We start from the raw sequence: 56,577 nt of genomic DNA on the forward strand, positions 1-56,577 counted from the left end.
TGCCGTCCGCCGACCGCCGACCGCCACCGGCCGTCCGCTGACCGTTGCCCGCCGCCCGCCCGTACGCTCACACGGGGCCGGTGGCCGTCCCCCCGAGGGAGTGGCCGAGCAGGCCCAGGGGCGGGGAGCCGAGGTCGAGCATGGCGGTGTGGAAGCGCTTGAGCCCGAAGCCGGAGCCCCATTCGGCCCTGGCGCGCTCGCGCAGGTCGAGGATCTCCAGCTTGCCCCAGGTGTAGCGGCCGTAGGTGGGGTCGAAGGTGGCCCGCGCCGCCTCCGACAGGGCGGCGGGACCGGCGAGGTGGGTGTCGGCGGCGAAGCGGCGGGCGCCCTCCTCGACGGTCATCGCGCCGGAGTGCACGCCGATCGCGCAGGCCAGCCGGGTCACCCTGATGAGCGCCTCCAGCCACACGCCGATCTCGAAGCGCGGGTCGCCGGGCGCGAAGTCCTCCTCCACGCACAACTCCTCGGCGTAGTGCGCCCAGCCCTCGGCGAAGGCCAGCGACATCAGCGTCCGCCGCACCTCGGAGCGGGCGTGGCGCAGGGCACGGCCGTGCGAGAAGTGCCCGGGGGCGACCTCGTGCACGTTGATCGCCGGGAGCGTGGTCTCGCTGAAGACCTCCAGCCACTCCTCGATGTCGCGCTCGGGCCAGGAGGCGTCGGGCGGGGTGACGTGGTACCAGGAGGGGCCGTCGGGCTCGCCCGGCGCCGAGAAGCTCATCATGGCCATCGCCCACCGGCGCGACTCGGGCGCGATGCCGACCAGGCACTCGCCGTCGTGGTAGGGCACCAGGTCCTTCTCCCGGGTGAACGCGATCGCCCGCTCGGTGCCGGCCCTGGCCGCCTCGATCACGCCGTCGGGCCCGGGGTGGTCCCTGACGAGCTCGCGCGCCACCTCCAGCGGCTGCCGTCCGGCGAAACCCAGGGCCGCGCAGGCCTCCGCCAGCCGGGCCATCAGGCGGTCGCGTTCGGCGTCGGCCCGCTCGGCGAGCCGCCCCAGGTCGACCGGGAGTCCCTCGCCCGCGCTCATCAGCCGGGCCAGGCCGCCGGCGCCGAGGGAGGCGTCCGGGTCCCCGGAGCGGGCGGCCTTCTCGACGTGCTCCACCAGCCGGGCGTGGGCCCTGAACGCGGCCTCGCGCGCGCTCTCCTTCGCGTCCCCGGGCACCCCGGACGCCAGGCCGCGCACCGCCCCGAGCAGCGCGGTCGCGACGGGGGCGCTGAGCATGTCGAGGGAGGCCACGGCGTTGTCCACCGCCTCGGGCCACAGCGCGAGGTGGGCGTGCTTGGCGGCCTCCCGGTCGGCCTCGGGGGCGTACTCGCGGTCGTAGGTGGCCAGGTCGAGGTTGCCCAGGTGCTCCATGGGGCTGCGCCGGTGCAGTTCCAGCTCGCCGAGCTGCACCCGCACGGCCTCCTCGAAGATCTGCAGGTGGGCGGCGTCGTAGGGGTCGGCGGGCAGCGGCCCCCGGCCCAGCGCGGCCAGCCCGGCGCGCACACCCTCCGGTGACAGATCCTGGATCATGCCGTCGTACTCGTGCCGTCCGGCCATTTCCCTGACGCCGGAGACGGTGAGGTCGCAAACCGCACGGAGGCGGCCGTCGAGTTCGGTCATGACGGTGACGCTACAACGCGGAGCGCCGGTCGGGATCGGCCGAGAGGTCGAGACGGGCGAGTTCGCCGCGGGAGGCGACGCCCAGCTTGGGGTAGGCGTTGTACAGGTGGTGGCCCACGGTCCTCGGGCTGAGGAAGAGCCGGGCGCCGATGTCGCGGTTACTGAGACCCGTCGCGGCGAGCCGTACCACCTGGAGTTCCTGCGGGGAGAGACGGCCGAGCGGGCCGGGGCCGCGATCGGGCGCGCCCGCGGCGACGCTCTCGCCCGAGGCGCGCAGCTCGGCGCGGGCACGCCCGGCCCAGGGCCGGGCGCCGAGCCGCTCGAAGATCTCCAGGGCGGAGCGGAGCGGCGGGCGGGCCTCGGCCCGGCGGCGGGAGCGGCGCAGCCACTCGCCGTGGAGCAGCTCGGTGCGGGCGCGGTCAAAGGGCCGCTCGCCGGTGCGGTGCAGCCGGACCGCCCGCGCGTAGTACTCGCCCGCCTCCTCCTCGTCTCCGGCGAGCAGCGCCCGGCACCGCAGCGCGATCGCCCCGGCCCAGGGCCGCCGCATCTGGTCGGCCCACCCCTGGTACCAGCGGTACGGCTCCGCGGCGCGTCCGGGCAGCCCCAGGCGGGCGGCGGCCTCGACGAGGTCGGGCAGGCTGGACAGGACGTCCAGCCGGTTCGGACCGGCCGTGAGGTCCTCCAGCCTGCTCAGGACCGCCTCGTGCCGGCCGAGCCCGAGGTCGAGCAGGCCGAGCGCGCACCCGGCCCACACCACGTTCGCCCCCGTCCCCCGCGCGAGGACCTCCCTCGTCAGGTCCTCGCACCACTCCCGGTCGCCCTCGACGGCCGCGATCCAGGCGAGCACCACCGAGTGGTAGCCCTCGTGGTCGCTCTGGCCGGTGTCGCGCGCGACGCGCCGCCCCTCGGTGGCGCTCGCCAGCGCGTCGCGGTGCCGTCCCTGGAGCGCCTGTGCCCTGGCGAGCAGCGCCAGCGCGCGCGGCAGCACGCCGATCGCGCCCTCGACGCGGCAGTCCCGTACGAGGGCGGCGGCCAGGTCGCAGGCCGCGGCGTGCTCGCCGACCATGAGGTGCCACCAGGTGATCCGCGCGCGCTCCCTGAACTCCGCCCCGTGCGGCCCGGCCCGCGTGAGGGCGATCAGCTCGCGCAGCGCCGGCAGCCCGTCCCCCACCTCGTCGGCGGCCAGGCCGGTGAGACCCCTGGCCGCCCGGACGAGGGCGCGTACGCGATCGCCCGGGTCGATCCCCGCCTCGCCGGTCCGCTCCACGACGTCGGCGAGCGCGGCGAGGTCACCGGCGAACCAGGTGATCTCCACCGCGTCGAGGAGCATGACCGCCGCGGTGTCCGGGTCGTGCCCGGCGGTGGAGAGCGCCGCGCCGACGAGGATCTCGTGGGCCGCCTTCGGCAGGCCCCGCTCGGCGGCGACGACGGCCCGGACCCGCGCGACCTCCGCCGTCGTCGCCGGGTCCGCGGCGTGCGGGTCGGCCTGGTCGGCCAGGTCGGCCAGGGTGGCCGCCCGCTCGAACTGCCCGGCGTCGGCCGCGGCCCGCGCCGCCACGGTCAGGCGCCGTCCCCTGTCGCGCCGGGCGGGGCTGAGCGAGGCCGCGCGCTCGTAGGCCGCGGCGATCGCCGCGTGACCGCCGCGCGTGCGTGCCTGCTCGGCGGTGCGCTCCAGCGCGGCGGCGACCCGCTCGTCGGGGGAGGTGACGGCGGCGGCCAGGTGCCAGGCACGCCGGTCGTCGTCGCCCCGCGCGCCGAGGACGTCGGCGAGCGCCCGGTGCGCGGCGAGCCTCCGGCTCAGCGTGGCCCCCCGGTAGGCGGCGGCACGGATCAGCGGGTGCCGGAAGACCAGGCCGTTCTCGGCCAGGAGCAGCAGCCGCCTGTGCTCGGCCGGTTCCAGGTCCTCGACGGCCGCGCCGAGCCGCGCGGCCGCCCCGAGGACGACGGCCGGGTCGCCGGTGTCGTCGGCGGCGGCGACCAGCAGGAGCGTCCGGGTGCGTTCGGGCAGCGTGCCGATCCGGTCGGTGAAGGTCTGCTGGATCCGGCCGTGGGTCGGCGGCGTCCCGAGAATGTAGGGGTAGGCGGGCAGCCGGCCCTCGCGCTGCGCGGCGGCCAGCTCCAGCAGGGCCAGCGGGTTGCCCCGGGCCTCCCGCAGGATCTGGTCCCGGACGTGCCGGGGCAGGTCGGCGGCGTGCCCGGCCAGCAGGCCTTCGGCGTCCGCGGCGTCCAGGCCGGGCAGGCGCACCTCGGCGAGGCCGGGCGCCGGGAAGGCGGGCGCGTGCAGGTCGCGGGCGGCGAGGACCAGGGCGACGCCCTCGGCGTCGAGCCGGCGGGCGGCGAACAGCAGGGCCTCGGCGGAGGCGTGGTCGAGCCAGTGGGCGTCGTCGACCAGGCACAGCAACGGGCGCTCCTCGGCCAGGTCCGCCAGCAGGGTCAGGACCGCGAGACCGGTCAGGAAGCGGTCGCCGCCCGCCGCGGGCGCCGTGCCCAGGGCTCCGCGCAGGGCCCGCGCCTGCCTGGCGGGAAGGGCGCCGATGTGGTCGGCGACCCCCCTCAGGAGCAGGTGCAGGCCCGCGAACGGCAGCTCGCTCTCCGCCTCGATCCCGACCCCTCGCAGCACCCGCATGTCCCCGGCCACCGCCCCCGCGGCGTGGTCGAGCAGGGCGGACTTCCCGATCCCGGCCTCCCCGCGGACGACCAGCGCGCCGCTGCGGCGGCGGCGGGCGTCCGCCAGGAGCCGGTCGATGACCGCTCGTTCGTCGGTCCGTCCGTGAAACATGACTGGTTGATCGTTTCCAGGAGGTCGGTGGTCGTGGGCGGCGGGTGAGCGCGGGACGGGTCGTCCGACGTGCCGGTCCCCGGAAGGCGCGGGGAGTGCGGCCGCTCACCGGGGGTCGATCAGCCCGCGACGACCTCGGTGTTCTGGCAGGCGGTCAGCAGCCAGCGGCCGTCGTCCTGCCTGGACATCACGTACAGCGGAGCCCCCTCGTTCTGGTCGCCCGGCGTCAGGTAGAGCTGACGGACCTTGACCGCCGCGACGTCCGGGCGGATGAAGAGCACGTGGATCACCTCGTAGGTGACCTTGCCGTCCCAGTCCGAGGCGGGGAGGACCTCGCGGGTGAACTCCGAGATCGCGTCGAGGCCGATGAGGACCTTGCCGCCGCCCGTCGTCCAGACCGCGTCGGGGTGGAAGAGGGCGAGGAACTCGTCGGGGTCCTTGTGCCGCTGGGAGTGCTCCACGGTGGCCACGACCTGCTCGATGGCCTCGATGTCCGCGGCGTGCGCCGCGGGGTGCGTGTTCATGTGCACCACGGTGCTACCTCAAGCATGGTAGAGGTCAAGGGGTGCCGGGAGGCGAGTCCCTGTGATCTCGACCCTTCCCTGTGGCGTCGGCTCTTCCCTGTGGCATCGACCGTGGGGGCCCCGGACGGGTTCTCATCCATCCGACGCGTGCCGCCTGAGGAAGGCTCGCGCCGTGGCCTGTCCCCGGCCCGCTCCCGGGCCGAGCCAGAAGCCCAGGTGATCGTCGTTCTCCATCCGGTACGGTCGCGCGCCGGGTATGCGCTCGGCCGCGGCTTTCCCGTGGTCGAACGGCACGTCGCCGTCCCGCGTGCCGTGGATCACCGGTGCCGGAGCCCTCCTCGATCGGGCCGAGCCGTGTCACGGCGGTCCGCAGATCGATCCGGACGCCGGGGAGGATCGCCCGGACCGGGTGGGGCGCCGGGCTCCTTCACGGGGGCTCGGGCCGGGTGAGGACGGCGATGACGATCATCAGCGCGAAGGCGGACAGGGCGGTCAGGGTACGGATCGTGTGGAAGAGCTCCCACCTCTGCAGGATCTCGGCGTGACCGGCCGGTGCGGAGGTGGCGGCCCATCGCCTGAAGTGGGCGTGCAGCGGGACGTTGCCGAAGACCGTCACCAGCAGCGAGGCCACCGTCAGAACGCCGGCCCCGAGCGCCAGGCGCCGTGGCAGGCCGCGGCCGACGACGGCCAGGCCGAACGAGGTGAGGATCGCCAGTGCCATCGCACTCTGCATGACCGGCTCGTTGACCTCCATCATCGCGGTGTGGAAGGTCAGGCGCACGTCCAGCGGGACGGCCCCGAACGTCGGGACCACGTTGACCGCGCCGTACCCGAAGGCTCCGGCGAGCAGCCCGGTGGCCGGCAGCGCCGCCCCGTGGACGTATCTGGCTGGGGTTCTCATGGCCGTCATCGTCGCTCGCCCGCCGGTGCCGGTCGTCCCCCCACGGATGGCTTCCACCCGTACATCGCGGGGAGGAGAAACCGTCGCTCTACGACGGCGGGAGTATGCCCGCACTACGGCGCCGAACGGACGGGAAAGGTCCCGTCCGGCTTCGGCGCGAAGGGTCCGGAAGGGTCGGAAGGTCGGGGGTTCACGGGGTCACGGCGTCACGGCGTCACGGCGTCACGGGGTCAGGACGACCTTGCCGACGGTGGCGCGTGTCTCCAGGGCCGTGTGCGCCGCCGCCGCGTCCGCGAGCGCGAACCGCTGGACCTCGGGGACGAGCCTGCCGGACGCCGCCTCGGCGAGCGATCGCTCCTCCAGGCCGCGCAGCCCCCCGGGCACCTTGAGGATCCGCGGGCCGAGGGCGACCGAGACGGTCAGGCAGCGGGCGTAGAGGTCGCCGGTGGACAGCTCGGTCGGCTTCCCCGCCGACCAGCCGAACATGACGAACCGTCCGCCGACACCGAGCAGTTCCAGTGCGGTACGGCCCGGGGTGCCGCCGACCCCGTCGAACGCCACCGTCACCTCGCGTCCGTTCAGCGCGCCGCGCACCCGGCCGTCCCAGTCCGGCGTGTCGTAGTCGACGGCGATCGTCGCCCCCAGCCGGCGGACCCGCTCGACCTTGGCCGGGCCGCCGGCCACGCCCACGACGGTCGCGCCGACGTCGCGCGCCGCCTGGACGAGCAGGTTGCCGATCCCACCGGCCGCCGCGGTCACCAGCACCACGTCGTCCGGCACGATCCGCCCGACGTCGAGGATCCCCACCGTGGTGCGGCCGGTGCCGATCATCGCCACCGCGACGTCGTCGGCCAGGTCGTCGGGGAGCGCGTGCACCGCCTCGACCTCGCGGACCGCCAGCTCCGCGTAGCCGCCGCCGGCCAGGCCCAGGTGGGCGACGACCCGGCGGCCCAGCCAGCTCTCCTCGACGCCGTCGCCCACCGCGTCGACGACACCGGCCACCTCCCGGCCGGGGGTCATCGGCAGGTCCGGGAGCGGGAAGGGCAGCTCACCGGCGGAGCCCGCGCGGATCGAGGTGTCCATGAGGTGGACCCCGGCGGCCCTCACCGCGATGCGGACCTGCCCCGGGCCGGGAGAGGGGTCCTCGACCTCCTCGTACAGCAGGTTCTCGGCGGGGCCGAAGGCGTACTGCCGGATGGCGCGCATGACGATCTCCTTCATGCCGTGGTCGGTTGACGACATCGACGGTAGGAGGACCGGCGAGGACACCGCATGAGTCATATGACTGGGTCCGGCCGGCAACCGACTGGATCCGGCCGGCGGCCGCGACGGCGACCCGCCATGGCCACCGGCCACCGGCCGCCCGTGCGGCTCCCTGCCGCGAAGTCCCGTCCCCCGCGACCGGCGCGTCCGGGCTCCGACCCGGTCGATCGACAGAAGCGGGCCGGACGCGCCCCTTCCTAGCGTCGCGGGCATGACGAGGAACGAAGCACGGACGACGGCCGGGGCCGGGGTGGTGGAGCGCACCCGGTGGGGGCCGGTGGTGGCGCTCGGGACGGCGATGCTGGTCGTCTCGGTCGAGATGAGCCTGGCCGCGGTCACCCTGCCGGTCATCGGCGCCGAGATGGGGGTCGGCCCGGCCGCGACCACGTGGGTGCTGCTGGCGTACATCCTGCCGACGGCGGCCCTGGCGATTCCCGCGGGACGGTGGGTGGACCGCGCCGACGTGCGGTCGGTGCTCCTGCTCGCGGTGACCGGGGTCGGGCTGACGAGCCTGCTGGCGGCGTTCGCACCGGTGTTCTGGCTGCTCCTGGTCGCCCGCGTGCTGCAGGGGATCGCGGGAGCGCTGGTCGTCGCCGTCTACATGCCCGTCGTCGGCGCGAGCGTACGGGCCGGGCAGCGCGGTCGCGCCCTGGGCTACGTCGCCACGATCATGCCCCTCGGCACGATGGCGGGTGCCTCGCTGGGAGGGCTGGTGGCCGAGGCGTACGGCTGGCGCCCGGTCTTCCTGCTGAAGATCCCCCTCCTGCTCGTCGTGCTGTGGCTGGGACACCGCACCGTTCCCGGTGGCCGCGCCGGGCTGCCCGTGCCGGACCGGTCGCTGCTGCGCGAGGTCCTGGTGCTGGGAGGGGCGGTCACCGCCCTGCTCCTGGCGTTCGACCAGGTCGAGGAGCGGGTGGCGGTCGCCCTGCCGCTCGTGGTCGCGGCGCTCGCGCTGGCCGTGACGTGGGGGCGGCTTCCCGCCTCCCGGCCGGTGATCGCGCTCGTCCGCCGCCGCGCGTACGGTCTCCCGCTGCTCTCCCTGCTGCTGATGGGCTCCGTCGTCGGGCTGACCCTCTTCCTGCTGCCCTACCTCGTCGCCGACGTGCTCGGGCGTGCTCCCGGGACGACGGGGATCGCGCTGCTGTTCTTCGTCGGCGGGATGGCGGCGTGCTCGCCGGTCGGCGGGGCGCTGGCCGACCGGTACCGGCCGAACGTGATCGCCACCGTGGGCGGCGTGGTGACCCTGGCCGGGACGCTGAGCATGCTCACTCTCGGCGCGTCCGCGGGGCTCGTGGACCTGGCCTGGCGGCTGGCGGTGATCGGCGCCGGTCAGGCCCTGTTCAACGCCCCGAACAACGCCGCGCTCCTCGCCGCCGCGCCGCCCGGCATGATCGGCACCGCCGGAGGGGTCGGTGCCACCGTCCGGACCCTCGCCTTCACGGTGGGCCCGGCCGCGACGGCGCTGGCGTGGGGTCTGGCCGGGGGTGGGGCCCCGGGTTTCCGCGCGGGTGTGATCGTCCTGGCGGTGGCACAGGTCGCCGGGCTCGCCGCTCTTCTGGCGGCCCGGGGCCGTCGGTCGGACGGGGACCGTTGATCGGACCGAGGCCGTCGGTCGGACGGAGGTCGTTGATCGGACCGGGGCGTTGATCAGGCCGGGATAAAGCTGCCGGGAATTGATATATGTAAACGCGAAAAATGCACATTAAAGGCCGCCTGAATGGCGAGAGCGGACCACGGATGCGTATTTTTACCTGGCACTCCCGTCCCCCGCCGTGTTCTCTGGTGCAAGCACCGAAAGGCGCCAGGAGCGCGGCGGTTCCGCCGATCGCACAGATGCGCGACCACCTCCGCCGATCCAGGCGGACCCTGGTGGACCTGGGCGGCAATGCCCGGGAGGATCTCGTACCGGCCGGTATGACGACCGGTACGAGGACCCGCGCCGCTCTTTCCCCTCGACGTCCCCATGACGTCCGTACGACATTCGTGTGACGCGGAACCCCGACAGCGGAAAGGCGGGACGATCAGTCGTGAAAAGCGCTCCGGGTGACGGCACCCTCCTGCGTGACATCGCGATCGCCGGGATCGGGCGGGCGCCGGCCCACACCTGGTCGGTCGTCGACGAGGGGTTCTGGTGCCGGATCGCCCCCGTGGGAGGCGTCCTGCCGGCGCAGGGCTGGAAACTTCACCTCTCCGCGACGATGCTCTCCGCTCCGGTCGTGCTCTCCCGGGCCGTCCGGGTGCTCTCCGCCGAGGGGTGCGCCTTCAAGTTCCCGGCACGGCTGGACGACTACTGGGAGCTGCTGATGCCGCACTGCGCCCGCGCGCAGGCGGGGAAGTTCGTCACCGCCTACCCCTCGGACGACGTCGAGGCGGCCCGGCTGGCGGCACTGCTCGACGAGGCCACCTGGGGGCTGCCCGGCCCGGCGATCCTGTCGGACCGCCCCTACCGGCCGGGCGGGATCGTCCACTACCGGTACGGGGCCTTCGCCGGGCACCGGGTGCTCGGCAACGACGGGTTCTACGAGATCCGGCTCCGTACACCGGAGGGGAGGACGTTCCAGGACGAACGGCTGCCCAGGTTCTCACCACCGCCCTTCGCCACCTCCCCCTTCCCCACCTCCACGACCACCACCTCCACGACCACCGCCGCCTCCACCGGGAGCGGCTCCACCCGGGACGCCTCCACCTCGGGCACCTCTCCCTCGGGCACCCAAGCCCGTGAGACACGTCCCGCCGGCACCCCGGCCACCGGCAACGGCACGCAGAACAGGAGCGGGAACGGCGGGCCGCGACCGGCCGCCGTGATGCTGAACGGCCGCTTCGTGGTCCGCGAGGCCGTGCGACACGCCAACAGGGGCGGCGTGTACCTGGCACGGGACACCGCGAACGGCGCCGAAGTGGTGATCAAGGAGGGGCGCCCGCACGCCTCGTCCGACCTCGCGGGCCGCGACGCCCGTTCCCGGCTGGCGACCGAGCGCTCCCGCCTGGAGGCGCTGGCCGGCACCGGCCTGGTACCCGCCGTGGTCGACTTCTTCGAGCAGGGCGGGCACACCTTCCTCGTCGAGGAGCACGTCCCCGGCACGACGCTGCGGCGCTGGTCGGAGGAGAACGCGGGTCCCGTCGGGCACGACGGTTTCGGGCACGCACCCGCCGAGGTCCTGCCGATCGTGCGGCGCCTCGTCGAGGCGCTGCGCGCCGTCCACGGGTGCGGGTACGTCTTCCGCGACCTCTCGCCGGACAACGTGATGATCCTTCCCGGCGGTGATCTGCGGCTCATCGACCCGGAGCACGTGGCGGCGCCCGGCGAGATCGTCATGATCGGCGGCACCCCCGGCTACCTGGCCCCGGAACTGGTACCGCACAGCGGCAGGTTCCGCCCCGCCCCGGACGAGGCGGCCGACCTGTTCGGGCTCGGCGGGCTGACCTACTTCCTCGCGGTGGGCGCGGGACTGGAACTTCCCGAGGACGGCGTCACCGGCCCGGCCCGTGGCCGCCGACTGCTCGACCACATCGCCGCGGTGTCCGCGTCCAACCCCGCCCTGGCCCTGCTGCGGCCCCTGGTGCAGGGGCTGGTCGCCGAACCGGGGCGACGCTGGCCGCTGGACCGCTGCACCGCGTACCTGGAGGGGCTCGCCACCGACGATCCGCTCCGCGTCGCGACGGGCGACCGGACGGAGTCCCGGGTCCGCACGGAGACGGACGCGCGGGCCGGTGCCGACGAGAGCGCGCGGGCGGGGGACCTGGTGGCGGACGGTCTGGCGTGGCTGGTGGAGACGGCGGGCACCTCGGGCGGCGGCTCGTCGCCGTGGCCCGTCGTCCACGGCGGCGTCGAGGCGGACCCGTGCTCGGTGAACGGGGGCGTACCGGGCATCCTTGGCGTCCTCACCCTCGCCTCTCGCGTACGACACGTCGGCGCGAAAACCCCGGAGGCCCCGGAGGCCCCGAACGCCCCGAACGCCTCGAACGCCTCGAACGCCTCGAACGCCTCGAAGGCGACGAGCGCGAAAGCCCCGGAGAGCGCGAGGGCGGCGGGGGCCGCGCAAGGCCCGACGACCGCCGGAAGCACGCGGGCCACCGAGGTGGCGGCCGACGTGACCCGGTGGCTCCGCGAGCGCCTCGCCGCCGAGGACCTCTGGCCTCCCGGCCTCCACTTCGGGCGCTCGGGGGCCCTCTGGGCCCTGTACGAGGCGGCCGAGGCGTCCGGTGACGGCGAGACCATGGACGTGGCGCTGCGATCGGCGGCCCGGCTGCCGACCGCGTACCCGAACTCCGACGTGACGCACGGGCTGGCGGGCGCGGGTATGACGGTGCTGCGCCTCGCGGTCCGCTCGGGTGACCCCGTGCTCCGTGAGCGGGCCGCGAGGACGTTCGAGAACCTGCACGCCGCGCGTTCCTACCGGCGCGGGCACCCGCACTGGCCGGTCCCAGCGTCGTTCGACTCCGGCCTGGCGGGCGCCGACCACCTCGGCTTCGCGCACGGGATCGCCGGGATCGGCACGGCGCTGCTCTACGGGGCGGTCGCCCTCGGCCGTCCGGAGTGGATGGCGACCGTGCACGAGATCGCCCGCGCCCTGGAGGAGTACGCCGACGTCGACGGCGACTGCGCCTGGTGGCCGACCCTGGCCGAGGAGCCGCGCACGCTCCGGCCGCGACGGCCGCACTGGTGCAGCGGGTCGTCGGGGATCGGTTCCTTCCTCGTCCGCCACTGGCGCGCCACCGGCGACGAGGGTGCGCTGCGGCTGGCCCGGCACGCGGCGGTCGCGGCGCACCGTACTCGGTGGCGGTCGGGGACGGTCGCGTGCCACGGCCTGCCGGGCGAGGGCGAGTTCCTGCTCGACATGGCCGACTTCACCGGCGAGGACCGCTACCTGCGGCAGGCCGGGGACCTGGCAGGGTGCCTGCGGGCACGGGCCGTCTCCCGCTCCGGCAGGACGCTCGTGCCGGACCCCTTCTCCGCCGTCGTGCCGACCTTCCTCGGCGGTACGGCGGGCGTCGTCGCCTTCCTCCTGCGGCTCCGGCACGGGAACGCCCGGCCGTGGATGCTCGACGACGTCATGGGGGACGCCTGGCGCTCCCCCCTCACAGGCTCGCCGCCCGCTCCCGGGCGGCGGAAGGAGAACCGGCCCGCCACGGGCGTGGCCACGAGATCGACAGGGAGGTGAACACCATGTCCTTCGACGTCGAGGACCTTCAGGGTCTGCAGGAGCGCGAGCCGGCCGCCAACGAGGCCGGTCGGCTGACGAACTGCCGCATCCACATGTTCTGCACCGACAACTGACGAACACGGCCCCCTGCCCTCTCCGCGGCCGGGCGGGGGGCCCGTCGTTTCCGCTCTCCCCGGGCGGGCCGTCCGGGTTCCGGACGGCGGTTCTCCGGGCATCGGTCGAGCCCGAAGACCGGACGCGCCCGCCTCGAAGGACGCCCTAGCGTTCCCCGTCGCCGGGTTCGGCGATGCGGTCGAGCAGGGCCTCCAGCGTCTTGTCGTCGGTGGAGGGGGCCATCACGGTCACCCGCAGGTGCCGGATCCCGCCGATCTCGGCCGAGGTGAGCTGGAACGAGCCTTCCCCCATCAGGCGCTCCCGGATGGCCGCCTGGTCGCCGGTGCCGTACCGGAAGCAGACGATGTTGCTCTCCGGCTCGTACGGGCACGTGAAGCCCGGCCGTCGCGCGGCCAGCTCCCACAGGCGGTGGGCGGTCGCGTACCTCGCCGCGACGTACTCGCCCAGGCCGCGCTCGCCCCGCCAGGCCAGGTTGAGGAAGATCTTCAGGCCCAGCTCGGCCTTGCTGCACTCGACGGTCCTGCCGACGAGGTCGAACCCCTGGTCGCCGTAGAACAGGTAGCTGGCCTCCTGCCGGAAGGCCGCGTCCAGGTCGCCCTCCCTGCGGGTCAGCACCGCCGCCGCCAGACTGGAGGTACGCAGCATCTTGTGCGCGTCCCAGATCAGCGAGTCGGCGAGCTCGATCCCGTCCAGCAGGTGGCGGTGCCCCTCCGACAGCAGCGCCGAGGCGCCGTGGGCGCCGTCCACGTGGAACCAGACTCCGTTCGCGGCGCAGAACTCGCCGACGCCGCGCAGGTCGTCGTACAGGCCGGTCCCGGTCGCGCAGGCGTTCGCCACCAGGGCCATCGGCCGCCGCCCGGCACGGCGTACCCGCGCCAACACCTCGGGCAGGCGCGCGACGTCGATCCTGCCGAGCGCGTCCACCTCCAGCGGCACCACCGCGCGCTCCCCCAGTCCGAGGATCGCGGCGGCGCGGGTGAGCGAGTAGTGCGTCGAGGCCGGGACGAGCAGGGCCAGGTCGCCGGGGACGCCGTCGGTCCACGCCTCCGGCGCCACCGCCGCCCGCGCCGCCAGCAGCGCGGTGAGGTTGGCCAGCGATCCCCCGTGCGTCAGCACCCCGCCGCCCGCCTCGCCGAACCCCACCGTGGCGAGCATCCAGCGCAGCACCTCGAACTCCACGGTCGCCGCCGAGGCGCCCATCTCGTAGATCGCCATCGGGTTGTTGCTCACCCCGTGGACGAGGTCGGCGAGCGCCGCCGGGAAGTCCGGCACGGCGACCTGATGTCCCAGGTAGCCGGGATGGTGCAGCCGGGTGCCCTCGGCGAGGTAGACCCGCAGGAACGCCGCGTGGTCGTCGGCGGTCATCCCGCCCTCCCGGATCCACCGGGCCAGATCGAGCCGTTCGGCCAGCTCGCGCGGGGGCCTGCGCCGGATGACGGGCGGCACGCCCCGCTGGCTCTCGTCGACGTAGGCGGCCAGCTCGCCGACGGTCGCGTTCGCCGCGTTCACGAATTCCTCGATGTTCCACGTCACACGGGGATACTGGTGGAATTCACGGTGGCCCGCCATCTGGTCCGAATCCCGGAGGAGTGAACACGATGATCGTCGAACTCGATTCGGTGGACCGGCGGATTCTGGTCGAGTTGCAGAAGGATGCGCGGCTGCCCAACAAGGACCTGGCCGAACGGGTGGGCGTCGCCCCGTCCACGGCCCTGGAGCGGGTGCGCTCCCTGCGCCGACGCGGGGTGATCGGCGCCTTCCGCGCCGAGGTGGACCCGGCGACGCTGGGCCGCCCCCTGCAGGCGCTGCTCGCCCTGCGGGTCCGCCCGCACACCAGCCAGCTCGTGGACCCGCTGCGGGCCTTCGTCCTGGGCCTGCCCGAGACCATCGCCCTGTTCCACGTGGCCGGGCCGCAGGACTTCCTGGTCCACGTGGCGGTCGCCGACGCCGACCGCCTGCACCGGCTGCTGCTGGAGAAGTTCCTGATCCGCCCCGAGATCGTGCACGTCGAGACGACCCTGATCTACCGCACCGAGACCCAGCCCGTCCAACGCCCCACCGGCTGACCCGCGTCTCAGGACGACACGTAGGAAGCCGTACGAGCCGTTCCAGGTTGAAGCCACCAGCGGGCCCAGACGGTCTTGCCGGGGTGATCGGGCAGCGGGACGACGCCGGACTCGTGGGAGAGGGCCTCCACGATGGTCAGGCCACGGCCGTGCGGGGCGTCGGTGTCGAGACGAAGGTGCCGTGGCTGTCCCGGCCCGTGATCGGTCACCTCCAGGCGCAGCTCACCCGCTCCGGCTTTCAGGCAGAGGGCCGCCGGGGCGTCGCCGTGGACGACGGCGTTGGCCAGAAGCTCCCCGGCCACGAGGACCACGTCGTCGGCGAGGTGCCGGAGCGTCCAGGCGACGAGGGTGTCGTCCACCAGCGCGCGGACCTTGGCGATCGCCGTGGGATCGTGGGGCACGCCCCAGCAGGCGGTGCGGACGTACGAGGCATGCCCGCACCAGCGGCACCCGAGCGGCGTGGACGGCGGGGCGTCCCGACGGGTCCTGATCGGCCTGGGGGTTCCCGTGGAGTCGTGCATCGGATCGGACCTCCGTGTCCGTTCGAGGGGCTCGTCCCGACGGGCGATGTCCATACCTGTCGCGGCGCGTGCCCCCGTCCCCGTAGGGGTGGCGGGCGAGTTACATGTCCATGTCTCGCGAATGCGGGAACCGGTCACCGGGAGTGGGGAGGGCGGCGGTCAGGCGCCCGCCCCATCACTTTCCGGACATTTTTGACACCAATTCACGGGGGCCCTCCATCGCATGAAGAAAAAAGCCCTTCTTGCGATTCCGCTGTTTCGCGAAGCACTTCACAGGATGCCCTCAAGAGGGCTACGTTGAGTAGTGAAAGGTCAGCACATTGTTAGAACAGCTTGTGTTCTACAGTGCTTTTCTGTGCTTCCGGAGTGCTTCCCCGTCGGACGGAGATGAAATGTCCGCATACCCCGAGCCCAGTCGCGTCGCGAAATCTCTGGTCGTCTTCGGCGCCGAGGTGCGCAAGCACCGAAAGCGGGCGGGACTGTCACAGGACCGACTGGCGGACATCATCCAGTTCAGCCAGAGCCTGATCGGCTTCATCGAAAGAGGTGAGCGCACCCCCAGCCGGAACTTCGCCCAGCGCTGCGACGACGCCCTGGAGGCGGGCGGGGAGATCATCAACCTGTGGACGCACATCACCCGCGCGGCCAGCCCCCAGTGGTTCCGGGGCTGGCTGGACATCGAGCAGCAGGCGCACACCCTGCACACCTGGCAACCGCTCGTCGTGCCGGGTCTTTTGCAGACCGAGGATTACGCCCGAGCGGTACTACACGGAAAACCGGGCGTAGAAGATCATCAGGTGGAGAAGTATGTTGCCGCTCGGATGGAACGGCAGGCCGTCTTCACTCGCGCAGCTCCGCCGATGCTCTGGGTCGTATTGGACGAGGGCGTTCTACATCGCCCGATCGGCGGCAAAGAAGTCATGCGCCAACAAATTGAACGTCTCCTGACGAATGCCGCATCTCCAAGAATCACCATTCAAGTGGTTCCGCTGGCACTCGGAGTGACTACGGGGGTGCTCGGCGGATTCGTCATTGCCCAGCTTTCCGGGAGCGCGGATACCGTGTACCTCGAATCGGCACTGAACGGACAGGTCACGAACCGGTCCGAGGATGTCGAGGCCGTCCAGGCCACATACGACATGATTCGAGTCCATGCACATCCTCAGCACGTGTCCATCGAGTTGATCAGAGAGGCGGAGAAACTGTGGACCTGAGCAAGGAGCTGGAGAACGCGGTCTGGCGTAAGGCGACCAAGAGCGGTCCCAACGGCGGCGACTGTCTTGAGGTGGCTCCGCTGTCCGGGGGAAGGGTCGGCCTGCGCGACACCGAGGCCCCGGACAAGGCCCCCTTCGTCGTGAGCGCCGGCGTCTGGGACGCGTTCGTCGACGGAGCCAAGAAGGGCGAGTTCGACTTCTAAGGGGCCAGAAGTCACAAGGGCCCTCAGCCACCTGCTCCTTCTGGCGGTCGTCGCAACACTCCGGCTTGAAGGGGTGCGATGGACCTCGAGATCTGGAAGGACCGGAGAACGCAGGAGCCCCGATCCGTGAGCGGGAAGAACACTTCCGGCTCACGGATCAGGACTTCGGTACGCGCGAGGCAGCCTGGATCACGGGAATTGACCTGCGAACCGGCAAGAAGCGGAGGACCGGGCACCACTCTCCTGGCAGGGCAGGCCGATGTCCGGGTCGTAGAGGTCATCGGTGGACAGTCCGTCCTGACCAAGGTGGGTTCGCATGCTGACGGCAATGCTCAGGATGCGCTCGGCTCCGGTACGGCGCTCCGGCGCTTCCGGGCGGCGTTCGAGCACTTGAGCGGCGTGCTGGGTTTCCTCGGCCAACCGGATGACCCGGCGGGCGAGGCCATGAAGGGGCTCGTGCTCGAGATCCACGCTCATCGTCGCCCAACCTCCTTCGGGCACATCACCCGGGCTGTAGTTTCAGCGTAGCTCGTGACCAAGCTTTACCCGCGCCGATGAACGGCATCCGTCCACGTCCGGTCGCGCGTCTCTCTTCCCACGGCTCCGGCATGGTGAAGAGATGTCCTGTGTGCTGTCGGATCATCCAGGTCGAGAATCGCCCGCTTCCCTTCACCGGTCGTGCTCCAGAGCCGCAGCCGCGATGTCCGGATCTGTGGGCTGGTTGTCCTTGTGGACATTTCTGGAGGCCGCGAGGCTGATGGTGTGGAAGACGTGGTCGTGGCCGTCTATGACGGCGTGGTGCTGCTGGACGTGGCCGGTCCGGTGCAGGTTCTGCACGGGTCCCGCCGCTATCGGATCCGGCTCGCCTCGGTCGACGGACGCGCGGTACGTACGGATGTCGGTGCGCCCCTGGGGGCGCACCTGGCCCTGAGCGAGGTGGAGGGATCGGTCGGCACCTTGCTGGTGCCGGGGTACGTCTACCCCGACGGTGACCGCCCGGCCGAGTCGTTCATGGGCCGGCTGCCCGAGCTCGCCGGGCGCGCGCGCCGGGTGGCCTCGGTGTGCACGGGGGCGTTGCTGCTGGCGGAGGCCGGACTGCTCGACGGGCGGCGGGCCACGACGCACTGGGCCGCCTGCGCCGACCTGGCCTCCCGGTTTCCGCGGGTCGCCGTGGAACCCGACGCCATCTTCGTGCGGGACGGACGCGTGGTGACCTCGGCCGGCGTCACCGCCGGAATCGATCTGGCGCTCGCCCTCGTCGAGGAGGACCACGGTCCGGACCTCGCACGGACGGTGGCCAAGCACATGGTGGTGTTCCTGCAACGCCCGGGCGGCCAGTCGCAGTTCAGCGTCCGCACGTCCGTCGCCACGCCCCGCCACCCCGCGTTGCGCCGACTCCTGGACGCGGTCGCGGCCGAACCGGCGGGCAACCACACCCTCGCCGCGATGGCGGACCGCGCCGCGGTGAGCGAACGTCATCTGACCAGGCTGTTCCGCCGTGAGGTCGGTCTCACCCCCGGCCGGTACGTCGAGCGGATCCGGGTCGAGGCGGCGCAGGTTCTCCTGGAGACCGGCGCGGCCGGCGTGGACTCGGTCGCCCGCAGATGCGGCTTCGGGTCCGACGAGACGATGCGCCGGGCGTTCCTGCAGGTCCTGGGCACGACGCCGACCGCCCACCGCCGGCGCTTCCGCACCTCCCACACCGACCGCTGACGTGACCGTCCCCGAAGGAGACCGGATGAACTCGCCCCTGCCCCGTCGCGCCGAACCGGGAGCCGGCCCCGCCGACGCGCCCGGCACATTCGCCACGTCCGCCGAGACCGCCACATCCGACGGAACCGTCACATCCGCCGACCTGTCCTTCCCCGCCACGCCGATCGCCCGGGCGGCCCACCGGCTGGTCATGGACGTCCAGGAGCCGTACCTGAGCCACCACAGCCTGCGCAGCTTCCTGTTCGCCCGGGCCGCCGCCGCGAAGGCCGGCCGCCGGCCGGGCCAGGACTACGACGTCGAGGTCATGTTCCTCATCTGCGTGCTGCACGACATGGGCCTGACCGCCCGCGCCGACACCGGCCGGCGGTTCGAACTCGACGGCGCCGACTTCGCCGCCCGGTTCATGGAGGAGCGCGGCATCACCGACCGCCGCGTCGACACCGTCTGGGACGGCATCGCCCTGCACACCTCCCGCGGCTTCCGCCAGTCGCCGGTGTTCGTCCGCCGCCGCCCGCCCGAGATCGCGATCGCCCAGGACGGCATCGGCATCGACCTGACCGGCCCCGACGCGCTCCCCGCCGGCTACGCCGACCGCGTGCACGCCGTCTACCCCCGTCACGGCGGTGCCCGTGCCCTGACCGACGCCATCGTCGCCCAGGGTCTCGCCGATCCGCGCAAGGCGCCGCCCATGACCCTGCCCGGCGAGATCCTTCACCAGCGGCATCCCGAGCTCCCCTACGTCACCTGGGACGACATGCTCGACGCCGTCGCATGGGGCGACTGACGGGGCTCTCCGCCCATCGAGCCGCTGCCGTCGCCCGGACCCGTGGACGGACGTTGCCGCTTCGAAGCGGCGCGGCCGCATGCCGGACGAACCCCGGGACCATGCCGCCTCCGATCACCCGGATCCGGGACCTTCCCCGCAGGACAGGGTGGCGCGGACGACGCGGAGCATCCGGACCAGTTCGGCGGCGTCCGTGGCCGACAGGCCCATGGCCTGCGGGGCGTTGAAGGCGAGCACTCCGGGCAGGGCGCGGCCGAGGAGCGTCCGGCCCGCCTCGGTGATGCGCAGTGCCGCGCGGCGCCCGCGCCCGCCCGGCCCGTCGCGCTCGACGAGGCCGCGCCCGATCAGGGACGCGGCCACCTCGCCGAGACTCTGCGGCCGCACCATGATCGTTCGGGCGAGTTCGGCCTGGCTGAGGTCGTCGCCGTCGGCGAGCGAGGCCAGCACGCCGAACTGGGCGGGGGTGAGCCCGACGGCACCGAAGACCTCGGTGAAGCCCCGGGTGACGACGTAGGAGGTCTGGATCAGCTCCCAGAGCGGGAGGTCGGGTTCGCCCTCGGGCCATGTCCCCTCCCCGGGACGTGCCTCAGGCACCGCGGGCCCCGGTGAGGGTGCGGCCCAGCCGTGCGGCGGCGGCGACGGTCGGCAGCGCGACCCGGGAGGCCCGGGTTCCCGCCGGTGTGGCGAGCCGGTGGATCCATCGCAGCGGCTGCATCGACGTGCGCACGGCCTCGCCGGCGTAGCCGGCCATCCTGTTCTGGAAGCGGTGCACCGCCAGCGGGATCGTGGACTGCCCGTCGCGCACCAGGAGCAGTTCCTCGGCGAGCACGTCGGCGTCGCGGATCGCGGTGGCCGCGGCCCTGCCCCCGGTGGGGGGCATGGCGTGGACGGCGTCGCCCAGCGCGGTGACGGCACCGGCCGGCCACGGGGTGAGGTCGGCGTCGGGATCGGCGGTGTGGAAGGCGAAGAAGGCCGCCGTCGCGGGATCGGCCGCGCGTACCAGCGCGCGTACGGCCTCGTCCCAGCCGCGCAGGGTGGAGTCTGCGAGCCGGACCAGCCCGGCGCCGTCGAGCTCGCGCGGCCGGCCGGGGTAGGTCCTCTCCGGTGCCAGCGCGCCCCAGATCAGGGTGGGCGGTTCGGTGATCGGCGCGATCTCCGTACAGGTCGCGGGGTCGACCGCGGCACCGGAGCCGGGGTCGTGGACGGTGAGGAACAGCCCGACGCCGCCGGGGCCGAACGCCAGGGCGGGCCCGCGCGCCAGCAACGCGGGGATCAGGGGCCGGGTGGCGGCGGTCAGGGCGGTGCGGCCGGCGATGCCGCTCACCCCGGCCGGGAGGGACGTCGGACGCCCGGCCAGTGCCCGCGCGACGCGCGACCCCACGCCGTCGGCGCCGACCAGCAGGTCCCCGTGGTCGGTGCCGCCGTCGGCGAAGGACGCGGTGACCGTGCCGTCGGGGTGGGTGCGGTGCCCGGTGAACTCCGACCCCAGCCGCAGCGCGTCGTCCAGGCCGTGGGCCAGCAGCCGCCGCAGCGGGATCCGGCCGATCATCAGCGTCTCCGACGCCCGCTCGCGGGGTTCGGTGAACAGCAGCCGCATCCTGTGGTCGGCGACCGCGAACCGCGTGAACGCCTGAGGTCCGGCCGAGCTGGCCAGCAGCGCCTGGTAGTGGTCCGGCGCGAGACGGCGGCGCAGTGCCGCGCAGGCCCGGTCGTCGAGGTGGAGCCGGTATCCGCCCGTGGCCTCCAGGGCCCGGTCGCGCTCGTGCACGACCACGTCGATCCCGTTGCGGCGCAGCGCCTGGGCCAGCGTGAGCCCGCCCATCCCCGCCCCGATGATCAGAACCCTCATACCCCGTCCCTGTTATCAGGCACCTGATAGTTGACTATAAGCTACCTGATAACAGGGACGGGCTCCGGGAGACCGTTCAGAGGGCGTACCTGGTGAGGGTCACCCCGCCCGAGAACGTTTGCTGCTCGACCAGGTTCAGGTCCTTCGCGTGCCAGCCGTCCGGGAAGAGCCTCCGGCCCCGGCCGAGCACGACCGGATAGGTGAACAGGCGCAGCTCGTGGACCAGGCCGGCCCGCAGCAGGGCATGTGCGAGCGTGATGCTGCCGGTGAGCACGATGTCGGTTCCGTCGCCGTCGATCAGGGCACGGATCTCCGACTCCAGCGCGTCGCCACCCCGCAGGACGGTCGTGCCGTCCCACCCCGGGTCGTCCAGCGTGGTCGACACGACGTACTTCCGCACCCGGTTGAGGTGGCCGGTGACCCCGGTGCGGTCGTCGACCTGCTGGGGCCAGAATCCCCGCATCGCCTCGAAGGTGGTCCGTCCGACCAGGAAGCCGTCCGACGCGGCGGCGTGCTCGGCCGTGACCGCGGCCAGTTCCCTTCCCTGCTCGGTGTCGGCGGTGACGTCGAACCAGGACTGCTCGGCGTCGACGACCCCGTCGAGCGTGATGTTCTGCGTGATGACGATTCTTCGCATCCACGCACGCTAGAGGCCCCCCGGAACCCCGGTCCAGCGGCCGGCAGGCCGAAGACGCGCCTGGCGGGTCAGGCGGCGTGCCGGGCGGCGAGTGCCCTGCCGGCCTCGTCCGCCGCCTCCTCCGAGGTCTTGCGCATGATCGCCGCGATCTCGGTGAACTCGTCGAGGGCCGGGTTCACGCCGACGAGCGTGAACTCGCGCTCGACCACCGTGAGGTCGGCGCCCCAGATGTCGGCGAGGATCCGGCGCAGGTAGTCGATGTTGTGATCCCATCCCTCGCGCGGGGTGCCGGGACCGTAGGCGCCACCGCGGGTGACGACCAGGACGGTCGGTGTGCCGTCGAGCAGGCGGGTGCCGTGCGGCGCTCCGGCGAGCGCGAGGTCGATCCACGTCTTCGCGTGCTGCGAGACGCCGAAGTTGTAGAGCGGCAGCGCGAGCACGGCGCTCGTCGCCTGCCGCAGCTCGGTGGCGAGCCCCTCGGCCGTGGCGAGCGCCTCGCGCTGCGCGGCGGTGCGGTCCGCCTCCGGAAGGTGGCTGCCGGAGATCGCGGTCTCCCAGGCGTGCGCGGGCAGCGGGTCCCGGCCGAGGTGACGCCGTACCACCGGCACCCCGGGGCGGGCGGCGGCGAACTCGTCGAGGATGCGGTCGGCGAGTGCGCTGCTGGCGGAGCGGTCGCCCTGGATGGAGGCGTCGACGCGGAGCACGGACATGGGATTCCCCTGACGAACGAATCGGCTTGAATGTTCAAGTCGACGATATGCCGAACGACTTGAATGTTCAAGTCACCAGGTAGGGTTGGTGTGTGAGCCCCGATACCCCTCGCGAAGACATCCCCGAGCCCGACCCGCCGTGGCTGTCGCCCGACCAGCAGCGCGAATGGCGGGCGCTGGTCGCCCTGTTCATGACCCTGCCGCCCGCCCTGGACGCGCAGCTCAAGCGCGACGCCGGCCTGAACTCCTTCGAGTACCAGGTGCTCGCGGCCCTCTCCGAGGCGCCCGGCCGCACGGTGAGGCTCAGCGACCTGGCCGCGCTGTCGCAGGGGTCGCTCTCGCGGCTCTCCCACGCGATCACCCGCCTTGAGCGATCCGGCTGGGTCGAGCGGCACAGCGAGTCCTGCCGCGGCGGGCGGCGCACGCAGGCGCGGCTCACCGACGCCGGCTTCGCCAGGGTCGAGGAGATCGCCCCCGGCCACGTCCGCGAGGCGCGCCGGCTCGTCGTCGACGTGCTGACGCCCGAGCAGCTCGCCGCGCTCGGCGCCGCCGCCCGCGCGATCACCGCCGTCACGATGGCCGAGGCGCCCGAGGCGTGCCGGGAGGCCCGCGGCTGCTGACCCGGCGGACGCGTTCGCGGAGGGTCGACGGGTTGACCTTGTCGCAGGGACAGGGGGTCTACTGGTCGCCATGCTGCTGATAGGCGAGATCGCCAAGCTCGTGGGCGTGACCCCGCGGACCGTACGTCACTATCACCGGATCGGGCTGCTCGCCGAACCGGAACGCACCCCCGGCGGTTACCGGAGCTACGGCATGAGCGCGTTGAGCCGCCTGCTCCAGATCCGCAGGTTCACCGCGCTGGGCATGGGACTCGGCGAGGTCACCGACGCCCTGGCGGGCGCCGGCGCGGGAAGGCCGGCGCCTCCCGTCAGGTGATCTCGACGATGGGCAGGCGCAGGGCCCCGGGGGCGGCCGCCGGGACGACCGGGTTCCCGGGGACGACGGGCGCCAGGCGGACGTACGGGGAGCCGGGGGCGGGGCGGGTGTCCGGCTCGCCCCGGTTGGGCCACAGGGCCATGGCGCGCTCGGCCTGGGCGGTGATGGTGAGCGAGGGGTTGACGCCCGGGTTGGCCGAGACCGCGGAGCCGTCGACGACGTGCAGGCCCTCGTGGCCGTGGACGCGGTGGTAGGGGTCGATGACCCCGGTCTCCGGCCCGGCGCCGATGGCGCAGCCGCCCAGGAAGTGCGCGGTCGCCGGGATGTCGAACAGGTCGAGCCAGGAGCCGCCCGGAACGCCGCCGACCTCCTTGGCCGCGTGGCGGACGAACTCGTGGCCCGCGGGCAGCCAGGTGGGGTTGGGCTCGCCGTGCCCGCGCCCCGAGCGCAGCCGCCGCCCGAACGGCCCCCTGCGCGACGACAGGGTGATCGAGTTGTCCTTGGCCTGCATGACCAGGGCGATGATCGCGCGCTCTGACCAGCGGCGGTGGTTGAACAGCCGCGCCACCAGATGGGGCCTGCGCACCGCCTCGCCGAGGAACCTCAGCCAGCGCGGGGCGCCGCCGCCGTCGATGAGCAGGGTGCGGAGCATGCCCATCGCGTTGGAGCCGTCGCCGTAGCGGACCGGCTCGATGTGCGTGTGGGCGTCGGGGTGGATGGAGGAGGTGATCGCCACCCCCCGGTTGAGCTTGTCGCCGGTGACCGACAGGCGCTCGAAGCCGAGCAGCGCCTCGGAGTTGGTCCTGGTGAGGGTGCCCAGCCGGTCGGAGATCCGGGGAAGCCTCCCGTCCGCCTTGAGCGCGTGCAGCAGCCGCTGGGTGCCGTACGTCCCGGCGGCGAAGATCACCTGCTCGGCGGTGAGCGCGCGGCGGCGCCAGGGCGTGCCGGTCCGGTGCGTCTCGACCCGGTAGCCGCCGCCGTCCAGCGGGGCGACCGAGGTGACCGTGGTCTCGGCGAGGACCCTCGCGCCGGCCCGCTCCGCCAGGTGCAGGTAGTTCTTGACCAGCGTGTTCTTGGCCCCGTGGCGGCAGCCCGTCATGCACTCGCCGCATTCGGTGCAGCCGCTGCGGCGCGGCCCGGCGCCACCGAAATACGGGTCGTCGACCTCGACGCCCGGGGTGCCGAAGAAGACCCCGACCGGGGCCAGGTGGAAGGTGTCGCCCACGCCCATCCGCTCGGCGACCGTGCGCATCACCTCGTCCGCGCGGGTGACGGTCGGGTTGAGCACCACGCCCAGCATCCGCCTGGCCTGGTCGTAGTACGGCGTCAGCTCGGCCTTCCAGTCGGTGACGCCCGCCCACTGGGCGTCCCGGAAGAACGCCTCGTGCGGCTCGTAGAGCGTGTTGGCGTAGACGAGGGAGCCGCCGCCGACCCCCGCGCCCGCCAGGACCATGACGCCGGTGCCCTTCTCGCCGCGGAGCACGTGAATGCGCTGGATGCCCTTCAGGCCCAGCGCGGGCGCCCACAGGAAGTCCCGGACCCGCCAGGAGGTCCTGGGCAGGGTGCTCTCGTCGAAGCGGCGCCCGGCCTCCAGCACGGCGACGCGGTAGCCCTTCTCGGTCAGCCGCAGCGCCGAGACGCTGCCGCCGAATCCCGATCCGATCACCAGCACGTCATGGTCGAACACGGAGCCTCACTTCAGCCGGAGCGCCTTGAGCGTCTTGAAGACGCCCACCAGGGTGTCTGCGTAGCGCTCGTAGGTCATGCCGAGGACCGGCTCGAAGCCCAGCCAGGACGCCTGGCTGGAGACGGTCTGCGACTCGGTGTACTTCAGCAGCCCCTCGGTCCCGTGGCGGCGGCCGAGACCGGAGGACTTCATGCCGCCCATGGGGGCGTCGTAGGAGGCGTAGGCCGACCCGTACCCCTCGTTGACGTTGACGGTGCCCGCGTCGACGCGGGCGGCCAGCGCGCGCCCGCGCGCCACGTCGCGGGTCCAGATCGAGGCGTTCAGTCCGTACGCGGTGTCGTTGGCGCGCTCGACCGCCTCGTCGTCGTCGCCGAAGGCGTGGATCGCCACGACGGGCCCGAAGGTCTCGGCGTGGCAGAGCTCCATGCTCTCGTCCACGCCGGCCAGCACGGTGGGCTCGTAGAAGAACGGCCCCAGGTCCGGGCGCGCCCGGCCTCCGGCGAGCACCCGGGCGCCCTTGGCGACGGCGTCGTCCACCTGCGCGGTGACCGCCTCCAGCTGCCGCCGGGAGGAGAGCGAGCCCATCTGCAGGTTCCAGTCGAACCCGGCGCCGATCCTCATGTTGCCGACCTGGCGGACGAACCGGTCGACGAACGCGTCGTGGACGGAGTCGTGGACGTAGAGCCGCTCGACCGACAGGCAGAGCTGCCCGGCGTTGGTGAAGCAGGCGCGCAGCGCGCCCTGGGCCGCGAGGTCCAGGTCGGCGTCGTCGAGCACCAGCATCGGGTTCTTGCCGCCGAGTTCCAGCGAGCAGCCGATCAGGTTCCTGCCCGCCTGCTCGGCGATCCGGCGCCCGGCCCGGGTGGAGCCGGTGAACGCCACGTAGTCGGCGCCCTCGATCAGCGGGTCGCCCACCTCTTCGGGCTCGCCCAGGACGACCTGCCAGATCTCCCTGGGCATGCCCAGGGAGACCATCAGGTCGATCGTCCAGAGCGTGGAGAGCGCGGTCCGGGTGTCGGGTTTGTGCACCACGGTGTTGCCGGCCAGCAGCGCCGGGACGACGTCGGTGACGCCGAGCGAGAGCGGGTAGTTCCACGGCGAGACCACCGCCACCGTCCCCTTGGGCCGGTGGTTCTCGACGGTCTTCGTGACGACGGGCATGAAGGGGATCCGCCGGTCGGGCTCCAGCAGGCCCGGGGCCCGCCGCGCGTAGTACAGGGTGCAGCCCGCGACGTCGAGGACCTCCTCGAAGGCGTGCCTGCGCGCCTTGCCGGTCTCCCACTGGAGGATGTCGAGGATCTCGTCGCGGCGGTCCAGGATGGCGCCGTGCAGGCGCAGGAAGGGCTCGGCCCGCTCCCGGGCGGGCCGGGCCGCCCACGCCCGCCGCGCCTCGTGCGCGGCCCGGTAGGCGTCGTGGACGTCGCCGGCGGTGGAGACGGGCATCTCGGTGAGGACCTCGCCGGTGAACGGCGCGACGATCTCCTGCGTCTTGCCGGCGGAGGTCACGTGCCGTACGACGCGTTCGATCATGCGGGGGGAGAGGACCCGCGTCAGTTCGGGGGGAACGGCCATGTTCGCAGGGTAATCGGCGGAGACCGGCCATGGCTACCAACCGGTAGCAAGGCGTCGAAACCCCCGTCCCCGCGATCCGCCGTGCCGACCGCCCTTGCGATCCGCCGCGTTGAACCGCTCGACCCCCGAGCCGCCGCGTTGAACCGCTCGTCCCCGCGATCCGTCGTAGGGGCATGAGGACATCGATGCGCACGGCCGGCGCGGCCTGCGCGGCCGCCCTGGCCGCCGCCCTGCTCGCCACCGCGTGCACCCCGGCGGGGACCGGTGGCGGCGCGGGGCGTACGGAACCGGCCGGACCCGGCACCGTCAGGCTGGGCGCCGTCACACTGGTCTCCTACGGCGGCTGCGACGACATGCTGGCCGGGCTGCGCGCGGCCACCGCAAGGAACGTCGGCCCCTGGGGCATCGGCGCCCCGCCGGTCCTGTACGCCGAGGCGCAGGACGCCGCCGGCTCCGCCAAGCGCGCGGCCGGGGCGCCCGAGCACTCCACCACGAACGTGCACGAGGCCGGGGTGGACGAGCCGGACCTGGTCAAGACCGACGGTGAGCGGGTGGTCACCGTGAACCGCGGCGTGCTGCGGGTGGTGGACGCCGCGACCAGGAAGACCACCGGCACGCTCAGGCTGGTGAACGCCGAGCAGGTGTGGGCCCCGGCCGACCTGCTGGTCAGCGGTGACCGGGCGCTGGTGCTGTTCTCCGGCGGCGGGATCGTCCCGTTCGGCGCGACGTCCAAGCGCGCGGCGACCGCCGGGCCGCACTACGTCCTCGTCGACCTGTCGGGGAAGCCGAAGACGATCGGCTCGCTCACCCCGGAGGGCTCCCACGTGGACGCCCGGATGATCGGTTCGACCGTGCGGCTCGTGGTGCGCAGCCAGCCTCGGATCGAGTTCCCCGACCACGGTGACGTGCCGGAGAACGAGCGGACCCGGCGGAACGCGGAGGTCGTCGCCAAGGCGCCGATCGAGGCGTGGCTGCCCGGCTACGAGCTGACGCCCACCGGCGGGAAGGCCTCGAAGCGCACCGTCGGGTGCGAGCGGGTCAGCCACCCCGCCGAGTACACCGGCACGTCGATGCTGACCGTGCACACCCTCGACCTGGCGGGGGCGCTCACCGACACGGCCCCGATCAGCGTGGTCGCCGACGGCGACACCGTCTACGGGACGGGCTCCAGCCTGTACGTGGCCAGCAACCCGCGCTGGTGGTCGCCCATGCCGATCGAGCCGATGATCGTCGACGACGCCTCGACGGCCCCGGCCGCCACCCCCACCGGGTCGCCCACGCCTCCCGTCCTCCGCTCACCCATGACGTCCCCGATGACCCCGGCCACCCCGGCGGTCTCGACGGCCGCACCCGGCACGACCGCCGCGACCGGTACCGCCGCCGCGCCGGACGCCCCGATGGTCCCGGCCGCCGCCGGCCTCGACCCGCAGCCGAGCCTGCTGCCGGAACCGGTCCCGAGCACCTCCGCCGCCTCCTCCGGGCCGCCCCCGAGCGCGCCGGTCACCTCGCCGGTCCCTGCCGAGCCCCCGGCCGTCACGCCGGGAACCCCCGGCCCCTCGCCCACCGCCACCGCGACGCTGCCCACCAGGACGGCCGAGCGGGTCGAGCCCCCCGAGGAGACGGAGATCCACCGGTTCGACGTCACCGCGCCCGGCGCGCCGCGCTACGTCGCCTCCGGCAAGGTGCCGGGCAGGCTGCTCAACCAGTACTCCCTGTCGGAGCACGAGGGGCACCTGCGGGTCGCCACCACCCTGACCCTGCTCCCCACCCCCCCGTCCGCGGCCCCGCCCGCCACCCCGTCCGCGGGCGCGTCCACCGACCCGGCCTCCACCCCCGCCACCACCACGACCGTCGACCCCGCCGTGGACCCGGCCGTGGACCCGGCCGTCGAGCCTCCGGGCGCGCCGAACACCTCCAGCGCCGTCTACGTGCTCAAGGCCGACACCCTGGCCAGGACCGGTGAGGTCGGCGGACTCGGGCGGGGTGAGCGGATCTACTCGGTGCGCTTCGCCGGCCCGGCCGGCTACGTGGTGACGTTCCGGCAGGTGGACCCGCTCTACACGCTCGACCTGCGCGACCCGGCGGCGCCGAGGGCGACCGGCGAGCTGAAGATCACCGGCTACTCGGCGTACCTGCACCCGGCGGGTGAGGGGCGGCTGATCGGCGTGGGCCAGGAGGCGAGCGAGCAGGGCCGCACGCTCGGCACCCAGGTCTCCCTGTTCGACGTCGGCGACCCGGCCGCCCCGCGCCGCCTGTCGCAGATGTTCCAGAAGGACTCCGGCTCGGAGGCCGAGTGGGACCCGCACGCCTTCCTGTACTGGCCGAAGACGGGCACGGCGGTCCTCCCGCTGAGCTCCTGGAAGGCCGGCGAGCCGACCACGGGGGCCGCCCTGGTCCTCGACATCGACGACACCGCGATCACCCGGGTCGGCACGATCCTGCACACCGGGCCCGAGCGGACGGACGACAGCCGCTTCGCCCCCTACGATCCGGGAATCCGCCGCTCGGTCGTCATCGGCGACGACCTGTGGACGCTCTCCGACCTCGGCCTCAAGGTCAACACCCTCGACGGCCTGGCCGAACGGGCCTGGATCCCGTTCTCCTGACACGCGCCCCCGACCGTGGGAACGCGCTCCGGCCCACCCGCCGGGGCGCGTCTCCCCCGCCCCCGTAGGCCCTCTATTACACCGACATACCCCCCTTTACAATATCTTGTCATGTCACTTGAATAGGTGTTACCTCTTGCGCAACACACGCGTGCCGCGTGTGCCATGGCCAACGACGGCCATCTCTGCGCAGGAGGATCGGTGCCGACCAACTCCCGGTTACGCCTCACCGTCGTCGCAGCAGCGACGGCGGCGCTTTCTCTCTCCCTCCCGGGAATCGCCCAGGGAGAGCCCGGAGGGCAGCCCCCCAAGGCCCTCGACTTCCAGGCCGAACACGGCGCCAAACCCGACCTGGACAACCGGCGCGGCAGCGTCGCACCCCCGTCGTCGTCCGCCCGATCGATGGCGAGCACCGCGACGATCCGTTGGAACGCTCTCGGCACCCCCGCCGTCGTCACGGACTCCGCCCCCCTCGCCGAGGGGCTGGGCGCCGACCCCGAGCGCGCCGCACGCGCCTACCTCAAGGCGAACGAGAACCTCTTCGGCCTCTCCGCCGAGGCCGTGGACGCCCTGGAGAAGGTCGCCGCCAACCCCATCGGGGACGGTCACGCCGTACTGCTCAGGCAGAAGTTCGGCGACCTGCCCGCGGGCGTGGACGGGCAGGTCGTGGTCGGCGTGAAGGGCGGCAAGGTCCTGCACGTCACCTCCACCCTCTCCCGCTCCTCGCAGGCGCCCCCCGCCGCCCGGATCACCGAGCAGCAGGCGCTGGAGGCCGCGGCCAGGGACGGCGGGATCGACCTGGCCACGGCCACGGTCAAGAAGGCCACCGCCGTGGCGGTGCCCGCGCCGGACGGGACGCACAACGCGTTCCAGGTCGTCCTCATCGGCGGCGGCCAGGGAGAGCCCGCCGGGTACACCACGCACGTGGACGCGGTCAGCGGCGCGATCCTGACCCGCGAGAACCTGGTCGACCACCACTCCGCGCCCGACGACCCGCGCTGGGAGGCGTTCCCGGCCAACCCCCCGGCCGACTACTCCTCCACCGACACCCGCGCCACGTGGTGCTCCATCGCCGGCCCCGGCTGCGACGTGATCGGGGCCGACCCGGCCACCGGCAAGCCGTGGGACTTCGACCACACCACCGGCACCCCCACGTTCACCAGCATCGGCAACGCCGCCAGGACCGTGGAGAACCGCGCCAGCGGCGACGCGTACACGGTGGGCACCCGCAGCAACGTGAACACGCCCAGCCGCGAGTACGCCTACCCGTGGACCAACAAGTGGCACACGGCCAAGTGCGACCCGGCGTCGCTGGACCAGCCCGGTGAGGCCGACCTCGAAGCGGCCATCACCAACCTGCACGTCATGCACAACCGCATGCACGACTGGTCCTACCGGCTCGGCTTCACCGAGACCGCGTGGAACATGCAGAACGACAACGGCGAGCGCGGCGGCCTCGGCGGCGACCCCGAGCAGGGCAACGCCCAGGCGGGCGCCCGGGTCCTCAGCGTGCGCGACAACGCCAACCAGATCACCGGCCCCGACGGGGTCGCGCCCATCACGAACATGTACCTCTGGCAGCCGGTCGCGGGCGCGTTCTACGCACCCTGCGTGGACGGCGACTACGACATGTCGGTCATCGGGCACGAGTACACCCACGCGATCTCCGGCCGCATGATCGGCGGCCCGAACGCCGGGTGGAGCGGCGCCCAGGCCGGGGCCATGAACGAGAGCACCTCCGACCTGTTCGCGATGGAGTACCTGTCCGAGTACGGCTTCCGTCCCGCGGGCGACACCCCGTACGTCACCGGCGGCTACGTCACCGGCGACAAGAAGGCCGGAATCCGCAACTACGACATGTCCACCTCGCCGCTGAACTACAGCGACATCGCCTACGACATCGTCGGGCAGCAGGTGCACGCCGACGGCGAGATCTGGTCGGCCACCCAGTTCGACGTGCGCAAGGCCTTCGTGCAGAAGTACGGCCAGGGCACCCCGGCCAGGCAGAAGGCGTGCGCCGACGGCGCGACCCCGCTCACCCAGTGCCCCGGCAACCGGCGCTGGGCCCAGGTCTCCTTCGACGCGCTGCTGCTGATGGCCTCCGGCGCGGTCAGCTACGTCGACCACCGCGACGCGCTGCTCGCGGCCGACGCCATCCGCTTCGGCGGGGCCAACCAGGCGATCATGTGGCGTGCCTTCGCCGAGCACGGTCTCGGTGAGGGTGCCACCAGCGTCGGGCCGAACGACCCCGACCCGACGCCGAGCTTCGTCAACCCGTCGGGCAAGAACGGCGAGCTCCAGCTCAAGCCGCTGCTGGAGGCCAAGGGTGCCGCGCTCCGCCTCTACGTGGGCGACTACGAGGGCCGCGTGGTGCCGGTGGCCGACACCGACCCCGCGACCGAGCTCGGCGACACCGCGAAGATGACCCCCGGGATCTACAACTTCGTGATCGCGGGCAAGGGCTACGGGCACACCCGCCTGAAGTTCGCGGTGCTGCCCGGCGTGAAGCTGCCGCTGCCGGTGTCGGTGCCCAAGAACGTCGCCTCGGCGGCCCTGGGCGCCACCGCGACCGGTGACGGCGTCAACCACGCCCTGCTGATCGACGAGACCGAGGCGACGAACTGGGCCTCGCTCACCGCGCCGGTCAAGGGCAAGGCCGTCACCGTGGACCTGGCCGGGACCTCCCCGGTGAAGGTCCGCCGGGTGCAGGTCAGCGCCATGCTCCGGCCCAACACCGGTGACACCGCCGACCCCGGCGCCCAGAACCGGTTCAGCGCCCTGCGCGCCTTCGAGGTCCTGGCCTGTGACTCCACCAAGAAGGACTGCTCCTCGCCGGCGTCCTTCTCGGTCGTCTACACCAGCCCGGCCGACGCCTTCAAGACCACCCTGCCGCGTCCCCGCGGCGCCGACCTGATCATCAAGTCCTTCGGCATCCCGACCACCACGGCGACCCACCTGACCCTGCGGGCCGTCTCCACCCAGTGCACCGGCAACCCGCTCTACGCCGGCGAGCAGGACGCCGACCCCAACTCCGCCACCGACTGCGCCACCGCCAGCCCCGCCAGGGACCAGCTGCGCGCGGCCGAGTTCCAGGCGTTCACCCGCTAGACCGGACCGGGCACCCCCCCCGGGGGCGGGTGGCGCGCACGGCGCCCGCGGCCCCCGCCGCCGCCGGGCGGGGCGCGGTCGGGGGGAACGCCCCGCACCCTCCCCGGTGCGCGCCCGCCCGCGGTCCCGCGGTCCCCCCGCTACCCCGCCCCGCCCCCCCGCGGCCGCGGGGGGGCCCCGCCCCGGCGACCGCGCCCCCCCCCCCCCCGGGGGGGGCCGCTTCCGTTCTCACGCGCCCGATCCGTCCCGGTTCCGGGCACGCCGGGCTCGTCCCGAGGACACCCGGCTCCCGGCACGCCGGGCTCGCCCCGAGGACACCCGGTTCCCGGGACGCCGGGCCGGGCGCGTCCCGGGAACGCGCGATTCCGGGACGTCAGACCCGGTGCTTCTCCGGGGTGGCCACCGGCACGATCTCCGGGGCGCCCAGCCGGATGGCGTCGGCCTCCTGGTCGGTGTCCTGCTCCTGGGAGAGGCGCTCGGACTCCACGCGCTTGGTGTAGTACTCCACCTCGCGCTTGACCTGGTCGTCGTCCCAGCCCAGCGGCCCGGCGAGCAGCTTCGCGGCCTCGTCCACCACGGCCAGGCCCCGGTGGAAGGTCTCGATCGAGATGTGCGTGCGCCGGGTCAGCACGTCGTTCACGTGCCGGGCGCCCTCGTGGGTCGCCGCGTAGACCACCTCCGCCCGCAGGTAGTCGTCCGCCCCGGTCAGCGGCTTGCCCAGCGAGGGGTCCTCCTCGATCAGCGCCAGGACCTCGTCGATCATCGACCCGTACCGCTGGAGCAGGTGCTCGATCCTGGCCACGTGCAGCCCGGAGGACTGGGCCAGCCGGTGGCGGGAGTTCCACAGGGCCTGGTAGCCCTCGGCCCCGGCCAGCGGGACGCGGTCGGTGCAGGAGGGCGGGACCCGGTAGTCCAGGCCGTGGGCCACCGCGTCGACCGCGTCCTTCGCCATGACGCGGTACGTCGTGTACTTGCCGCCCGCGACCATGACCAGCCCCGGCAGCGGATGCGCCACCACGTGCTCGCGGGAGAGCTTGGAGGTCTCCTCCGACTCCCCTGACAGCAGCGGCCGGAGCCCGGCGTAGACGCCCTCGACGTCCTCGCGGGTCAGCGGGACCTCCAGCACCTCGTTGACGTGGTCGAGGACGTAGTCGATGTCGGAGCGCGACGCCGCCGGATGGGCCCGGTTCAGCTCCCACGCGGTGTCGGTGGTGCCGATGATCCAGTGACGGCCCCACGGGATGACGAACAGCACCGACTTCTCGGTCCGCAGGATGATCCCGGTGAGCGAGTGGATCCGGTCGCGCGGCACCACCAGGTGGATGCCCTTGGAGGCCCGTACGTGGATCTGCCCCCGCCCTCCGGCCATCTCCTGGAGATCGTCGGTCCACACCCCGGTGGCGTTGACCACCTGGCGGGCCCGGATCTCCATCTCGCCGCCGTTCTCCAGGTCGCGCACCCGGACCCCGGTGACCCGCTCCCCCTCGCGCAGGAAGCTCACCACCTGCGTCCTGGAGGCCACACTGGCCCCGTACATGGCCGCGGTCCGCAGAGTGGTCATCACGTGCCGGGCGTCGTCGATCTGGGCGTCCCAGTACTGCACGGCGCCGGTGAAGGAGCTCTTGCGCAGCGAGGGCGCCAGCCGCAGCGCCCGCTTGCGCGACAGGTGCCGGTGGCCGGGCATCCCCCGGGTGCCCCCGAAGGAGAAGCCCATGGTGTCGTACAGCACCAGGCCCGCGCCGACGTAGGGCCGCTCCCAGATCCGGTGCTTGAGCGGGAACAGGAACGGCACCGGCCGGACCAGGTGCGGGGCGAGCCGCTGCAGCAGCAGCGAGCGCTCCTGGAGCGCCTCCCTGACCAGGTCGAAGTTGAGCTGTTCCAGGTAGCGCAGCCCCCCGTGGATCAGCTTGGAGGACCTGGACGAGGTGCCGGAGGCGAAGTCGCGCGCCTCCACCAGCCCGACGGACAGTCCCCGGGTCGCCGCGTCCAGCGCGACCCCGGCGCCGACGACCCCGCCTCCGATCACCACCACGTCGAGCTCCTCGGCGCTCATCTGCGCCAGTGCGGCGGCTCTCTCGGCAGGGCCGAGCCGTCCGGTGCCCATTCGCGCCGTCATGTGCAACCCCCTGGGGTGCGGCTTGTCGCCTTACGTGATGTATCTACCCATCTACCCTAGGCACACCACTACCGGCGGGTAGGAAACGGCAGGCGAGATTCCCATCACAGCACGACGAACACCGCAGCGAAAAGACCGGACGGTCTGGAGCAGGGAGGACCATACCGGGAGTACCGGGCGGAGCGGGCCGGGATCATCGGACGGAAACGCCCGGCGGTCGTGCCGGGAACGGGTCCGTCCGCGGACCCGGAAGGATGGGGCCATGAGCATCACACTCGCCGGCGCCCGCGTCGTGACCCCCGACGGCGTCCACGAGGGCTGGCTGACCATCGAGGACGGACGCATCACCCACGTGGGCCAGGGAAGCGCCCCCGGACCAGGGCTGGACCTGGCCGGTCGGTACGTCGTGCCGGGCTTCGTCGACATCCACAACCACGGCGGGGCGGGCGGCTCCTTCCCGTCGGGAGATCCCGCGCAGGCGAGGCTGGTGGCGGACCTGCACGCCCTGCACGGCACCACCACGCTCGTCGCCAGCCTGGTCACCGCCCCCCTGGACGACCTGGCCTCCGCGGCGTCGGCGCTCGCCGAGCTGTGCGAGGACGGCCTGCTGGCCGGGATCCACTTCGAGGGGCCCTACATCTCCTCGGCCCGGTGCGGGGCGCACGACCCGGCCCTGCTGCGCGAGCCCTCGCCCCGGGAGCTCACCTGGCTGCTCAAGGCCGGGCGCGGCCACGTGCGGATGGTCACCCTCGCCGCCGAGCTGCCCGGCGCGCTGGACACCGTACGGGAGGCGGTGGCGAACGGCGTGATCGCCGCCCTCGGCCACAGCGACGCGAGCTACGAGCAGACGATCGCGGGCATCGACGCGGGCTGCAGCGTGGCCACCCACCTGTACAACGCGATGCCCCCGCTGCACCACCGCGACCCCGGGCCGATCGCCGCCCTGCTCCAGGACGAGCGCGTCACGGTCGAACTGATCAACGACGGCGTCCACCTGCACCCGGCCATGACCCGCCTGGCCTTCACGACGGCGGGTCCCGCGAGGACCGCGCTGATCACCGACGCGATGGCCGCGGCCGGGATGGGCGACGGCGTCTACGGGCTCGGCCCGATGAGCGTGAACGTGGTCAACGGGGTGGCCCGGCTCGCCGAGGGCGGCGCCATCGCGGGCAGCACCCTGACCATGGACGTCGCGTTCCGGCGTGCCGTGCGCGAGGTGGGGCTCTCGCTCACCGAGGCGGCCGAGATCTCGTCCCTGACGCCGGCCAGGGTGCTCGGCCTGGACGACCGGCTGGGCTCGGTCACGGCCGGCAGGCAGGCCGACCTGGTGGTGCTCTCCGGTGACCTGGAGGTCTCCGGGGTGATGCGCCGGGGCTCCTGGATCACCGAACCCCGCTGACCCGCCGGGCCGCCCGCCCGGCGGGTCACGAACCGCCGGCCCGCCCGGTGCGGGCCGCCCTCGCGTGACGGAAGGGCGGCCCGGGTGGCGGAGAGGCGCGAGCGGCAGGAGAGGGGCGGCTCAGGTGACGTAGGGGGCGACGACCACCTCGACGCGCTGGAACTCCTTGAGGTCGGAGTATCCGGCGGTGGCCATGGTGCGCCTGAGCGCGCCCATCAGGTTCATCGAGCCGTCGGCCACCGAGGAGGGACCCTGCAGGATCTGCTCCAGCGTACCGACCGTGCCGAACTCGACCCGCTTGCCCCGGGGCAGCTCGGGGTGCTGCGCCTCGGAACCCCAGTGGAAGCCCCGGCCGGGGGCCTCGGAGGCCCGCGCCAGCGGCGAGCCGACCATGACCGCGTCCGCGCCCACCGCGATCGCCTTGGCGATGTCACCGGAGGTGCCCATGCCGCCGTCGGCGATGACGTGGACGTAGCGCCCGCCCGACTCGTCCATGTAGTCGCGGCGGGCCGCGGCCACGTCGGAGATCGCGGTGGCCATCGGCACCACCACGCCCAGCACCGTGCGGGTGGTGTGCGAGGCGCCGCCGCCGAAGCCGACGAGCACCCCGGCCGCGCCGGTCCGCATCAGGTGCAGCGCCGCGGTGTAGGTGGCGCACCCCCCGACGATCACGGGCACGTCGAGCTCGTAGATGAACTGTTTGAGGTTGAGCGGCTCGGCCCTGCCGGAGACGTGCTCGGCCGAGACCGTCGTCCCGCGGATCACGAAGATGTCCACGCCCGCGTCGATGACGGCCTTGTGGTACTGGACCGTGCGCTGCGGGGAGAGCCGGACGGCCGTGGCCACCCCGGCGGCGCGGATCTCCTCGATCCGGCGGCCGATCAGCTCCTCCTTGATGGGCGCGTTGTAGATCTCCTGGAGCCGCTTCGTGGCCGGCTCTCCCTTGAGCGCGGCCACCTCCTCCAGCAGCGGCATCGGGTCGTCGTACCGGGTCCAGAGTCCTTCGAGGTCGAGCACGGCGAGACCGCCGAGCCTGCCGACCTCGATGGCCGTCCGCGGCGAGACCACGCTGTCCATCGGGCTCACCACGACGGGCAGCTCGAAGCGGTAGGCGTCGATCTGCCAGGCGATCGAGACCTCCTCGGGGTCGCGGGTCCGGCGCGAGGGGACGATGCCGATCTCGTCGAGCGCGTAGGCACGACGGCCGTTCTTGCCGCGGCCGATCTCCACCTGAGTCATATGCCTGCCTTCATCGTTCATGCGGATACGGCGCGCGTGGTGAGTCCCGCGCGCCGTGCCCGCCGCTGCTCTAACGACCGTGGTAGTTGGGGGCCTCGACCGTCATCTGGATGTCGTGCGGGTGGCTCTCCTTCAGGCCCGCCGACGTGATCGGCATCAGCTCGCACCGGTCGTGCATCTCGGCGACCGTACGGCAGCCGGCGTACCACATGCCCTGGCGGAGACCGCCGACGAGCTGGTGGGCCACCGCGGCGACCGGGCCCCGGTAGGGGACCTGGCCCTCGATGCCCTCGGGGATGAACCTGTCCTCGGTGCCGACGTCGGCCTGGGCGTAGCGGTCCTTGCTGAAGGAGGTGCCGCCCCGCTCCCGGTTGCGGACCGCGCCGAGCGAGCCCATGCCCCGGTACGACTTGAACTGCTTGCCGTTGATGAAGATCAGCTCACCCGGGGACTCCTCGCAGCCGGCCAGCAGCGACCCGAGCATGACCGAGTCGGCCCCGGCCGCGATGGCCTTGACGATGTCCCCCGAGTACTGCAGGCCGCCGTCGCCGATCACCGGCACCCCGGCGGGACCGGCGGCCAGCGACGCCTCGTGGATGGCCGTCACCTGCGGGGCGCCGACCCCGGCGACCACCCGGGTGGTGCAGATGGAGCCGGGGCCGACCCCGACCTTGACCGCGTCGACCCCCGCGTCGATCAGCATCTGGGCGCCCGCGCGGGTGGCGATGTTGCCGCCGATCACGTCGACCCGGCTGTTCGCCTTGATCTTGGCGATCATGTCGGCGAGCCCCTTGGAGTGGCCGTGCGCGACGTCCACCACGAGCACGTCGACCCCGGCCTCGATCAGCGCGGCGGCCCGCTTGTCGGCGTCGCCCCCGACGCCGACGGCCGCCCCCACGACCAGCCGGCCGTCGGCGTCCTTGGTCGCCATCGGGTACTTCTCGCTCTTGGTGAAGTCCTTGACGGTGATGAGCCCGCGCAGCCGGCCGCCGGCGTCCACCAGCGGAAGCTTCTCGATCTTGTTGTGCCTGAGCAGGTCGAACGCGTCGTCGGTGGAGACCCCGACCGGCGCGGTGACCAGCGGCATCGGGGTCATGACCTCGCGCACCGGGCGGCTGTGGTCGTTCTCGAAGCGCATGTCGCGGTTGGTGACGATGCCGACGAGCACGCCGGTCTCGTCGGTCACCGGGACGCCCGAGATCCGGTACGTGGCGCAGAGGCGCTCGACGTCGGCGAGGGTGTCGTCGGGTGAGCAGGTGACCGGGTTGGTGACCATCCCGGCCTCGGAGCGCTTGACGAGGTCGGCCTGCTGGGCCTGGTCCTCGATCGAGAGGTTGCGGTGCAGGACGCCGATGCCGCCCTGGCGGGCCATGGCCACCGCCATGCGGGCCTCGGTCACCGTGTCCATCGCCGCGGAGATCAGCGGGATCCTCAGGGTGATGCCCCGGGACAGGCGCGTGCCGGTCTCGGCCTCACCCGGCTGGAGGTCGGAATAGGCGGGGACCAGGAGCACGTCGTCGTACGTGAGCCCCGGTTCGGTGAACTTGGCCATCAGCAACCCTCCTGCCACGGCGCTCTCATGACGGGGAAAGGCGCCGGCCCCCGGCTCACAGTTTAGAGTCTGGCACCGGCCCGGCCTCCCCCGGGGGAAAAACACGCCGCCGGGAGGATTGAACAGGCCCCGGTGAGGGGAAAAAGGGCCGTCGCGCCCTCGGCGGTGCCCGGTCCTGGACGGTTCCGGTCGAACGGACCCCGGTGAGGGGAGAGCCGGCCGTCGCGAGGCGGGGCCGGCCGCTCCCCGGAGACCCGGCCGCTCCCCGGAGACCCGGCCGCCTCCTGGAGCGGGCCCGCGGGCCACACTCGCGGAAGCGGGGACGCGGCCCGCGAGACGGCCGGGGGTCACCGGGGAGCGAGAAGAGGCCGGGGGGCCGAGCGGTCGGTGACCCGCTCGGTCCCCCGGATCATCGGTACCGTCACGGAGCGCCTCGGCGCCATCGGACCCCCCTCGCATCCGGATGGCGGCGTCATCCGCGCCGGTACCGACGCTGCGTCAAGGGTGTGTCACGGTAGGTTCATCCGGCAATGGACAAACGTGCAGTTGCACGAAGTTGCACGTGGCGGCATGCCGGTAGCGGCAACGCCCGGACAGGGATGATTCACCGGGCTATTCTCGCCAGACCCCCGTGTCATTCTGCAGGAGTCCCTCACTGATGCGTCCTGACACATCCATCCCGCCCGTCATGCCCGCGCCCCCCGGCCCGTCCGGCCCGTCCGGCCCGTCCGGGTCACTCGGGTCACCCGGCCGGATTCCCCGCTCCGGCGGCCTCGCGCCGTCCGGCCGGGTCACCCGGCCCGGCTCCTCGGACCCGTCCGGCCCGTCCGTTCCCTCAGGCTCAGCCCTTCCCTCAGGCTCATCCGGTCCTTCAGGCCCGTCCGGTCCGCTGGAGACGCTGGGGCTCACCCCGGACCAGACGATCCTGTACAACGCGGTCCTGCGCCTGCACCGCGCCACCCGCGCCGACCTCGTCCAGGCCACCGACGGCTCACCGGAGTCGACCGCCCGCGAGCTGGCCACCCTGGTACGGCTGGGCGTGGTCGACGAGCAGGGCGGCGAGTACCTCGCCCGTCACCCGGCCGCCGCCCTCGGGCACCTGATCGCCGAGAGGCTGGACCGGCTGGCCGCCGAGAGCCGCGGGATCGACCGCGTGCTCGGATCGATCCGCGGTTTCATCCACCAGTACGACGCCGGGCACGACCACCAGAGCGGCCGGTTCCCGGTGGAGGTCGTCGGCGGGGCCGACGAGTTCCACGAGAGCGTGATCGGGATGGCCGTGCAGGCCCCTCCGCTGACGCTGCTGTCGGCCATCCCGGACGGCCGGACGATGAGCGACTTCGCGCACCGCTACGCCGACCAGTGGATCGGCGCCCAGCACGCCGGCCTGCTCTCCTGCCGGGTCGTCATCCCGGTCAACACGCTGGAGATTCCCGGTCTGCGCGACAAGCTGGACCGGTTCGAGCGGGCCGGCGCACAGGTGCGCACCCTCGACGCGGTGCCGAGCTGGTTCCTGGTCGCCGGGGAGGGGGCCGCCGGCATGCCGTCCCAGTGGGGCGGCACCCTCTCCGAGAACGCCTACAACTTCCACCTGGTCCGGGCACCCGTCGTGGTGGCCGCGCTCGACTCGTTCTTCGAGGAGCTGTGGGCCCGCGCGTCCGCGCTGCCCTGGACGTACCGCGACGACGTGGTGATCCAGGTGCTGCGCCTGGCCGCTCAGGGCGTCTCCGACGAGCTGATCGCCCGGCACCTGGGCGTCTCGGTCCGTACGGTACGGGCCCGGTTCGCCGACGCCATGAACGAACTGGGCGCGCAGTCGCGCTTCCAGGCGGGCGCGGAGGCGACCCGTCGCGGCTGGCTCTCCTAGAGCCCCGGGACCCTCCGGCTCGCCTGGGGCCCGAGGGTCTCCGGTCCTCCCTCGGCCGGGAGAGGTTCCCGGCGGTGCGAGGACCGGGCCCGCACTCGACCGGGGAGACCTCCCCTGGCGGCACGGGGTCCGCCCCGCCCGGGGACGTCGTACTCGTGCAGTTCCATGCCTCTCTGTCACATCCAGGCCATAAGGTGGGATCGTGCTCGACGATGTCCCCCGCGACCCGTTCGCGGATGACCCCGACGACCCGGCGGCGGCGCTGGGCGATCCCGACGATCCCGAGCCGCTCACCACGGACGAGCGCGACGAGGCCATGACCGACCTCGCCGACGTGGAGGTCTTCCGCTCGTTGCTGGAGCCGCAGGGCGTGCTCGGCCTGGTGCTCGACTGTCCCGAGTGCGGCGAACAGCACTACTTCGACTGGGAACTGCTCCGCGGCAACCTGCGTCAGATGATCGAGAACGGTCAGCCGCAGGTGCACGAACCCGCCTACGAGCCCAACCCCACCGACTACGTGAGCTGGGAGTACGCCCGGGGTTACGTGGACGGTGTGATCGACACCGAGGAACACCGCTGATCCACGTCGTCGGCCAGGGCGGCCAGCAGCGCGATCGCGGCGTCCGGGGCCTTCGCGGCGTTCGAACTTTTCGCGGCGTTCGAGACCTTCGAGGTCTTTGAGGTCTTCGAGGCGGGGACCGGCGCCCTTCGGGAGAGTGCCTCGATGACGGCCTCGGTCTCGGCCACGGCCGGATCCTCGTCCGGCCCGTACCTGCGGGCCGGACGTCGCGGGTGAACCGTTGTCATGATCGTTCTCGCTCCGGGTCGTCGCGAGCCCCGTCCCGCGGTTCAGGTCTCCGCTCGCGGCCCCTGCTCAGCGGCTCCGCGGTCAAGCTATCGACTCCAGCTCCGCCATCGCCCGAAGCCTGGCCAGCGCCCTGTGCTGAGCGACACGAACCGCACCTGGTGACATACCAAGTACATTACCGGTCTCCTCGGCGGAAAGGCCCGACACCACCCGGAGCATGAGCAGCTCCCGCTGGTTGTCCGGCAGCCGCGACAGCAGCCGCCGGGCGTGTTCGGCCTCGATGTAGCGCACCACGGTCTCCTCCGGCCCCGGCCCCTCGTCGGGCCCGTCCGGAAGGTCCTGCGTGGGCACGGCGGACCGCACGGAGCTGCGCAACGCGTCGGCCACCTTGTGGGACGCGATGCCGAAGACGAAGGACGCGAACGGGCGTCCCATGTCACGGTAGCGGGGCAGTGCGGACAGCACCGCGATGCACACTTCCTGGGCCACGTCGTCCGCGATGTGATACTGACCGGAGACCCGGCCCAGACGACCACGGCAGTAACGGACGACCATCGGCCGCAGGTGCGCGATCAGAGCCTCGATCGCGGTGCGATCCCCCTGAACGGCGAGGCTTGTCAGGTCCTTGAGATCATCCCTGTGGGCGACCCCATCGGACCTCGTCGCAAGCCTCACCCCATTTTTGGCGTCGGCGACGCATCCCTCGGTCACGTTAGGCATGATGCCCGCCCTGATAGTGACTGTCGTCATGGCAAACGGCTACGGATTGGTCACATTGAGGCGGTGATAACGGCGCGTAATCACGGGGGGGCGATATCGACTACGGTATGTAGGAATATTTCCTTCGATTGCCAAAATGTGGCGCCTATTGACAGAAGTGCTTTTGATCTTCCAAACCACGGGACGCTCCGTGACGCTTTGAGACCGCTTTCGGTTTACCACCGGGCGCGGAACTTACCGCCGGGCACGGAACCGACCGCCGGGCACGGAACACGAACGGCCACCGGCCGCCGATCCCCGCTCCCGGTCACCGGCCCCGGCCCCCGGCCTCGGTCACCGGCGGGGACACGGGCCGCACGCGGGCGGAACACGAACGGCCCGCGCCCCCCGAAGGGAACGCGGGCCGCGGGTGAGCGGAGACCGATCAGTGACCGTGGCCGTGGCCGTGACCACCGGCGGCGGCCGGAGCCTCGTCCTCGGGCTTGTCCACCACGAGGGCCTCGGTCGTCAGCAGCATGCCGGCGATGGAGGCGGCGTTCTGGACGGCCGAGCGGGTGACCTTGACCGGGTCGATGACGCCCTGGGCGATCAGGTCGCCGTACTCGCCGGTGGCGGCGTTGAAGCCCTGGCCGACGGAGAGCTCGGTGACCTTGGCCGTCACGACGTAGCCCTCGAGACCGGCGTTCTCGGCGATCCAGCGGGCCGGCTCGACGAGCGCCTTGCGGACGATCGAGACACCGGTCGCCTCGTCCCCGGTCAGGCCCAGGTCGTCCAGGGCCTTGGAGACGTGGATGAGCGCGGAGCCACCGCCGGAGACGATGCCCTCCTCGATCGCGGCGCGGGTGGCCGAGATCGCGTCCTCCAGGCGGTGCTTCTTCTCCTTGAGCTCCACCTCGGTGGCCGCGCCGACCTTGAGCACGCAGACGCCGCCGGAGAGCTTGGCCAGCCGCTCCTGGAGCTTCTCGCGGTCCCAGTCGGAGTCGGACTGCTCGATGGCGAGCTTGATCTCCTTGACGCGGTCGGAGATCGCCGTGGCCTCGCCGGCACCGTCGACGACGGTGGTGGAGTCCTTGGTGATCACGACGCGGCGGGCGGTGCCCAGCACCTCGACGCCGACGTGCTCCAGCTTGAGGCCGATCTCCTCGCTGACGACCTGGCCGCCGGTGAGGATGGCGATGTCCTGCAGCATGGCCTTGCGGCGGTCACCGAAGCCGGGCGCCTTGACCGCGACCGAGGTGAAGGTGCCGCGGATCTTGTTGGTGACCAGGACGGCCAGGGCCTCGCCCTCGACGTCCTCGGCGATGACCAGCAGGGCCTTCTTGGTCTGCGCGATCTTCTCCAGCAGCGGCAGGAAGTCGGCGACCGAGGAGATCTTGCCCTGGGTGATCAGGATGTAGGGGTCCTCCAGGACCGCCTCCATGCGCTCCTGGTCGGTCACCATGTACGGCGACAGGTAGCCCTTGTCGAACTGCAGGCCCTCGGTGAACTCCAGCTCCAGGCCCATGGTGTTGGACTCTTCGACGGTGATGACACCGTCCTTGCCCACCTTGTCGAACGCCTCGGCGATGAGCTCGCCGATCTTGGCGTCCTGCGCGGAGATCGTCGCGACGTGCGCGATCTCCTTCTTGTCCTCGACCGGGCGGGCGGACTCGATGAGCCTGTCGCTGACGGCCTTGGCGGCGATGTCGATGCCGCGCTTGAGGGAGAGCGGCTGGGCGCCGGCGGCCACGTTGCGCAGGCCCTCGCGGACCATGGCCTGGGCCAGGACGGTCGCGGTGGTGGTGCCGTCACCGGCGACGTCGTTGGTCTTGGTCGCCACCTCCTTGGCCAGCTGCGCGCCGAGGTTCTCGTACGGCGCCTCCAGCTCGACCTCGCGGGCGATGGTGACACCGTCGTTGGTGATGGTGGGCGCACCGAACTTCTTGTCGATGACGACATTGCGGCCACGCGGGCCCAGCGTCACCTTGACCGCGTCCGCGAGAGCGTTCACGCCGCGCTCGAGAGCTCGGCGCGCGTCCTCTTCGAACGACAGGATCTTCGGCATGACAATCCTCTCTATAAGTACGTCGGCGCATCAAAGCCCCGGGCGCTGTCGCGACCCGGGGCTCGATACGTCATCTTTTTGTGAAGCGAGATCTACTTCTCGATGATGGCGAGCACGTCGCGGGCGGAGAGCACGAGGTACTCCTCGCCGCCGTACTTCACCTCGGTGCCGCCGTACTTGCTGTAGAGGACCACGTCGCCCTCGTTGACGTCGAGCGGAACACGCTTCGAGCCTGCGTCGTCCCAGTTGCCGGGACCCACCGCGAGGACCTTGCCCTCTTGCGGCTTCTCCTTGGCGGTGTCCGGGATGACCAGACCGGAAGCGGTGGTCTGCTCGGCCTCAAGCGGCTGGACCACGATGCGGTCGCCGAGCGGCTTAACGGGAACCTTGGTGGCGGTCGTCACGTCGGACCTCCCCTTCAGATGTGAACGATCTAGAAGAGGCGACCAGCGGTCTGCCGTCGCGGGTGTCAGACCTGCCTCGTCGCATTGATTTGGCACTCTCACGGGGAGAGTGCCAATACGGAACAGTATGCAAGGAGGCCTTGACAGTCAACACGAAGCGCCCTTCTGCGCTTGGAGCGGAAGGCGAACCGGGAGGAAAACCCCTCGTGAGGCCCGTCGTGGAAGGCGGTAGCGTCGGCCGGTGTGAATCTCGACGCATTCCGGGAGCTGCTCACCCCGCGCGGCCAGGAGGCCCTCGCCGCCGCGGCGGAGACCGCCGGGGACGACCCGGTGGCGGCGGTGACCCGGCTGAGGCGGACCTACGACGCCGACCTGACCTCGGCGGCGCTCACCCAGGCCGCGCTCAGGGCACGCGCCGGGGAGAAGTTCGGCGCCGACGCCGCCCTGATGTACTTCACCCGGGCCGGCCTGGAGCAGGCCACCCGCCGCGAGGTCGCCGACCACCGGGCGCGCCGCATCCCGGCGGGCTCGCGGGTGGCCGACGTCTGCTGCGGCATCGGCGGCGACCTGCTGGCCCTGGCCAGGGCCGGGTGCGTGGTCGAGGCCGTGGACGCCGACCCGCTCACCGCCGCGGTGGCGCGGGCCAACGCGGACGCGCTGGGCCTGGGGATGCGGGTCTCGGTCCGCGCCGCCGACGCCTCCGCGCTGGACCCGGCCGCCTTCGACGTGCTGTTCGCCGACCCCGCCCGCCGTACGGCCCGGGGCAGGACCTTCGACCCGATGGGGTACTCCCCGCCCTGGCCGGCGGTGCTGGAGATGGTCTCGCGCGCCCCTTCCGCCTGCCTGAAGGTCGCCCCCGGCATCCCCTACGACCTCCTCCCCGACGGCGCCGAGACCGAGTGGGTCTCCTGGCGCGGCGACGTCAAGGAGGCGGTGATCTGGTGCGGCGGCCTGGCGGGCACGGCGCCGCGCCGGGCCACGCTGCTGCCGTCCGGCGTCACGATGACGCCCGACCCCGCGCTCGGCGCCCCCTCCACCGGCCCGGCGGGACGCTACATCTACGAGCCCGACGGCGCGGCGATCCGCGCCCACCTCGTCGCCGAGATCGCCGCCTCGGTCGGCGGGCGCCTGCTCGACCCGCAGATCGCCTACATCACCGCCGACGACGCGGTCGGCACGCCGTGGGCCTCCCGGTACGAGGTCCACGAGACGCTGCCGTTCTCGCTCAAGCGCCTGAGGGCGGTGCTCCGCGAGCGCGGCGCCGGGAACGTGACGATCAAGAAACGCGGTTCCGCGGTGGACGTCGACCGGCTCAGGAAAGACCTCCGGCTGACCGGGGGTGAATCCGCGACGGTCATTCTCACCCGGATCGGGGAGCGGCCGTTCGCCTTCGTGTGCGCCCCCGGTTGACCAGCCAAAATAGTTAATTCTTCCAGCCAACCGGCAATTCCCATCTTTTAGTCTCGCCGCTGGAAAACGCCGGTCCAGCGGCTAAGGTTTCGGGACGGGAGTCCTCTCCCGCCTGCGGTTCGTCACGTCCCTTGGCATTGTCTGTCGTTTTCTTGCTATTCCTGAGTATTCACAATATTCCTTGGCAAACTGACCACATCCCACCGCGCGGCCGACCGTCGGCGAGTGAAGGAGTCCTCGGTGGACCACTCCGACCACGCCCTGTTCCAGGCGGGCAGCCAGACCGCCATCTCCGACCGGATGCGCGAGCTCCTCGCCCGCGCGGCCCAGGACCACGTCTACGAGCAGCGGACCCAGGGGGCCGTGCTCGACGAGATCCGCCAGCGCCTGGAGGGCATGGAGTGGCTGCTCCGCGAGGTCAGGGAACGCGAGATCGGCGGGCTGAACGGCACCCTCGAATCCGTCAACGGCCGCCTGGACGAGATCACCGCCCGTCCGCCCACCTGGGCCGAGGGCCTGGCGCAGCACGTCGAGTCGGTCCGTGACCACGTCGACGCCGTCGGCCGGCGCGTCGACGCGGTGCGCGACCGGGTCTCGGGCGTCGGCGACCTGCCGGGCCTGTGGACCGATCTCGGCGCCATGGGCGAGGGCGTGGAGGAGGCCCTGTCCCGCCTGCGCGCGATCTCGGACGGCACCCAGGGCGTCGACGAGCAGGTGCGCGCGCTGGCCGAGCACCTGGCCAGGCTCCAGGCCGACATGGGCGTCGCGGCGCACCGGTTCGGCCGCCTGGACCGGGCGCTGGCCGACCTGGCCCAGCGCACCGGGCGTGTCGAGGCGGGGATGCTGGAGGCGTCGACGAGCCTCCAGCAGGCCCTGGGCACCGCCACCGACCGGGTGCTGGCCGCCCTCGACCAGGTCAACGCCAAGGTCGACCAGGTGAGCGGCAGGGTCGACCAGGTCGTGCCGAGGATCGACGAGCGGACCGCGGCCGTCGAGAACCGGATCGACCGCCTGGACGGCCACCGGGCCGCGGCCGGCGGGCGCTTCGACACCCTGGAGGAGCGCCTCGACGACATCGAGGGCCGGGTCACCGGCCGGATGGACGTCATCGACTCGCGCCTGTCCACCCTGGACGGTCACGCGGAGAAGTCCGCCGAGCGCCTGGAGAGCCTGGACGAGCGGGTCGGCTTCCTGCCGGCGATCCTCGGGCTCGACGTGCTCATCGGCGCCCAGGCCACCGAGCAGCGGGGGCGCTTCGACTCCCTGGAGGAGCGCGCCCGGCGGGCCGAGGCCGCGCTGGCCCCGCTGGCCGAGATGGTCCGCGCCCGGCCCGACCGCGAGCAGCTCTCGGAGGTGCTGAGCGAGACCGTGGAGCCCGCGCACGCCGACCTGACCCGCCGCCTGGGGTCCCTGGAGGAGACCATGCTGGCCCTCGCCGAGGCGTTACTGCGCCCGGTGAGAACCGACAAGGGCTGAGGGCTCCGGGGCGTACGTCTCGCGGCAGAGGTTGTCCTTGACGGTCTTGAGCAGGGACGAGAGCTGCCCGACCTGCTCGTCGCTCAGCCCCCGGGTCATCCGCTGGTGCAACTCGGCCATGACCCGCTCCACCTCGGGCAGGAGCGCGCGCCCGGCGGGCGTGATCTCGACCATGCTGATCCGCCGGTTGCCCGGACAGGGGCTGCGGCTGACGAACCCGCTGCGCTCCAGTCGCTGGAGCGTCTTGGTCATCGTGGACACGTCGACGCCGACGATCCTGGCCAGCGCGTTCTGCGACCGGGGGCCGTGCTCCTCCAGCGCGCCCAGCACGCGTTCCTGGCCCGGGTACAGCTCGATCTCCGCGAGGAGGTTGGCGAGCAGGACGCGGTGGTCGCGGCCGGTGACGACCATCAGGCAGTTGAGGCTCTCCTCGACTCCGCCGCAGTCCCCGTCCGTCGCGTCGCAGCTTCCGCCTGTCTCGTACACCGTGTCGATCCGCGGCTCCGTCATGTCCGGGTCCTTTCCGTCCCTGTCGAGACTACCGCTTGCATGTTGGCCGACCAAGTTGTACAAATGACCATTGGTTGGCCAAGTTGGTCAGCCAAGAAGGGAAACGTCATGCCTTTCTCCCCGTTCACGCTCGGCGGCCTCCAGCTCCCCAACCGGCTCGTGATGGCCCCGATGACCCGCTCGCGCGCCTACGTCGACGGGATCCCCTCCTCCCTGACCGCCCTCTACTACGCCCAGCGGGCCTCCGCCGGCCTGATCGTCACCGAGGGCGCGCAGCCCAGCCCGGCGGGCAAGGGCTACATGGACACCCCCGGGCTGCACACCGACGAGCAGGTGGCCGGGTGGCGGGAGGTCACCGACGCCGTGCACGCGGCGGGCGGCCGGATCTTCGCCCAGATCATCCACTCCGGCCGGATCGGCCACCCCGACAACACCGGCGCCGTGCCGGTCGGCCCCTCCGCCGTACGGCCGGCGGGGCAGATCTTCACGCCCGCGGGCATGCAGGACCACCTCACCCCGATCGAGCTGACCACCGCAGAGGTCGAGGCGACCGTCCAGGACTTCGCGGACGCCGCCGCCCGCGCCGTCGAGGCCGGCTTCGACGGGGTCGAGCTGCACGGCGCCAACGGCTACCTCATCCACCAGTTCCTGTCGCAGAACGCCAACCTGCGCGAGGACCGCTTCGGCCGGTCGTCGGTGGCCGACAGGATCCGCTTCGCCGTGGAGACCGCGCGGGCGGTCGCCGACCGGATCGGCGCCTCCAAGGTCGGCATCCGGCTCTCACCCGCCACCGGCAGCGGCGACCTGGTGGAGGACGACGCGCACGAGGTCTACCCGGCGCTGGTGGCCGAGCTCGCCGCGCTCGACCTGGTCTACCTGCACCTGGTGGGCGGCGTCTCCGAAGAGCTCGACCGGGAGATCCGCAGGACGTGGCCGAACGCCCTCATCCTCAACGTCCCCTCGATCACCGACCCGTCCGCCAGGATCGCGTACTCCCTGGAGCGCGGCGCCGACCTGGTCTCGCTGGGCTCCTCGTTCCTGGCCAACCCCGACCTGCCGCTCCGGCTGCGACTCGGCGCCGAGCTCAACCAGGCCGACCTCGCCACGGCCTTCGGCGGCGACCACCGGGGCTACACCGACTACCCGCTGCTGCCCCTGCACCCGGCGTCGGCGTAGACCCCGCCGGACGACGCGGATCCCCGGAGGGAGCCGGGAGGGCGGCCCGGTCGAGCTGCCCGGCCTCGGCGTGGACCCCGCCGGACGACGCGGGGGCCCTTCACACGTGGACGGTGGTGACGGGCAGCGAGGAGTCGGCGGGGATGTCCAGCGGCGACGGCGCCACACCGGCCGCCACCAGGTCCGACCCCAGGGCCGCCACCATGGCCCCGTTGTCGGTGCACAGGCCGGGGCTGGGGACCCTGAGCCGCACGCCCGCCGCCTCGCAGCGCTCCCGCGCCAGCGCCCGCAGCCGGGAGTTGGCCGCGACACCGCCGCCGATCAGCAGGTCCCCGACGCCGTGCTCGGCGCACGCGCGCAGGGCCTTGCGGGTCAGCACGTCCACGACCGCCTCCTGGAACGAGGCCGCCACGTCGGGAACGTGGACCGGCTCCCCGGCCTTCTGCCTGGCCTCCACCCACCGGGCCACCGCGGTCTTCAGGCCGGAGAAGGAGAAGTCGAGCGTCCCGTCCTCGTACTTGCCGCGGGGGAAGGCGATGGCGCTTCCCGAGCCGTCGCGGGCCACCCGGTCGATGTGCGGCCCGCCCGGGAACGGCAGGCCGAGCACCCGCGCCACCTTGTCGAACGCCTCGCCCGCGGCGTCGTCCACGGTGGAGCCCAGCGAGATGACCTCCCTGGCGACGTCGGGCACCAGCAACAGGGACGAGTGCCCTCCCGAGACCAGCATGGCGATGCTCGGCTTGGGCAGGGCGCCGTGCTCCAGCTGGTCCACCGCGACGTGCGCGGCCAGGTGGTTGACCCCGTACAACGGCACACCCAGACCCAGCGCGTACGCCTTGGCGGCGGCGACGCCGACGAGCAGCGCCCCGGACAGGCCGGGCCCGGCGGTGACCGCGATCGCGTCGATGTCGGCCAGGCGCAGCCCCGCCTTCTCCAGCGCCCGGTCCACGGTCGGGGTCATCGCCTCCAGATGGGCCCTGGACGCGACCTCGGGCACCACCCCGCCGAAGCGGGCGTGCTGCTCGACGCTGGAGGCGATGGCGTTGGCCAGCATGGTGTGCCCCCGGACGATGCCCACGCCCGTCTCGTCGCAGGAGGTCTCGATGCCCAGGACCACCGGTTCGTCACTCATGGAGATCCTTCCTCATCATGATCGCGTCGGTGCCGTCCTCGTAGTAACGGCGGCGCAGGCCGATCCGCTCGAACCCGAACCTGTGGTAGACCGCCTGCGCGTCCGGGTTGTCCGCGCGCACCTCGAGGAAGACCGAGACGGCGCCCCGGCGCGCGGCCTCGGCCAGCAGCTCGGTCAGCAGGGCGCCGCCGATGCCGGCCCTGCGCCACCCGGCCAGTACGGCGATGGTCTGGACGTCGGCCTGGTCGCCCGCCGCGGCGAGCCCGGCGTAGCCGACGATCACGTCGCCGGCCAGGGCCACCACGTAGTGCCTGGTCCTTGGCTGGTCGTCGAGCTCGCCGCGGAGCATGCCCTCGCTCCAGGCGTCGGCGGGGAAGGTCGCGTGCTCGATCTCCATGACCGCGGGCAGGTCGTCCGGGGTCATGACGCGGAGCACCGCGGTCACGTGGAGACCTTCTTGGGCGGCGCGGGCACCCGGGCGTCGGGGCGGCGCAGGTAGATCGGCAGGGGCGGCCCCAGCACGGGGTGACCACCCTGCCCGGGACGGCCGTCATGCCCGGGACGGCCGTCGGGCTCCGGACGGTCGTCGGACGCGGGATGTGCGCCGGTACCCGTGGTCCCGGCGATGCCCGGCTCGGTGGGCGCGGCGTCCCGTTCGGTCAGCGCGGCGGCGGCCAGCGCGGCCAGCGCGCCGGCGTAGGGGTACTCCGGCGCGTCCACCAGCCGGGAGGCGCCCAGGATCTCGGCGTACATCCGCGCGCCCGCGCCGACCAGCGGGATCTCCCCCGGCAGGTCGTGGGGCCGGTCCACCGCGGGGTCGGACAGCCGGGTGCGCGCGTCGGCGTAGTGGCCCCAGAAGACCTCCTTGCGGCGGGCGTCGGTGGCCACCAGGAACGGCGCGTCCAGGCCGCTTCCGTAGGCCAGGGCGTCGAGCGTGCACACCCCGTACGCCGGGACGCCCAGGGACGTCGCCAGGGCCTGGGCGGTCACCAGGCCGACCCGCAGGCCGGTGTAGGGACCGGGCCCGGAGCCGGCGACGACGGCGGTGACGTCGCCGAGCGAGACCCCGGCCTCCCGCAGGACCGTCTCGATCGTGGGCACGAGCAGCTCGCCGTGACGGCGCGCGTCGACCGTGGTCGACTCGGCGAGGACCCTCTCGCCGTCGTGCAACGCTGCGGTGACGGCGGGGGTGGCGGTGTCAAAGGCCAGGACCAGCACGGACAGTTAGCCTAGTCCGTTCCGCGAGGGCTCATGCCTCCCCGTGCCGCGAGGGCTCAGGTCTCGACCAGGGTGGCGTAGACGATCAGGTTGTCCTCGTACTCGTGGTCGTCCCAGTCGAAGGTCCCGCCGCAGGTGATGAGCCGCAGGCCGTCCTCCAGGTAGACCTTGTCGGCCGGGAACCGGTTCTTGCTGATCTGCTCGATCGTGTCCACCCGGTACTGGGCGACCTTGCCGTCGCTCCGCACCACCTTGATGACCTGCCCCTGCCGCATGTCCTTGAGCCGGTAGAAGACGGCGGGCGCGGTCTTGGTGTCCACGTGCCCCAGGATCACCGCGGGCCCCTTGTCACCGGGGACCGCGCTGCCGGTGACCCACCCCGCGACGTTCGGCTTCTCGTACGGCGGCAACTCGACCCTGCCGTCGCTCACACCGAGCTTCATCAGGGGCGCCTTGATGCCCAGGGACGGGATGTCGATGCGGCTGGGCGCGACCGAGGCGCGGGCGGGCGGCTTCTCCTCCTCCCCGCCCCTGCCGTTGATCGCGACCATGACGACCCCGGTGACGACCCCGGCCAGGATGATCCTGGACCAGCGGGTTGAATCGGCCATCGGAGGCTATGAGCGGCGGCGACGTACGACCGCGACGCCGATGCCACCCGCCAGGGCCACGGCGAGCAGCACCCCGGTGGTGCCGATCGGCACGCCCGAGTCCTCGGGACCTCCGGCCGCGGTGCCGCCGCCGCCGGTGCCGGGCGCCTCGGTGCTGATGATCGTCCTGGTCGGCCTTGAGGTGGGGGCGGGGCTCGGCTCGGTGTCGGCCACGATCCGCAGGTTGGTCGTGCCCGTGTCGTTGGTCCCCTCGCACCTGGCGTTGATCTCGTAGACGCCGACGGCGGTGCCCGCGGCGACGGTGGCCTGGCCGCGCACCCAGGGGCGCGGCGTCGGGGTCGCGGTGGACGCGGGGTCCGGGGTCGGCGTGGCCAGGATCGGGTCGAGGGTCACCGGGGTACGGAAGATCCGGGAGGAGGCGGTGCCGCGGTGCTCGGGCCCTCCCTGCGGGATCGGGCAGTTCGCCAGGATCCACACCTTCTGACCGGCCTTGGCGCGGGCCGGCTGGAGCTGGACCTCGATGTCCTGACGGCTGATGCCGAAGTCGGACCGGGTGGGGGTGGGTGTGCCCGTCGGGCTGCCCTCAGAGGTGGCCTCGGCCGTACATCCGGCTGCGGTCATCCCGAAAAGGACGATGGCTCCTGCAATCGCGACACGCTTGACGCTTGGCACCGTCGAACTCCACTTCGCCCTCCGGCCGACGACCCTCGCCCGGCACGATGACCCACCTGTTCCCCATTAAACATGGGCAAACCCGCAACAGTCGATCATCAGGCCAGACGATCTAGACCAATGGGGAGTAGTGCCAGCGTGACAGGATTTCCCCGCCCCCGTAGGCGATTCAGACGACAGCGGTCCGGACGGCGACGACCCGGGCCGCGGGGATCCGGACACCGTCGTCCGAACAGCAGCGGTTCGGGCGACGGTGACCCGGACGACGGTGTTTCGGACAGCGCTGGTTCCCACGACGGTGGTTCGGACGACGCTGGGTCAGACGGCGGTGGGTCAGACGGCGGTGGGTCAGACGGCGGTGGGTCAGACGACGCCCTTCCAGCGTGCCCCGACGCCGCGGAGCTCGACGGTACGCCCCTCGCCCGCCCCCTCGGCGGCGCCCCGGCCGATGACGATCTCCAGCCGGTCCTCGGCCAGCCCCTCCACCAGTCCCTCGCCCCACTCCACCACGGTCACCGACTCCTCCAGCGAGGCGTCCAGGTCGAGGTCGTCGACCTCCAGGTCGCCCCCGAGGCGGTAGGCGTCGACGTGGACCAGCGGCGGGCCGCCCGAGAGCGAGGGGTGCACCCGGGCGATCACGAAGGTGGGCGAGGTGATCGGGCCGCGGACCTTCAGGCCGGTGGCGATCCCCTGCACCAGGGTCGTCTTACCCGCGCCCAGCGGGCCGGACAGCACGGCCAGGTCCCCCGGCCGCAGCAGCGCCGCCAGTTCCTCGCCCAGCTCCCGCATCTCCTCGGCGGTCGCCACGTCTCTCACTGCCCCGTCACTCCCTGTCGGTCCCTGTGAATCCCTGTGAATCCCTGTCAGTCCCTGTCGGTCCCCGCCGCCGTGGCGCCGTCACCGGTGTCGCCGTCCGCGGCGAGGTCGGCCGCGGCCCGCTTGAGCAGGTCGCGCAGCGCGTCGTTGACGGCGGTCGGCCGTTCCAGCTGGACCAGGTGCGAGCTGCCCGGAATCTCGGTGAAGCGTGCCTGCGGCAGGGCCTTGGCGATCTCCCTGCTGTGCTCGACCGGCGTCAGCCAGTCCTCGTCACCGACCATGATGGCGGTGGGCACGCCGTTCAGCACACTCAGCGCGTTCATCTTGTCGTGCGAGACCAGCGACGGGTAGAACTCGGCGATCACCTCGAACGGGGTGGAGCGGATCATCGACTCGACGAAGTCGACGAGCGTGGGGCTGACGTTCTTGGAGTCGGCGAACCCGAGGTGGCGCAGGGCCAGGAAGGCCACGTCGTTGCCGACCTGGCGGCTCTTGTCGACCAGCGTGCCGCCGCGCCTGAGGATCGACACCGCGCCCGGCGTGACCGTGTGCACCGCCTTCGCCACCAGCGCGGGCAGGCCCAGGGAGATCTCGCCGAGCCTGCCGGGCGAGGTGGAGATCAGCGCCACGCCCCTGATCCGGTCGCCGAACAGCTCGGGACGCCGGTCGGCCAGGGCCATGATCGTCATGCCGCCCATGGAGTGGCCGACGAGCACGCAGGGGCCGGGCACCAGCGCCTCGATGATCTCGGCCAGGTCCTCGCCGAGCCGGTCGATCGAGTTGTCATCGGTCGGCACGCGCGGGGAGCGCCCGTGGGAGCGCTGGTCCCACAGCACCAGCCGGTAGGAGTCGCGCAGGTCGCGCCGCTGGTAGTGCCAGGAGTCGAGATTCAGCGTGTAGCCGTGGCACAGGACCACGGTCAACGGGGCGTCCTCGCGGCCGTCGACCTCGGCGTACAGGGGGACGCCGTCGGAGGCGGAGATCATGGTGGGGCGGCCGCGCAGCTCGCCGAGCGGCTCGCTGGCCTCCAGGTCGGGGCGGAGCCTGATGCGGCCGACGGCGTACCGCTTGGCGAGGGCCGCCGCGGCCACCCCCGCGGACGCCACACCGACGATCGCGCCCGCGACACCGGCCCTGCGCCGTCTGGTCGTACTCATCAGCCCCCCTGGAATGCCCTTCACCGGTGAACGCGTGGGACCCGCGAACCGATCCCGGTCACGATCTCATGCGTGATCGTGCCAAGGGAATCCGCCCATTCCTGGACGGTCGGCTCGCCGCGCGAACCGTCGCCGAACAGGATCACCTCGTCGCCCTCCGCCAGCGGATCGTCTCCCACATCGATCATGAACTGGTCCATGCAGACCCGCCCGGCGATCCGCCGCCTGCGGCCCCCCGCCAGCACCTCCGCCCGGTTGGTGGCGTGCCGCGGGACCCCGTCCGCATACCCGAGCGGGACCAGGCCAAGCGTGGTTTCCCTATCCGTAACATAGAGGTGCCCATAGGACACACCGGACTCTGCGGGCACCCGTTTCACCAGCGCGATCCGCGCCACGAGCGTCATCGCGGGACGGAGCCCGAAGCCTCCCAGCTCGGGCACCGGGCTCAGCCCGTAGGCCGCGATCCCGGGGCGGACCATGTCGTAGCGGGCCTGCGGCAGCGTCAGGATCGCCGCCGAGTTGGCGATGTGCCTGATCACGTGCGACCCGCCGGCGCCCGCCTTCTCCGCGATCCCGAGCGCCTCGTCGAAGGCGGCGAGCTGGCCCGCCACGGACGGGTGCCCGGGGACGTCGGCGCAGGCGAGGTGGGACCAGAGCCCGGCGATCTCGATCGTGCCCTCGGCCCGCCTGGCCAGGGCCCGGTCCAGGAGCGCGGGCCAGTCCCGCACCGGCGCGCCGCCGCGGGAGGTGCCGGTGTCGGCCTTGAGGTGCACCCGGGCCTGCCGCCCGGTCGCGGCGGCGGCGTCGGCGATCGCGTCGAGCGTCGAGGGGCCGGACGCCGACAGCTCGACGTCCTGGGCCACGGCCTCCTCCAGCGGCTCCCCCGGCGGGATGATCCACGACAGGATCGGCGCGGTGACCCCCGCGGCCCGTAGCTCCAGGGCCTCGCGGACGAAGGCGGTGCCCAGCCGCCCGGCCCCGCCCTCCAGGCAGGCCCGCGCCGCCGGGACCAGGCCGTGCCCGTAGGCGTCGGCCTTGACCGCCACCATGATCTCGGCACCGGGGGCGTGGCCGGCGAGCAGCGCCAGGTTCTCGCGGATCGCCGAGAGATCCACCCGTGCCTCTGCGGGAGTCGTCGGGAAGCTCATCGCCTCAGTCTCGCAGGTGGTACGACCCTCCCAGGCCCGTTGACCAGGCCACGAGCCGCCCCGGGCAGGGCCTGGGCGACGTCGGCGGCGGGCAGGGGGCCTTCGCGCCCGGCGATGCCGTGCAGGTAGGCGGCGGCCGAGGCGGCGTCGTAGGCGTCCAGACCGGCGGCCAGCAGGGCGCCCGCCAGGCCGGCCAGCACGTCGCCGGTGCCGCCGGTGGCCAGCCAGGGGCTGCCGGTGGGATTGACGCCGACCGGCCGCCCCTCCTGGGCGACGAGCGTGGTGGAGCCCTTGAGGAGGACGGTCACGCCCAGCTCCATCGCGGCCCGCCGCACGTTCTCCAGGCGGCACGCCTCGATCCGGTCGCGCGGCACGTCCAGCAGCCGGGACAGCTCCCCCGCGTGCGGGGTGATCAGGACGGGCGCGGAGCGGTAGAGCAGTGACCTGTCGGCGGCCAGCAGCGTCAGCGCGTCGGCGTCGACGAGCACCGGCACGTCGCTCGCCAGCACCGAGCGGGCCACGGCGTGCGCCTCGTCGCCGGTGCCGAGCCCCGGGCCGAGCACCCAGGCCTGGACGCGGCCGACCCGCTCGACGCCCTCGCCGGGGGCGAGCGTGGTGATCACCGCCTCGGGCCAGCGGGCCCGTACCTGGGCCACCGGCTCGGCGGTCCCGGCGTAGCGGACCATGCCCGTCCCGCCCCGCAGGGCCCCGCCCACGGCCAGCACCGCGGCGCCGGTGTAGCTCTCGCTGCCGGCCGCGATCCCGACGACGCCCCGTCGGTACTTGTCGGAGGTCGCGCCCGGCCTGGGCAGCAGGGCCGCCACGTCGGCGTCCTCCGGCGCGGTCGCGTCGGGGTCGGGCAGGTGGGGGCCGAGGCCGATGTCGACGAGCTCGGCCCGTCCCGCGTGCCCGCGGCCGGGGTCGACGAGCAGCCCGGTCTTCCAGGCGCCGAAGGTGACGGTGGCGTCGGCCGGGACCGCGGCGCCCTCCACCTGGCCGCTGCTCGCGTCCACCCCGCTGGGCACGTCCACCGCGACGACCTCGCCGGGCGCCTCGCCCGCCAGCCGGGCGAGGGTCGCGTACGGCTCCCGCAGCGCCCCGCTCCCGCCGATGCCGACCATGCCGTCCACGATCAGGTCCGCCG

The 56,577-nt window shown here is 72.8% G+C and carries 49 protein-coding genes (1 of these 49 only partly in view); 17 read left to right on the top strand and 32 right to left on the bottom strand.

Annotated features, from left to right (window positions below; genetic code table 11):
• Positions 1-67: 67 nt before the first annotated feature.
• From ACLQ2R_RS23540 to ACLQ2R_RS23565, 6 genes are all read right to left on the bottom strand, one after another.
• A complete protein-coding gene (locus ACLQ2R_RS23540) occupies positions 68-1,606 on the bottom strand; it encodes a DUF885 family protein (RefSeq protein ID WP_425962620.1) in 1,539 nt (512 codons plus the stop codon).
• A gap of 10 nt (positions 1,607-1,616) precedes the next feature.
• Positions 1,617-4,385: a helix-turn-helix transcriptional regulator gene (locus ACLQ2R_RS23545; protein ID WP_425962622.1), complete on the bottom strand. Its 2,769-nt coding sequence runs from the start codon at positions 4,383-4,385 to the stop codon at positions 1,617-1,619.
• A 119-nt stretch (positions 4,386-4,504) separates the two neighbouring features.
• A complete protein-coding gene (locus ACLQ2R_RS23550) occupies positions 4,505-4,909 on the bottom strand; it encodes an SgcJ/EcaC family oxidoreductase (RefSeq protein WP_425962624.1) in 405 nt (134 codons plus the stop codon).
• Positions 4,910-5,041: 132 nt separating this feature from the next.
• Positions 5,042-5,230: a hypothetical protein gene (locus ACLQ2R_RS23555; RefSeq protein ID WP_425962626.1), complete on the bottom strand. Its 189-nt coding sequence runs from the start codon at positions 5,228-5,230 to the stop codon at positions 5,042-5,044.
• Between the two features lie 106 nt (positions 5,231-5,336).
• Positions 5,337-5,810 carry an anthrone oxygenase family protein gene (locus tag ACLQ2R_RS23560; protein WP_425962628.1) on the bottom strand — a complete coding sequence of 158 codons (474 nt, stop codon included), beginning with the start codon at positions 5,808-5,810 and terminating at the stop codon, positions 5,337-5,339.
• A gap of 222 nt (positions 5,811-6,032) precedes the next feature.
• Positions 6,033-7,052 carry a zinc-binding dehydrogenase gene (locus ACLQ2R_RS23565; protein ID WP_425962630.1) on the bottom strand — a complete coding sequence of 340 codons (1,020 nt, stop codon included), beginning with the start codon at positions 7,050-7,052 and terminating at the stop codon, positions 6,033-6,035.
• Positions 7,053-7,284: 232 nt separating this feature from the next.
• On the opposite strand from ACLQ2R_RS23565, the gene ACLQ2R_RS23570 reads away from it, so the two are divergent.
• Entirely contained in the window at positions 7,285-8,667 is a 1,383-nt protein-coding gene (locus ACLQ2R_RS23570; RefSeq protein WP_425962632.1) for an MFS transporter, read from the top strand.
• Positions 8,668-9,100: 433 nt separating this feature from the next.
• On the top strand, positions 9,101-12,235 hold the full coding sequence (gene lanL / locus ACLQ2R_RS23575) for a class IV lanthionine synthetase LanL (RefSeq protein WP_425962634.1): 3,135 nt from the start codon (positions 9,101-9,103) through the stop codon (positions 12,233-12,235).
• A gap of 261 nt (positions 12,236-12,496) precedes the next feature.
• Here the strand turns inward: lanL and ACLQ2R_RS23580 are convergent, their stop codons facing one another.
• Positions 12,497-13,885 (bottom strand): pyridoxal phosphate-dependent decarboxylase family protein, encoded by a 1,389-nt coding sequence (locus ACLQ2R_RS23580; protein ID WP_425962636.1) that lies wholly within the window; start codon positions 13,883-13,885, stop codon positions 12,497-12,499.
• A gap of 65 nt (positions 13,886-13,950) precedes the next feature.
• Between ACLQ2R_RS23580 and ACLQ2R_RS23585 the strand changes: the two genes are divergently transcribed.
• Entirely contained in the window at positions 13,951-14,418 is a 468-nt protein-coding gene (locus ACLQ2R_RS23585) for an Lrp/AsnC family transcriptional regulator (protein WP_386236421.1), read from the top strand.
• An 8-nt stretch (positions 14,419-14,426) separates the two neighbouring features.
• Here ACLQ2R_RS23585 and ACLQ2R_RS23590 read toward each other — a convergent pair whose 3' ends face one another.
• A complete protein-coding gene (locus ACLQ2R_RS23590) occupies positions 14,427-14,939 on the bottom strand; it encodes an ATP-binding protein (protein ID WP_425962638.1) in 513 nt (170 codons plus the stop codon).
• Between the two features lie 392 nt (positions 14,940-15,331).
• Here ACLQ2R_RS23590 and ACLQ2R_RS23595 point away from each other — a divergent pair, with 392 nt between their 5' ends.
• Together ACLQ2R_RS23595 and ACLQ2R_RS23600 are read left to right on the top strand one after the other, a co-directional pair.
• The gene (locus ACLQ2R_RS23595; protein ID WP_425962640.1) at positions 15,332-16,153 is read left to right on the top strand and encodes a helix-turn-helix domain-containing protein; all 822 of its coding nucleotides are present in this window, start codon (positions 15,332-15,334) and stop codon (positions 16,151-16,153) included.
• A complete protein-coding gene (locus ACLQ2R_RS23600) occupies positions 16,144-16,356 on the top strand; it encodes a DUF397 domain-containing protein (protein WP_425962642.1) in 213 nt (70 codons plus the stop codon). The genes ACLQ2R_RS23595 and ACLQ2R_RS23600 overlap by 10 nt, the downstream gene beginning before the upstream one ends.
• A 189-nt stretch (positions 16,357-16,545) precedes the next feature.
• Here ACLQ2R_RS23600 and ACLQ2R_RS23605 read toward each other — a convergent pair whose 3' ends face one another.
• Entirely contained in the window at positions 16,546-16,833 is a 288-nt protein-coding gene (locus tag ACLQ2R_RS23605) for a hypothetical protein (RefSeq protein ID WP_425962644.1), read from the bottom strand.
• 285 nt (positions 16,834-17,118) lie between these two features.
• Between ACLQ2R_RS23605 and ACLQ2R_RS23610 the strand changes: the two genes are divergently transcribed.
• Both ACLQ2R_RS23610 and ACLQ2R_RS23615 read left to right on the top strand, forming a co-directional pair.
• Positions 17,119-18,069 (top strand): GlxA family transcriptional regulator, encoded by a 951-nt coding sequence (locus ACLQ2R_RS23610; RefSeq protein ID WP_425962646.1) that lies wholly within the window; start codon positions 17,119-17,121, stop codon positions 18,067-18,069.
• Between the two features lie 25 nt (positions 18,070-18,094).
• Entirely contained in the window at positions 18,095-18,853 is a 759-nt protein-coding gene (locus ACLQ2R_RS23615) for an HD domain-containing protein (protein ID WP_425962648.1), read from the top strand.
• A 114-nt stretch (positions 18,854-18,967) separates the two neighbouring features.
• Here ACLQ2R_RS23615 and ACLQ2R_RS23620 read toward each other — a convergent pair whose 3' ends face one another.
• From ACLQ2R_RS23620 to ACLQ2R_RS23635, 4 genes are all read right to left on the bottom strand, one after another.
• Positions 18,968-19,447: a MarR family winged helix-turn-helix transcriptional regulator gene (locus ACLQ2R_RS23620; RefSeq protein ID WP_425962650.1), complete on the bottom strand. Its 480-nt coding sequence runs from the start codon at positions 19,445-19,447 to the stop codon at positions 18,968-18,970.
• Entirely contained in the window at positions 19,440-20,702 is a 1,263-nt protein-coding gene (locus tag ACLQ2R_RS23625) for an FAD-dependent oxidoreductase (protein ID WP_425962652.1), read from the bottom strand. The genes ACLQ2R_RS23620 and ACLQ2R_RS23625 overlap by 8 nt, the downstream gene beginning before the upstream one ends.
• A 76-nt stretch (positions 20,703-20,778) precedes the next feature.
• Positions 20,779-21,339, bottom strand: a complete 561-nt coding sequence (locus ACLQ2R_RS23630) for a dihydrofolate reductase family protein (protein WP_425962654.1) — start codon at positions 21,337-21,339, stop codon at positions 20,779-20,781.
• Between the two features lie 68 nt (positions 21,340-21,407).
• A complete protein-coding gene (locus tag ACLQ2R_RS23635) occupies positions 21,408-22,049 on the bottom strand; it encodes an FMN-dependent NADH-azoreductase (protein WP_425962656.1) in 642 nt (213 codons plus the stop codon).
• A 92-nt stretch (positions 22,050-22,141) separates the two neighbouring features.
• Between ACLQ2R_RS23635 and ACLQ2R_RS23640 the strand changes: the two genes are divergently transcribed.
• The gene (locus tag ACLQ2R_RS23640; RefSeq protein WP_425962658.1) at positions 22,142-22,669 is read left to right on the top strand and encodes a MarR family winged helix-turn-helix transcriptional regulator; all 528 of its coding nucleotides are present in this window, start codon (positions 22,142-22,144) and stop codon (positions 22,667-22,669) included.
• A 70-nt stretch (positions 22,670-22,739) separates the two neighbouring features.
• A complete protein-coding gene (locus tag ACLQ2R_RS23645) occupies positions 22,740-22,985 on the top strand; it encodes a MerR family transcriptional regulator (protein WP_425962660.1) in 246 nt (81 codons plus the stop codon).
• Here ACLQ2R_RS23645 and ACLQ2R_RS23650 read toward each other — a convergent pair.
• The gene (locus tag ACLQ2R_RS23650) at positions 22,978-24,672 is read right to left on the bottom strand and encodes a GMC oxidoreductase (protein WP_425962662.1); all 1,695 of its coding nucleotides are present in this window, start codon (positions 24,670-24,672) and stop codon (positions 22,978-22,980) included. The two genes, ACLQ2R_RS23645 and ACLQ2R_RS23650, sit on opposite strands and share 8 nt — an antisense overlap.
• A gap of 6 nt (positions 24,673-24,678) precedes the next feature.
• Positions 24,679-26,244 (bottom strand): succinic semialdehyde dehydrogenase, encoded by a 1,566-nt coding sequence (locus ACLQ2R_RS23655; protein ID WP_425962664.1) that lies wholly within the window; start codon positions 26,242-26,244, stop codon positions 24,679-24,681.
• Positions 26,245-26,429: 185 nt separating this feature from the next.
• Between ACLQ2R_RS23655 and ACLQ2R_RS23660 the strand changes: the two genes are divergently transcribed.
• Together ACLQ2R_RS23660 and ACLQ2R_RS23665 are read left to right on the top strand one after the other, a co-directional pair.
• Positions 26,430-28,850, top strand: coding sequence for a beta-propeller domain-containing protein (locus tag ACLQ2R_RS23660; RefSeq protein ID WP_425962666.1), 2,421 nt, complete (start codon positions 26,430-26,432; stop codon positions 28,848-28,850).
• Positions 28,851-29,051: 201 nt separating this feature from the next.
• On the top strand, positions 29,052-31,958 hold the full coding sequence (locus ACLQ2R_RS23665) for a M36 family metallopeptidase (protein ID WP_425962668.1): 2,907 nt from the start codon (positions 29,052-29,054) through the stop codon (positions 31,956-31,958).
• Between the two features lie 373 nt (positions 31,959-32,331).
• Here ACLQ2R_RS23665 and glpD read toward each other — a convergent pair whose 3' ends face one another.
• Positions 32,332-34,074 (bottom strand): glycerol-3-phosphate dehydrogenase, encoded by a 1,743-nt coding sequence (gene glpD / locus ACLQ2R_RS23670; RefSeq protein ID WP_425962670.1) that lies wholly within the window; start codon positions 34,072-34,074, stop codon positions 32,332-32,334.
• Positions 34,075-34,336: 262 nt separating this feature from the next.
• Between glpD and nagA the strand changes: the two genes are divergently transcribed.
• Positions 34,337-35,473 (top strand): N-acetylglucosamine-6-phosphate deacetylase, encoded by a 1,137-nt coding sequence (nagA, locus tag ACLQ2R_RS23675; RefSeq protein ID WP_425962672.1) that lies wholly within the window; start codon positions 34,337-34,339, stop codon positions 35,471-35,473.
• A gap of 120 nt (positions 35,474-35,593) precedes the next feature.
• Here the strand turns inward: nagA and ACLQ2R_RS23680 are convergent, their stop codons facing one another.
• Positions 35,594-36,712 carry a GuaB3 family IMP dehydrogenase-related protein gene (locus tag ACLQ2R_RS23680; protein ID WP_386236463.1) on the bottom strand — a complete coding sequence of 373 codons (1,119 nt, stop codon included), beginning with the start codon at positions 36,710-36,712 and terminating at the stop codon, positions 35,594-35,596.
• Between the two features lie 70 nt (positions 36,713-36,782).
• The gene (guaB, locus tag ACLQ2R_RS23685; protein WP_425962674.1) at positions 36,783-38,264 is read right to left on the bottom strand and encodes an IMP dehydrogenase; all 1,482 of its coding nucleotides are present in this window, start codon (positions 38,262-38,264) and stop codon (positions 36,783-36,785) included.
• Positions 38,265-38,922: 658 nt separating this feature from the next.
• Between guaB and ACLQ2R_RS23690 the strand changes: the two genes are divergently transcribed.
• A complete protein-coding gene (locus ACLQ2R_RS23690; RefSeq protein WP_425962676.1) occupies positions 38,923-40,131 on the top strand; it encodes a LuxR C-terminal-related transcriptional regulator in 1,209 nt (402 codons plus the stop codon).
• A gap of 202 nt (positions 40,132-40,333) precedes the next feature.
• The gene (locus ACLQ2R_RS23695) at positions 40,334-40,711 is read left to right on the top strand and encodes a DUF5319 family protein (protein WP_362798165.1); all 378 of its coding nucleotides are present in this window, start codon (positions 40,334-40,336) and stop codon (positions 40,709-40,711) included.
• Here ACLQ2R_RS23695 and ACLQ2R_RS23700 read toward each other — a convergent pair.
• The 4 genes from ACLQ2R_RS23700 to groES all read right to left on the bottom strand — a co-directional run bounded on the left by ACLQ2R_RS23700 (position 40,672) and on the right by groES (position 44,107).
• Positions 40,672-40,938 carry a hypothetical protein gene (locus ACLQ2R_RS23700; protein WP_425962678.1) on the bottom strand — a complete coding sequence of 89 codons (267 nt, stop codon included), beginning with the start codon at positions 40,936-40,938 and terminating at the stop codon, positions 40,672-40,674. The two genes, ACLQ2R_RS23695 and ACLQ2R_RS23700, sit on opposite strands and share 40 nt — an antisense overlap.
• A gap of 82 nt (positions 40,939-41,020) precedes the next feature.
• Positions 41,021-41,659, bottom strand: coding sequence for a sigma-70 family RNA polymerase sigma factor (locus ACLQ2R_RS23705; protein WP_386236619.1), 639 nt, complete (start codon positions 41,657-41,659; stop codon positions 41,021-41,023).
• A 424-nt stretch (positions 41,660-42,083) separates the two neighbouring features.
• Positions 42,084-43,703, bottom strand: coding sequence for a chaperonin GroEL (gene groL / locus ACLQ2R_RS23710; protein WP_425962680.1), 1,620 nt, complete (start codon positions 43,701-43,703; stop codon positions 42,084-42,086).
• Between the two features lie 92 nt (positions 43,704-43,795).
• Entirely contained in the window at positions 43,796-44,107 is a 312-nt protein-coding gene (groES, locus tag ACLQ2R_RS23715; RefSeq protein ID WP_362798174.1) for a co-chaperone GroES, read from the bottom strand.
• A 243-nt stretch (positions 44,108-44,350) separates the two neighbouring features.
• On the opposite strand from groES, the gene ACLQ2R_RS23720 reads away from it, so the two are divergent.
• Together ACLQ2R_RS23720 and ACLQ2R_RS23725 are read left to right on the top strand one after the other, a co-directional pair.
• Positions 44,351-45,517 (top strand): class I SAM-dependent methyltransferase, encoded by a 1,167-nt coding sequence (locus tag ACLQ2R_RS23720; protein WP_425962683.1) that lies wholly within the window; start codon positions 44,351-44,353, stop codon positions 45,515-45,517.
• Positions 45,518-45,757: 240 nt separating this feature from the next.
• Positions 45,758-46,993, top strand: coding sequence for a hypothetical protein (locus ACLQ2R_RS23725; RefSeq protein WP_425962685.1), 1,236 nt, complete (start codon positions 45,758-45,760; stop codon positions 46,991-46,993).
• Here ACLQ2R_RS23725 and ACLQ2R_RS23730 read toward each other — a convergent pair.
• Positions 46,961-47,503: a MarR family winged helix-turn-helix transcriptional regulator gene (locus tag ACLQ2R_RS23730; protein WP_425962687.1), complete on the bottom strand. Its 543-nt coding sequence runs from the start codon at positions 47,501-47,503 to the stop codon at positions 46,961-46,963. The two genes, ACLQ2R_RS23725 and ACLQ2R_RS23730, sit on opposite strands and share 33 nt — an antisense overlap.
• A gap of 108 nt (positions 47,504-47,611) precedes the next feature.
• Here ACLQ2R_RS23730 and ACLQ2R_RS23735 point away from each other — a divergent pair, with 108 nt between their 5' ends.
• Complete coding sequence (locus ACLQ2R_RS23735) at positions 47,612-48,679, top strand: alkene reductase (protein ID WP_425962689.1); 1,068 nt, start codon at positions 47,612-47,614, stop codon at positions 48,677-48,679.
• Between the two features lie 100 nt (positions 48,680-48,779).
• Here ACLQ2R_RS23735 and tsaD read toward each other — a convergent pair whose 3' ends face one another.
• The 9 genes from tsaD to ACLQ2R_RS23780 form a co-directional block, all read right to left on the bottom strand.
• On the bottom strand, positions 48,780-49,811 hold the full coding sequence (tsaD, locus tag ACLQ2R_RS23740; RefSeq protein WP_425962691.1) for a tRNA (adenosine(37)-N6)-threonylcarbamoyltransferase complex transferase subunit TsaD: 1,032 nt from the start codon (positions 49,809-49,811) through the stop codon (positions 48,780-48,782).
• Complete coding sequence (rimI, locus tag ACLQ2R_RS23745; RefSeq protein ID WP_425962774.1) at positions 49,804-50,235, bottom strand: ribosomal protein S18-alanine N-acetyltransferase; 432 nt, start codon at positions 50,233-50,235, stop codon at positions 49,804-49,806. The genes tsaD and rimI overlap by 8 nt, the downstream gene beginning before the upstream one ends.
• A gap of 17 nt (positions 50,236-50,252) precedes the next feature.
• Positions 50,253-51,029: a tRNA (adenosine(37)-N6)-threonylcarbamoyltransferase complex dimerization subunit type 1 TsaB gene (gene tsaB, locus ACLQ2R_RS23750; protein WP_425962693.1), complete on the bottom strand. Its 777-nt coding sequence runs from the start codon at positions 51,027-51,029 to the stop codon at positions 50,253-50,255.
• 56 nt (positions 51,030-51,085) lie between these two features.
• The gene (locus ACLQ2R_RS23755; protein ID WP_425962695.1) at positions 51,086-51,640 is read right to left on the bottom strand and encodes a class F sortase; all 555 of its coding nucleotides are present in this window, start codon (positions 51,638-51,640) and stop codon (positions 51,086-51,088) included.
• Positions 51,641-51,646: 6 nt separating this feature from the next.
• The gene (locus ACLQ2R_RS23760) at positions 51,647-52,261 is read right to left on the bottom strand and encodes a hypothetical protein (protein ID WP_425962697.1); all 615 of its coding nucleotides are present in this window, start codon (positions 52,259-52,261) and stop codon (positions 51,647-51,649) included.
• A 414-nt stretch (positions 52,262-52,675) separates the two neighbouring features.
• Positions 52,676-53,128 carry a tRNA (adenosine(37)-N6)-threonylcarbamoyltransferase complex ATPase subunit type 1 TsaE gene (tsaE, locus tag ACLQ2R_RS23765; protein WP_386236490.1) on the bottom strand — a complete coding sequence of 151 codons (453 nt, stop codon included), beginning with the start codon at positions 53,126-53,128 and terminating at the stop codon, positions 52,676-52,678.
• 47 nt (positions 53,129-53,175) lie between these two features.
• Positions 53,176-54,285, bottom strand: a complete 1,110-nt coding sequence (locus ACLQ2R_RS23770; RefSeq protein WP_425962699.1) for an alpha/beta fold hydrolase — start codon at positions 54,283-54,285, stop codon at positions 53,176-53,178.
• A gap of 20 nt (positions 54,286-54,305) precedes the next feature.
• Positions 54,306-55,433, bottom strand: coding sequence for an alanine racemase (gene alr / locus ACLQ2R_RS23775; protein WP_425962701.1), 1,128 nt, complete (start codon positions 55,431-55,433; stop codon positions 54,306-54,308).
• Positions 55,430-56,577 carry the 3' portion of an NAD(P)H-hydrate dehydratase gene (locus tag ACLQ2R_RS23780; protein WP_425962703.1) on the bottom strand. 343 nt of this gene lie beyond the right edge of the window, so the window shows 1,148 of its 1,491 coding nt (coding positions 344-1,491); the start codon falls outside the window, past its right edge; its stop codon occupies positions 55,430-55,432. Before ACLQ2R_RS23780 ends, alr begins: the two co-directional genes overlap by 4 nt.

The sequence above is a fragment of the Streptosporangium sp. DT93 genome (assembly GCF_049844535.1).
Lineage (GTDB): Bacteria > Actinomycetota > Actinomycetes > Streptosporangiales > Streptosporangiaceae > Streptosporangium.

Bases quoted from the DNA above. Each gene is read 5' to 3' on its own strand.
- ACLQ2R_RS23540 (WP_425962620.1), bottom strand. From the start codon at position 1,606: ATGACCGAACTCGACGGCCGCCTCCGTGCGGTTTGCGACCTCACCGTC.
- ACLQ2R_RS23545 (WP_425962622.1), bottom strand. From the start codon at position 4,385: ATGTTTCACGGACGGACCGACGAACGAGCGGTCATCGACCGGCTCCTG.
- ACLQ2R_RS23550 (WP_425962624.1), bottom strand. From the start codon at position 4,909: ATGAACACGCACCCCGCGGCGCACGCCGCGGACATCGAGGCCATCGAG.
- ACLQ2R_RS23560 (WP_425962628.1), bottom strand. From the start codon at position 5,810: ATGAGAACCCCAGCCAGATACGTCCACGGGGCGGCGCTGCCGGCCACC.
- ACLQ2R_RS23565 (WP_425962630.1), bottom strand. From the start codon at position 7,052: ATGTCGTCAACCGACCACGGCATGAAGGAGATCGTCATGCGCGCCATC.
- ACLQ2R_RS23570 (WP_425962632.1), top strand. From the start codon at position 7,285: ATGACGAGGAACGAAGCACGGACGACGGCCGGGGCCGGGGTGGTGGAG.
- ACLQ2R_RS23585 (WP_386236421.1), top strand. From the start codon at position 13,951: ATGATCGTCGAACTCGATTCGGTGGACCGGCGGATTCTGGTCGAGTTG.
- ACLQ2R_RS23590 (WP_425962638.1), bottom strand. From the start codon at position 14,939: ATGCACGACTCCACGGGAACCCCCAGGCCGATCAGGACCCGTCGGGAC.
- ACLQ2R_RS23595 (WP_425962640.1), top strand. From the start codon at position 15,332: ATGTCCGCATACCCCGAGCCCAGTCGCGTCGCGAAATCTCTGGTCGTC.
- ACLQ2R_RS23605 (WP_425962644.1), bottom strand. From the start codon at position 16,833: ATGAGCGTGGATCTCGAGCACGAGCCCCTTCATGGCCTCGCCCGCCGG.
- ACLQ2R_RS23615 (WP_425962648.1), top strand. From the start codon at position 18,095: ATGAACTCGCCCCTGCCCCGTCGCGCCGAACCGGGAGCCGGCCCCGCC.
- ACLQ2R_RS23625 (WP_425962652.1), bottom strand. From the start codon at position 20,702: ATGAGGGTTCTGATCATCGGGGCGGGGATGGGCGGGCTCACGCTGGCC.
- ACLQ2R_RS23630 (WP_425962654.1), bottom strand. From the start codon at position 21,339: ATGCGAAGAATCGTCATCACGCAGAACATCACGCTCGACGGGGTCGTC.
- ACLQ2R_RS23635 (WP_425962656.1), bottom strand. From the start codon at position 22,049: ATGTCCGTGCTCCGCGTCGACGCCTCCATCCAGGGCGACCGCTCCGCC.
- ACLQ2R_RS23645 (WP_425962660.1), top strand. From the start codon at position 22,740: ATGCTGCTGATAGGCGAGATCGCCAAGCTCGTGGGCGTGACCCCGCGG.
- ACLQ2R_RS23655 (WP_425962664.1), bottom strand. From the start codon at position 26,244: ATGGCCGTTCCCCCCGAACTGACGCGGGTCCTCTCCCCCCGCATGATC.
- ACLQ2R_RS23660 (WP_425962666.1), top strand. From the start codon at position 26,430: ATGCGCACGGCCGGCGCGGCCTGCGCGGCCGCCCTGGCCGCCGCCCTG.
- glpD (WP_425962670.1), bottom strand. From the start codon at position 34,074: ATGACGGCGCGAATGGGCACCGGACGGCTCGGCCCTGCCGAGAGAGCC.
- nagA (WP_425962672.1), top strand. From the start codon at position 34,337: ATGAGCATCACACTCGCCGGCGCCCGCGTCGTGACCCCCGACGGCGTC.
- ACLQ2R_RS23680 (WP_386236463.1), bottom strand. From the start codon at position 36,712: ATGACTCAGGTGGAGATCGGCCGCGGCAAGAACGGCCGTCGTGCCTAC.
- guaB (WP_425962674.1), bottom strand. From the start codon at position 38,264: ATGGCCAAGTTCACCGAACCGGGGCTCACGTACGACGACGTGCTCCTG.
- ACLQ2R_RS23690 (WP_425962676.1), top strand. From the start codon at position 38,923: ATGCGTCCTGACACATCCATCCCGCCCGTCATGCCCGCGCCCCCCGGC.
- ACLQ2R_RS23700 (WP_425962678.1), bottom strand. From the start codon at position 40,938: ATGACAACGGTTCACCCGCGACGTCCGGCCCGCAGGTACGGGCCGGAC.
- ACLQ2R_RS23705 (WP_386236619.1), bottom strand. From the start codon at position 41,659: ATGCCTAACGTGACCGAGGGATGCGTCGCCGACGCCAAAAATGGGGTG.
- groL (WP_425962680.1), bottom strand. From the start codon at position 43,703: ATGCCGAAGATCCTGTCGTTCGAAGAGGACGCGCGCCGAGCTCTCGAG.
- ACLQ2R_RS23730 (WP_425962687.1), bottom strand. From the start codon at position 47,503: ATGACGGAGCCGCGGATCGACACGGTGTACGAGACAGGCGGAAGCTGC.
- ACLQ2R_RS23735 (WP_425962689.1), top strand. From the start codon at position 47,612: ATGCCTTTCTCCCCGTTCACGCTCGGCGGCCTCCAGCTCCCCAACCGG.
- tsaD (WP_425962691.1), bottom strand. From the start codon at position 49,811: ATGAGTGACGAACCGGTGGTCCTGGGCATCGAGACCTCCTGCGACGAG.
- rimI (WP_425962774.1), bottom strand. From the start codon at position 50,235: ATGACCCCGGACGACCTGCCCGCGGTCATGGAGATCGAGCACGCGACC.
- ACLQ2R_RS23755 (WP_425962695.1), bottom strand. From the start codon at position 51,640: ATGGCCGATTCAACCCGCTGGTCCAGGATCATCCTGGCCGGGGTCGTC.
- ACLQ2R_RS23760 (WP_425962697.1), bottom strand. From the start codon at position 52,261: ATGACCGCAGCCGGATGTACGGCCGAGGCCACCTCTGAGGGCAGCCCG.
- ACLQ2R_RS23770 (WP_425962699.1), bottom strand. From the start codon at position 54,285: ATGAGTACGACCAGACGGCGCAGGGCCGGTGTCGCGGGCGCGATCGTC.
- alr (WP_425962701.1), bottom strand. From the start codon at position 55,433: ATGAGCTTCCCGACGACTCCCGCAGAGGCACGGGTGGATCTCTCGGCG.